Genomic DNA, 57,671 nt, shown 5'->3' on the forward strand with positions numbered 1-57,671 from the left:
CCGGCGGGGCTGGCGGAACTCATGCAGGCCGTCAAGCGGCTCGCACCCATGGCCATGCACCCACCGGGACCGAGAGGTCACAACCCTACTCGTGAGGGCTGCAGAAGGGATGGTCCTCTAATGAGCACCCGGACCCTCGTCTCTCCGGCGACGCTGGCCCGCCCGCGCGGCAAGGCCGTCTACTGGACGGTGTTCACCGGCGTCGTCGTCCTCTTCGCGCTCGCCTTCCTCTTCCCGGTCTACTGGATGGTGACCGGCGCGGCGAAGTCGCCGGACGAGGTGGCGCGGACCCCGCCCACCCTCGTGCCGGAGCACTGGCACCTCAGCGGCTACACCGACGCCTGGGACCTCATGCAGCTGCCGCGGCATCTGTGGAACACGGTGGTCCAGGCGTCCGGAGCCTGGCTGTTCCAGCTGGTGTTCTGCACGGCCGCCGCCTACGCCCTCTCCCGGCTGCGGCCCGCTTTCGGCAAGGTGATCCTCGGCGGCATCCTGGCCACCCTGATGGTGCCGGCCCAAGCGCTGGTCGTACCGAAGTACCTCACCGTCGCCGACCTTCCACTGGTCCACACCAGCCTGCTCAACGACCCCCTCGGGATCTGGCTGCCGGCCGTCGCCAACGCCTTCAACCTGTATCTGCTGAAGCGGTTCTTCGACCAGCTGCCGCGCGATGTGCTGGAGGCCGCAGAGATCGACGGCGCCGGAAAGCTGCGCATCCTGTGGTCGGTCGTGCTGCCCATGTCCCGGCCGGTACTGGGAGTGGTGTCGATCTTCGCGCTGGTCGCCGTGTGGCAGGACTTCCTGTGGCCGCTGATGGTCTTCTCCGACACCGACAAGCAGCCGATCAGCGTGGCCCTCGTCCAGCTGTCACAGAACATCCAGCTGACCGTGCTCATCGCCGCGATGGTGATCGCCGGCATCCCGATGGTCGCCCTGTTCCTCGTCTTCCAGCGGCACATCATCGCCGGGATCAGCGCGGGCAGCACGAAGGGCTGACACCGCCCTCCTCCCCGACACAGAAAGGCAGGCACCGTGGGACAGGCCCCCCATGCCCGAAGCGCCGCCTGGTGGCGCTCCGCCGTCATCTACCAGGTGTACGTACGCAGCTTCGCGGACGGCGACGGCGACGGCGTCGGCGATCTCGCGGGCGTCCGGGCAAGGCTCCCGTATCTCGCCGAACTCGGCGTGGACGCCCTGTGGTTCAACCCCTGGTACCTCTCACCCATGAAGGACGGCGGCTACGACGTCGCCGACTACCGCGCCGTCGACCCGGCCTTCGGGACGCTCGCCGAGGCCGAGAAACTCATCGCCGAGGCACGGGAGCTGGGCATCCGCACCATCGTCGACGTGGTGCCCAACCATGTCTCCGACCAGCACGTCTGGTTCCGTGCGGCGCTCGCGGCGGGCCCCGGCAGCGCCGAGCGCGAGCTGTTCCACTTCAGGCCGGGGCGCGGTGCGCACGGCCAACTCCCGCCGAACGACTGGCCGTCCCAGTTCGTCGGCTCAACGGGGCCCGTGTGGACCCGGCTGCCCGACGGCGACTGGTACCTCCATCTGTTCACGCCCGAGCAACCCGACCTCAACTGGGCCCACCCGGCCGTCCGCCGCGAGCACGAGGACATCCTGCGCTTCTGGTTCGAGCGGGGGGTGGCCGGCGTCCGCATCGACTCCGCCGCCCTGCTCGCCAAGGACCCGGACCTCCCCGACCTGGCCGGGGGCCGCGACCCGCACCCCTTCGTCGACCGCGACGAACTGCACGACATCTACCGCTCCTGGCGTGCGGTGGCCGACGAGTACGACGGCGTCTTCGTCGGCGAGGTCTGGCTCCCCGATCCCGAACGCTTCGCCCGCTACCTCCGCCCCGACGAGCTGCACACGGCCTTCAACTTCTCCTTCCTGGCCTGCCCCTGGGACGCCCCGAGGCTGCGCACGTCGATCGACACCACGCTCGCCGAGCACGCGCCGGTGGGCGCACCGGCCACCTGGGTGCTGTGCAACCACGACGTGACCCGCACCGTCACCCGGTACGGCCGTGCGGACACCGGCTTCGACTTCGCCACCAAGGCCTTCGGCACGCCGGCGGACCTCGCCCTCGGCACCCGTCGGGCCCGCGCCGCAGCGCTGCTGTCGCTGGCCCTGCCCGGGGCGGTCTATGTGTACCAGGGGGAGGAACTGGGGCTGCCGGAGGCCGACATCCCGCTGGACCGGATTCAGGATCCGATGTACTTCCGGTCGGGCGGCACCGCACCTGGCCGTGACGGCTGCCGGGTACCGCTGCCCTGGGCGGCGGGAGAGCCGTGTGCGGGTTTCGGCTCCCGCGAGGAGCCATGGCTGCCGCAGCCGGCCGACTGGCCTTCCTATGCGGTCGACCGGCAACAGAGCGACCCGGACTCCATGCTCCGCCTCTACCGCGAGGCGATCCGGCTGCGCCCGTCGTTCGGCGACGGCCCCCTCACCTGGCTGCCCGCCCCCGACGGCGTCCTCTCCTTCTCGCGCGCGGAGGGAGTGGTCTGTGTGGTGAACCTCGCGGCCGCTCCCGCAGAACTGCCCGCGCACACCCGGCTCCTGCTCGCCAGCGGTCCGCCGGACGACAGGGGCCGCCTCCCGCAGGACACGGCGGTCTGGCTCCGGGTCTGAGCCGCCGCCCCTTGCTATCCCCGCACCCCCACCACGAAGGGATCAGCACATGCAGCAGAGCACCCCCAGACATGTCAGGCGCATGCCAGCAGTCGGTGCGGCCGTCGCCCTCGCCGCCGGCATGCTCGTCGCCCTCGCCCCGGCCGCCCACGCGGCAGCGGGCGCCGCCCTTCCCTTCACGTCCGTCGAGGCCGAGTCGGCGACCACCAACGGCACGAAGATCGGGCCCGACTACACCCAGGGCACCCTCGCCTCCGAGGCTTCCGGGCGTCAGGCGGTCAGGCTGGGCTCGGGGCAGCGGGTCGAGTTCACCGTGCCTCGCGCGGCCAATGCCGTGAACGTCGGCTGCAGCGTCCCGGACGGTCAGTCGGGCACCCTCGACGTCTACGTCAACGGCACCAAGCTCGCGAAGTCCCTGCCGGTCACGTCCAAGTACTCGTACATCGACACGGGGTGGATCCCCGGCGCCAGGACACATCACTTCTTCGACAACGCCAGGCTGTTGCTCGGCCGGGATGTCCAGGCGGGCGACCGGATCGCCTTGCAGTCGACCGGCACCCAGGTCACCGTCGACGTCGCCGACTTCGAGCAGGTCGCCGGGACCGCGTCCCAGCCCGCCGGATCGGTGTCCGTCACCTCCAAGGGGGCCGACCCCAGCGGCCAGGGCGACTCCACCCAGGCGTTCCGGGACGCCATCGCGGCCGCACAGGGAGGAGTGGTCTGGATCCCGCCGGGCGACTACCGGCTGACCTCCTCGCTCAGCGGGGTGCAGAACGTGACCCTCCAGGGCGCCGGCAACTGGTACTCCGTCGTGCACACCTCCCGCTTCATCGACCAGTCGTCCTCTTCCGGGAACGTCCGAATCAAGGACTTCGCGGTCATCGGCGAGGTCACCGAGCGGGTCGACTCGAACCCGGACAATTTCGTCAACGGAGCGCTGGGGCCCGGGAGTTCGGTGTCGGGCATGTGGCTCCAGCACCTCAAGGTCGGCCTCTGGCTGATGGGCAACAACGACAACCTGGTCGTCGAGAACAACCGCATCCTCGACACCACCGCCGACGGCCTGAACCTCAACGGCACCGCGAGGGGTGTCCGCGTGCGCAACAACTTCCTGCGCAACCAGGGCGACGACTCACTCGCGATGTGGTCCCTGTACGCGCCGGACACGAACAGCAGCTTCGAGAACAACACCATCTCGCAGCCCAACCTCGCCAACGGCATCGCGATCTACGGCGGCACCGACATCGCGGTCAGGAACAACCTGATCTCCGACACCAACGCCCTCGGCAGCGGTATCGCGATCTCCAACCAGAAGTTCCTCGATCCCTTCCACCCCCTGGCGGGAACCATCACGGTCGACGGCAACACCCTCGTCCGCACCGGGGCCATGAATCCCAACTGGAACCATCCGATGGGGGCGTTGCGCGTCGACTCCTACGACAGCGCCGTCAACGCCACCGTCAGCATCACCAACACGACGATCACGGACAGCCCGTACAGCGCCTTCGAGTTCGTCTCCGGCGGCGGACAGGGCTACCCGGTCAGGAACGTCACCGTGGACGGCGCGACGGTGCGGAACACCGGTACGGTCGTGGTCCAGGCGGAGGCCCAGGGCGCCGCCACCTTCCGCAACGTCACCGCCACCGGCGTCGGCGCGGCAGGCGTCTACAACTGCCCCTACCCGGCGAGCTCGGGTTCCTTCACGCTCGCCGACGGCGGTGGCAACTCCGGCTGGAGCAGCACCTGGTCGGACTGCTCGACCTGGCCCCAGCCCGGCCAGGGCAACCCGGACCCCGACCCGAACCGCAATCTGGCCAAGGGCCGCCCGGCCACCGCCACCGGCTCGCAGGACGTCTACACGCCCGGCAAGGCGGTCGACGGCGATCCGAACAGCTACTGGGAGTCCACCAACAACGCCTTCCCGCAGTCCTGGACGGTGGACCTCGGTTCGGCCGAGGCCGTGCGCCGGCTGGTGCTGAAGCTGCCGCCGTCGGCCGCCTGGGGCGCACGGACCCAGACCATCGCCGTGCTGGGCAGCACCGACGGTTCCTCCTACTCGACGGTGGTCGGCCCGCAGGGCTATCGCTTCGACCCGGCGACCGGCAACACGACGACCGTCTCCCTGCCGGGCGGCACCGGCCTGCGCTATCTGCGGCTGACGGCCAGCGCCAACACCGGCTGGCCGGCCGGTCAGTTCAGTGAGGTGGAGGCGTATCTGACGTCGTAGCCCGAGGGGTTCCGCGCTTCGCCGCCCGGATCTGCTCGTCACGGGCGCGCGGTTCGGCGAAGCGCGGACCCGCTCCTCGGGGGGCATGTCACGGGACATCCGTCCGTTCAGTGGTTTGCCCGAACGTCATATGGTTTGGTCCGGGATCTGCCAAGCTGAGGCGATGAAGCTGGTGGTGGAGATCCGCGGCACTGAGCAGCCGCACATCGAACTCGACGATCTGCGGTACGACTTGGCCCGAGACCCGGAGCTGCGCTCGGTCGCCGTCGAAGCACGGCCGGCGCCGAGCGTCGACGGCGCGATGAGCGGCGTGATCAAGGACCTGGTGATGGTGCTCGGGGCGGGCGGGGTGGGCGCCGCCCTGGTCCAGGCCCTCACCGCCTGGCTGGCGGGCCGTCAGCGGAGCATCAGCATGACAGTGACGTGCGGATCGCGGAGCGTGCAGTTCGAGGTGCGCCAGGCCCGTGACCACCAGGCCGCCGTCGAGATGTCACGGCAACTGCTCGAACTTCTCGCCCAGGGCGGCGACGAGGCGTCGGGCGAGGACCAGCGGCCCCCGGGCGAGGAGGGGCAGCTCGTCCCCGGCGGCGAAGCATGATCCACCACCCGGACCCGGCGAAGTCACGAGCCGTCCTCATCGGGGTAACCCGCTACGCCGACCCCGACCGCTGGCAACCGCTGCCCGCGATCGCGACGAACCTCGCCGACCTCAAGGCGGTCCTCACCGACCCGGATCTCTGGGGCCTGCCTCCGGAGCACTGCGATGTGATCGAGGACCCCGAGGACCCCATCGACGTCCTCGAGCGCGTGCTGTCCGCCGCAAACGCCGCCGAGGACACCGTGGTGGTGTACTTCGCGGGCCACGGAGCCATCCACAAGTCCCAGCTCGCCCTGCCGACCGTCGTTACCACCGACGACACCCTCAGCGTGCGAAACATTCCGTTCGCCAGCATCAGAGAGCTCGTCACCGAACGCAGGGCCCGCCATGCGGTGATCATTCTGGACTGCTGCTGGAGCGGTATGGCGATCGCCATGTCGGACGTGGAGTCCGTGGTGGACCGGGAGATCGAACCCAGCAGCGCCTACATCCTGACCTCTTCGGCCCGCGACAGCATCTCGATCGCCGTACCTGGCGAGAAACACACCGTCTTCACCGGCGAGTTGCTCAAGACGCTGCGCGGTGGTGTGCCCTCGCCGGACCGGGCGCTCACCCTGCGCGCCGTCACGACCGCCGTCGTCCGCGGGCTGCGCGAGCGGCAGATGCCCCGCCCCCGGCACAGTCAGGCCGGCCACGGCGACCACCTCGCCCTCGTCCGCAACCGTCAGTGGCGCCCCCTGCCGGACCCCGTCCCCGGCTCCGCCGACGCAGCCGACACCGGGACGCCCGACGCGGTGAGCGTCCCGGGCTCCAGTTGCGTACTGAGGCGCTACCCCGAGCAGTTCGACCCCGTCGAGCCGGACGGAGCCCGCATCACGCCGAGCCTTCTGCTGCGGGCCGACCGCGCCGTCGTCCCCTTTCACGGCCGGGAACGCGAACTGGTCAACTTCGCCTTCTGGCGCGAGAGCGGCGGCGCGCGCCTTTGTGTCCTGTACGCCGGTGGCGGCCAGGGCAAGACGCGCTTCGCCCGCCATCTGGCCGAGGAATGGGCGAAGGAGGGATGGCAGGCCTGGCACGCCGTCCGCCGCCCGAAGCAGGTCTCCGTGCTGCGCGAGGCCGCCGGGGGCCGTTGGCGCTCCGGTGGCGCCGGGACGCTCGTCGTCGTCGACTACGCCGACCGCTGGCCGACCGAGGAACTGAGCGCGTTGCTGGAGTTCGTCGCCTCGTCCGGTTCCGGCCCCTTACGGGTCCTGCTGCTCGCCCGGATGACCGGCCACTGGTGGACCGCCCTCACCTCGCGTCTGCCGACCGTCATCGCCCTGCACAACGCCGTCCCCCTCACCTCGCACACCCCCGACCCGGGCCACCGGCCCAAGGAGTTCCAGACCGCGCGCGAGGGCTACGCCCAGGCCCTCGGCGTCCCCCTGGACCGGGTGCGCCCCAAACCGGTGGACCGGCAACCCGACTGGAATCTGCGGGACTTCTCCCTCGTCCTCACGGTCCACATGGCTGCCCTGGTGGATGTGCTGGCACAATGGTCCGGCTCTCCCGCGCCCGTCGACCCGGTCGCCGTGTCGGCGGATCTGCTCGCCCGCGAGCACGCCCAATGGGAGGACGTCCTGGGGCACCGCGACTTCCGCGGGCTCACGCTCGACCAGGTCAGACGAGCCGTCTTCGTCGCCACGGTCACCGGCGGACTGCCGGTGCGACAGGCGCGCAGAGCCCTGCGCCGCGCCGGCATCAGGTCCGACGAGGTCATCGACCCGCTGCTGAACCTCCACCGCCAGTGCTATCCGCCCCTGGACAGCGCCCGGAGCGCCGCCCTGGAGCCGCTGTACCCGGACCGGTTGGGCGAGGACTTCCTGGCGCTCACCATCCCCGGCCACAGTGCGGACTACCCCGCCCAGATGGAGGCGCAGGAACTCGCCGAACGGCTGCTTCTCCCGTCGGACTCCGAACCCGACGGGCCGCCGTGGACGCCGTACGCGATGACCATGCTCGCGGAGACCTCGCGCCGCTGGTCCCATGTCGCGAGCGCGGTCCTGCATCCGCTGCTGAGGGACCACCCGAGGCTCGCGGTGCGCGCCGGGGGCACCTTCCTCGCGACCTTCGCCGAGACGACCGAGCAGACCGACCTGCTGGTGCGGATCCGAGATGAGCTGCCCCGGCACCGCGGTGCCGACCTCGCGGTCGGAGTCGCCGCGATCGACCGCCGCCTCGCCCCCTACGACGCGGACCGCGCCACCACGGGCGTGGACCTCGCCCGCAGCGCCGACGAACGGGTCCGCTCCTACTCCCGGGCGGGCCAGGCGCACGAGGCCCTTCGCGAGGCCGGCCGCGCGGTCGACGCCTGGCGTGTTCTGGCCGAGCACCATCCGGCCGCGTACCAGGCGGGCCTGGCGAGCGCCCTGGCCACGCTCGGGTCGCTGGAACTGGGCGACGGACAGACCGGGAAATCGTGGGAGTCCGTCGACGAGGCGCTGCTGCTCGTCCAGCGGACCGAGGGGCTGACGCCGAGGCCGACCGAGCGCTCCCGCATCCTCGTGAACATCGCCAGCGTCCTGCATCAGGCCCGCGACGACGACCGCCGTGCCTCGGCCGTCCGGCTGGCGGAGGAGGCGGTGCAGACGTTCCGCGCGGCAGGACCGGGACCCGACCGGCGGGACGAGGCCGGGCTCGCGGACGCGCTGTCGGTGCTGTGCGCGGCGTACGGCAGCGTGGGCGACATCCCGAGGGCGCGGGAGGCGGGCGACGAGGCGCTGGCGATCCTGGGACAGCTCCATGCCGGGGGAACGTCCGGCTTCGAGGAACTCAGCGAGATCCTCGACCTGCTGGGCTGCCTCGCCGCCGATGCGGGCGACCTGCCGACAGCGCTGAGGCGGGGCAGGGCCGCCGTCCGCACCCGCGAGCTGCTCGCCGCCGAGAACCCCGCCTTCGAGACCCGCCTCGCGCGGTCGCTCTGCAATCTCGCCGGATACCACTCCGACCTCGCGGGGCGTGTGTCCGACCCGAGGGAGCACGACAAGGCCGTGGCCTATGCCGAGGAGGCACTCCGCAGGCTGCGGGACCGCCTCGGTCCCGCGGCCGACAGGTCCGACGCCGACGTGCGTGCGATGGCCGGTGTGCTGATGACCATCCTGCGGCGGCGGAACCCCGCGGACCCCAGGGCGGACGCCCTGGGGCAGCGCCACGGCCTGGTCGGCTGACGGGCTCAGCCGACCCGCGAACCGGCCGTGCCGACGGGGCCCGCGTCCCAGAAGCGGTCCTCCTCCGCGTCGGCCGCGTACCCGAAGTCCCACAGGCACACCAGGCTGCGGTCCTCCACCGCCGCTTCGACCTTCGCGACGACACTGGACAGGAACCACGGCAGCGTCGGCTGCCCCGCGGACCACAGGTCGGCGAACTGCCGTCCCGTGTCCTCCCTCAGCAGCAGGTCGGTCATCGGACGGGTGCACACCACCAGGAGCTCCCGGGGCAGGGTCTCCACCAGGGCCCAGTTCACCGCGGTGTTGTCCGGCAGCGGGCCGGCCGTCGCGCCCGCGGTTCCCGCCGCGGCAAACACCTGTTCCCAGCGTCCCTTGCGCAGCCGCAGCACGGACCCGTCGCCGACGCCGAACACGAGATGTGTCCGGGACTGCCGGTCGTCCAGCGGTGTCAGCACGGCCGTCAGCCCGGTAGCGATCGCCCGTTCCGCGGGCGAGCCGTCCAGGGCGATCCACCCGCGCTGCTTGCCCTCCACCTCGACGGCCCGGCCGACATTGCCCAGCGCGAGCCGCAGCGCCGCCTGGGCCCCCGGCGGAACGGGATCGGTCGCCGGGCGGTCCAGCGCCTCGGCCAGGAAGTCCGCGTTCCGCACCACCTGTGTCTCCAGCGCCCGGCACACATGCGCCGCCGCGGACTGCGACCACGCGCCGTCCGGCGCTCCGGCCGCAACCGTGCTCAGCAGATGGCGCCGGCCCTGCGCCGTGGGCATGCGCAGCAGTACGGCGTCGCGGCGGTGCTGCCGCTCCCGTCGGTGCCGGTCTCCGCACGTCGACACCGCCCGGACCACCACAGCGCCCAGATCGGCTCCGTCGACGACGCTGTCGGCCACCGCGTCGGCACTCAGCGAGGGGTGCTGGGGCATCACGGGCAACAGGTCGCGGATGTTCGACAGCGGCTGTGCGGAAGTGCCGCCGGGATCGATCAGACTGCGGATGCGGTCGAGCTGTGCCCGCATGCCCGGATGGCTCATCTGGGCGCTGTCGCGCGGCAGGGCGCGCTCTTCCGCCTGCTTGCGACGGGACGCCTCCTCGTCCGCCACCCGCTGTGCCTCGTCACGCTGCGACCGGATCCCGGCCAGCTCCTCGGACAGCCGCTTGTGGTCCTTGAGCAGACGTTCGTGTTTCGCCGTCAGTTTGTCGCGCCGGTCAGCGAGTTCGTCGCGCTCGGCCGTCACGCGGTCGCATTCGTCGGCAAGTCGGTCCCGCTCCGCCACGAGTTCGTCGCGGCTCCTGCCGAGAGCATCCCGTTCTGTCAGGGCCTCGGCCGACGAGTTCTCGAGCAGCGCCACCCTCGTCCGCGCCCTGTCCCGCTCCCGGACCGCCTGCTCGGCCTCGGCACGTGCGCGCCGGAGCTCCTGGGCGATGTCCGCCGGCGGCAGCGCCGCCCCCAGGCGGGCGATCTCGTCCCGCAACTGCCGGCGCTCCCGGCCGAAGACGTAGCGCAGACGCCAGAGCAGGGCGAGGGCTCCCGCGAGGAGCGCGCCCAGGGCGGCGAGCAGGGCATTCAACACCGTCATCTCGTCCTCCCGGACACGCTCGGCTGGACGATGACCACACCGAGGCCTTTCTCATTGGAGCCGGAGCCGCGCACCAGGGCGTGCAGCACCCACTGGACCAGCGGAGCCGAGGGCTGTGTGCGCCCGGGGAAGTTCTCTCCACCGGTGAACCGCGACACCTGATCACGATCGATGAACTTCATGTCCTGGGGCGAGAGGAACTCGTAGCCGCCGCGCGGTGCGGATCCGGCCAGGTCCGCCCAGGGCGCGATGCGCCACTGCCACCACCAGCTGTCCAGTGCGGCGACGGTGGGCCGCAGCACGGAACCGATCAGAGCGTCGAGGTCGTACTCGGCCCGGAACGTGCCTTCCCTCATGAGCCTGCGCAGCCGCTCCTCGAGCAGCGTCGTGAAGTACTCCTGGTCGACGGGCCCGGCGACCGTGCCCTTCCAGCACAGCACCAGAGCGGAGTCGAGCGCGGTCAGCCGCAGGATCTGGCCGGCCCGCACCGCCCACAACCGCCACCGTTCGTGCCGCGGGTCCGGCTCGGCCGCCCGTGCCGCGGCGGCCAGGGCGGACGGCAGGGAAGCCGGCAACTCCCCTTCCGTGTCGGGCCGGACGGCCAGTCGCTCCTCCGAGCAATGACCCGGCAGGGCCGGAATGATGACGCTCGGGTCCGCGGGTGCCCTGGCCGCGCTCCATTCGGAGGCGAACCGGAAATCTCCCTCGGCCGCCGAGTGAGCCGACTGCCAGAAGTCGTCTCGCCACCGGGCCATCTGTTCGGCCGGAAGATGCAGCAGCGCCATGTGCGCGGCGCACCAGATCTCCTCGACCGTCGTCGGCTCCGCGATGCCGGGCCAGCCCTTCGGCCTCAGCTGCGGGATCGGCGCGTCCAGCCACGGCTTGGATTCCGGGTCCTTGTACAGGTTCTCGAACCGTTCGGCCAGCGCCTTGCGCAGCCGCTCCGTATGGTCCACCGGCACCGGCGGATAAGTGGGCTTGGGCGGCGGGGCGGTCTGCCGGGCCGCGCTCACCGGCCGCGGGGCGGGGCCGCCCTCCTTCGGCGGAAGGCCCCCGTCCCGCTCAACGGGACCGGGACTGTCCGAGCGTGCCGGCCCGCTGGGGGCCGGGAGAACCGGTGCGGGCAGGGGGTCCTTGTCCGCGCGGTCCGCGTCGGCCCCGTCGGCGTCACTCGCCGGCACGGCCTCGTCCATGCCGCCCGCCCCGCGCCGCACCGTGGGTAAGGCCGTTGATTCCGTTACAGGCGTGGTCCGTTGGGCGGCCGGTGGGGTGCTGCGGCCCAGCCGGTGGGCGAGCAGACCTACGGCGCTGAGCGCGTCGTAGGCCAGTACCTGGGCGCGCTCGGGGTCGGCGCTGAGCCGTTCGTCGTGCAGGTGCGCCGCCATCCGCGCGCAGCAGGCACGCAGGCCGTCGATGAGCACGTCCCGGCTCGCGGACGGCAGGTCCGCCAGCTCGGTGACGGCGGCGGAGAAGGAGGCGAGGAGGTCGCCGACGTCCGCCGCGCCGGCCGGGGCAGTGTTCCGCTGCGCGACCGGAGGCGCCGCAGCGAGTGCTCCGGTGTCGTCCATCAGTGCTCTCCCGTCAGGGGATTCCAGAGGTCGTTGAAGTCGGGGCGGCCCTCGTCCATACGACGCCGGTAGACCCGCCCGGGGAACCGCTCCACTTCCGGCAGATGCCTCGTCTCGGCGAAGGGCACCGCTCCACGGAACACACGGAGGTGGCCGCGGGCGTCGAGGGTCGCCATGTGGAGGCGCTGGGGGCCGTTGGAGGCGGCGTCGAGGACCGCCAGGCTCTCCAGCTTCCTCGTGTTGCCGCTGCCGTCGTCGAGGTGGAACTCGTACTGCCGGCCGATGGGCGGTACCGGTATCACGGCCCTCCGGCCGGGGACGGTGCGCTGGGTGCCGTCGCGGTCCGGGTGGAAGACGTCCGGGAAGTACTCCTCGTCGGAGGATCCGGCGGCGGGCCGGGGGAAGACCTCGACGAGCGCGCCGCCGGCGTCCGGGACGCACAGGCGTCCGGGCAGCCGGCAGCGGCTGACCTCGGGGTCGAAGTGGGCGTCGGGGATGAGGTCGGCGAGCGGGAGGTGGTGGCTTTCGGAGTCGACGTAGTAGTGGGGGGTGCCGGAGCAGATCAGGATCTGCGGCACGAGTTGCTGGTCCACCTCGATCAGGTACTTGGCGCGGCGGCCGCTCCAGACCGGTGCGGACAGGTCCAGCCGGTCCCGGGCCGCGGCCAGCGCGAGGTCGAAGCTGCCCCACTGGATGGACCGGGAGCTGGAGGTGAACCGGTGCAGTTCGAGCAGTTCGGGCAGTTCGTTCCAGTGGCGCGAGCGGATGCCGCGGGTGCCGACCTCGTCCAGTTCGACGAAGGGTTCCCCGGCCCGTAGCAGGACGAGCCGGCGCCCCGCCTGGCCGAGTGGTCCGAGGTCGCAGGGCAGGCTGGCGAACAGACCGTGGGTGACGATGTCCAGTTCGCTCATGTTCTGCTGTTTCGCCGCGGCGGCCACCCCCGCCCGCTTGCTGATGGCGTGGGCCCAGGCCGCGCCCAGGGAGGTGGCCTGCTTGGCCGCGAACCCGGTCTCGATGGCCAGCGCGGTGGGGTTCCAGCCGAACTTGCGCCGAGAGCCCGCGTCCGTCCGGGTCAGTACGTCCGCGATCGTCTCCTGGACCATGGGCATGCTGCTGGTCCGGCCGGAGATGACGACCTGATCGAGCACGGGCGGGAACGCGGCGCCGCGTCCTGTCTCGGCGCCCCTGTCATCGACGTCCCACTCGCGTTCGAAGGTGCTGCGCACCAGGTCGGCGCCCATCTCCGCGGCCCGTTCCAGCACCGGTCGCATCAGCCGCCGGAACTGCCCGGGATCCAGGGGCAGATCATCGGTGGGATTGCTCAGCGGCACGTCCGCGCTCTGCACGATCTCGTGCACATCGTCCTTGTGCAGCACCGGGGGCTCGTCGGGGTCGGCCGCCCCCATCAGGCACTTGGTCCGTTCTGCCAACTGCCACAGCGCGTGGAACCGGTCCCGGGCCAGCTGGGGCTGCAGGGTCGAGGCGTCGTAGCGCGTCGGGATGCAGCGGTCGAGCACCTCCTTGATGTCCGCGCCCACCACCGACTCCAGTTGCCGCCCGGCCTGTTCGGCGACCTGGGCCGCCAGCGACCGGCGGTTCGGTGGTGTGCCGCCCGGGGGTTCCCACAGGGCGTCGACGAGCACGGCCTTGAGCCAGTAGAAGACCTGGAGCGTGAGCAGGTCGCCGCCCAGCTGCTCATGCCCCGTGGAGCCGAGCAGCAGGGGCTCCAGCCGGTAGCGCCGGCCCAGGAACGCCGGGTCGCCGCCCGGCCGTTCCGGAGTGACGTCGGTGAGGACCAGCCTGAGCAGCGCGATGTCCGTGGTGCCGCCGCCGATGTCGATGACCAGCATCGTGCGGTGCCAGGTCGCGGGCAGCACCGGAACCCGGCGCTCGCGTGCGGCCTCGTCGTCCGGCCCCGCGGTGGATTTGGCCGGCAGCACCCGTACGACGCGGCGGGACCGGGCGCGCAGTGCCTCCAGGCCCAGGTTGAGATTGCCCGACAGCTCGCGCATGACGAAGAACAGACCGGCGGCGAGCCCTTCGTCGTAGTCCATCACCACGACTTGGGCGTTCAGCGCCTTCTTCACCAGCGTCAGCAGCCGGTCCTTGACCTCCGGCAGGGCGGTGGTCGGATAGGTCACGACGACGGTCTGCACGGTACTGCTGTCGGTGGCCGAGTCCTTGGTCAACTCCTCGGCCGCGCCGACCAGTTGGAGATACATGTGCTGGGTGAGATGGATCGCGCTGAGGTCCGAGCCGGGGACGTCGCCGGGCCGCAGCCGCATGACCTGACGCTTGAGCCCGGTGATCGCGGCGGGCGCGTCCACGAGCTGGAAACGGCGCTGCTCGGGGGCACCGGCGGGACCGTCGGAGTCGTCCTCCAGCAGGGCGCTCGCGGGCGCGTAGGTGAGCTCGGCGTTCTTCCCCTGGAAGTGGACCGGGCGCAGTGAGTGCATACGCAGCGGCGGCGTGTCGGTGACCCGGGAGTAGCCGCGGTGCAGCCGGGGGACGAGCCACTCGCGCAGTTCCGTGTCGCCGTGCTGGCGGATCTGCTCCATCGCCAGGAGGAGGGCGTCCACCGCGTCCGGATTCTCCTCGCGCATCAGGTCCAGGGCCTCGCGTCCGCTGACGGTCTCTCCCGAGCCCAGGCGCACCTGAGAGGCCAGCAGGTTGTCGACGGCCGCCCGGTACGGGGCGGGCCAGTCGGACCGTGGGTCGAGCAGCTCGCCGAGCATCGTGCCGAGAGCCTGGCCCTGGGCGGGGTCGACCGGGAACTGGGTGACCTTGGCGGCGCTCTGCAGCGTGACGGTGGAGGCGGTGGTGCCGAAGTCGACCACCACGAACTCCTGGAAGTGCCGGTCGGACGGTTTGCGCAGGGTCAGGAACTCGGGGAGCGACGACTCCTCCTCCCCGGCCGTGGGCTCCGGTTCCTCCTGCGGCGGCCGGAACTCCAGCAGCACGGTGCCCTGGACGATGTCGCGGCCCGCCTTGCTCTGGTAGTCCAGCTCCCAGGTCACGTCGACGCGCAGCGGGAGACCGTGCGTCCAGGTCTCGTTCGGCTGCGCGGCGGACCCGGACAGCAGGGCGGAGTCGACGAAGGCGCCCCTGGACAGGACGGTGTCGGCGAGCATGTGCTTGGTCGACGAGTGCGCGGGCAGCCAGGCGGCCCGCAGCGCCGTGTCCAGCCGGGCCGGCAGGACCGAGCCGTCGCCCGGACGCACCGAGAGCCTGCCGGGAAGCGTGGTGTTGAAGTACGGGTTGTCGTGGGCGGCGGCCAGTCGCAGGGTGACCACCGGCAGCGCATAGCGGCCGTCCTGGGCGTGGAGGACGAACTCCCGGGAGCCTCTCGTGCGGACGTACGGCGACTTGGCGCCGTCCGCGGTGTCCGGCACGTCGAACGAGAGCACCAGCTCGGGCATCAGGCCTTCCTCCAAGTCCTCATCAGCACGTCGATGGGCTGGTTGCCGCGATCGTCGGCCTGGCCCGATCCGCCTCCGGGGCCGTCGGCCGGCGCCTCGCCGTGGGATGCGTGCCGGGCGCCGGGCGTGCCGCGCGGCGGGCGGATGTCGTGTTCGGCGAGCACCCACTGCGCCGTCTTCTCGTAGAAGGTGTGCAATACCTCGACCCGGCCGGTCAGCAGCCGGTTGAGGCGCTCGGTGACGACGGCGGCCGCCGCGTCGGCCGTGTACTGCCGCAGCCGCGTCACGATGAGCGGATGGCGTTCCTGACGCTCGGTCATGAGCTCGCCCTCCGGCATGGCGTGGTGCCAGGGCAGCGCATGGTCGGCCAGTCCCGGGAACCGGTCGGCCGGGATCTCCCGGGGGCCGGTGTCCTGGTGGTGCTGGCGGCGCTGGTCGTCGACGACCTCCGCGGGGTGCAGCGCGGTCCACAGCTGCGTCAGCCGGTTCTCGACCTCCTCCTGGTCGCCGAGGTGGCTCAGATAGACCTCGGTCAGCAGGGGCAGCGTGCCGGGCTCCTCGAACCAGGAGCGCAGTCCCTCGAACTCGGCCTCCCACCTCTCCTGCCAGGCGCCGAGCCAGGTGTCCAGCCGCTCCCGGTCCCGGTCCGTGTGGCCCTCCACGAGGGCGGCGAAGCGCGTCACGTACCCCTTGGTCGTGTCGGTCGAGCGGACCCCGGTGGCCGGGGCGGGCGCGCTGACCCGGCCGGGCAGCACCTTGCGGAACTCACCGGCCGGGCGCGGCGGTGCGCTGCGCGACACCAGGCCGTTCTCGTCGTTCCGGGCCCGTTGCAGCAGCAGGTCCCACTCGCCCCACTCGTACACCGCCTGCCGGACCTCGGCCGCGGCACCGGCCAGGCTCAGTGGCGGCGGCGGTGCGGCGACGTCCTGCGGAACAGTGGTGCGCAGCTCGTCGAGTTCCGCCATGAGGGTTGCCAGCAGTCCGCGGTACTGGCCCAGGCGCTCGGTGAGTTCGCGGAATTCCGTGGAGGTGGCGACCGTGGGTCCGGTCTCCTGGCGGACCTGGTACTGCAGGGCGCGCAGCGCGTCCCAGAGCTTGCGCCGCGAGCGCTCGGCGAGCTCCTGCTTCAGGGCTACGCCGTTCGCCCTCAGGTGCTCCTCGATCAGCCGGTGCAGTTTTCGCACACCGCCGTCGTCGGAGACCGCGCGCAGCCGGTCCGCCCAGTGGCCGTGCGGGGCGAGGGACTGGAAGCGGTCGGCCAGCGCGGTCCACCCCGTGCCGCCGCCCTGTTCGTCGCGTGCGTCCAGGGCTCGCTGGGCGGCGTCGATACGGGCCTGCGAACCCGGCGACAAGGCGGCGTAGGGCAGGCCGTAGCGGCGGATCGCGGTGATCGCGGAGGTCAGCACCACCGCCTCCTCGCGGCCCCGGACGAACTTGTCGGAGTGGACGTGGATGGCGTTCAACTCGTCCGAGGAGTGCAGCAGTTCGGTGGCGTCGACGGCCGTCTCCGGCGCGCTGGGCACCGGGACCTGGTCGAAGAAGCTCGCCGCGACCAGGGCGGCCTTGCCCAGCACCTCGGTGCTGCGGCCGTCCTGCGTCAGCATCCCCCAGAAACTCTCGACACCCTGGGTGCCCGCTCGTCGGGCGTCCAGCACCACGAGGATGGTGTGCACGTCGGCGAGTTCACGGCGGCTGAGATGGGTGTCGCGGCCGTACGAGCCGGCGCCGCCGATGCCGGGGAAGTCGAGGAACTGCACCTCGTGGTCGGCCAGCAGTTCGTTCAGTTCCCAGTGCTCGGGGGAGACGTACACGTCCTGCACGACACGCTCGATGAGGTCGAAGCTGCGGCTGAGCGCCTCGGTGTCGTTCCTGATCTCGTCCGGGGTGAACGGCTGGACGCGGCGCAGCGGCAGACTGGCCGGGATCCGCTCCTCCACACCGTGGTCGAGGGCTTCCCGCAGATGCTTGGAGGGCAGCCGCTGGACCGTGCCCATGACACCGTCCTGACTCAGCCAGGCGTCGCGGATCCGGCACAGTTCGGCGGCGGCCGCGCGGTGCGTGGAGGCGATGCGCAGCGGATCCACGAGCGGCTCGGGCTGACCGGGTCCCCGTTCCGGCCACAGACAGCCGACCCACTGGTCGAACAGGGTCCAGCCCTCGGGGCTGTTGAGCGGGTCCAAGGTGCGCAGGACGGCGCCGGCGCCGAGTTCGGGGTGCTCGTGGTCGAGTCCGTCGGCGAGTTCGTCGAGAATGGTCCGCACGCACTCACCCAGCCGCTTGGCCGTGAGGTAGTGGATCTCGGCCGTCGGATCCGCGTACGTCTGCGGCGGGCGGCCCTCCTCCTCGCCGCCGGCCGGCTGCTGCCGCAGCCGTAGCACCGTGATGTTGCCGGTGGCCTTGCGGTTCTCCACCGGTAGCAGGTCCGACTTGCCCAGGAGCGTGCCCAGCAACAGGGACTTGCCGACCGAGAATTCGCCGACGACCCCGAAGGTGACCGGCTGGGCCGCTCGGGCGGCGAGCTCCTTGGCCAGCGCCTGCACTGCCGAACGTTGCTCGTGCGCGTCGGTCTGTTGCTCACCGAGCATTTTTAGCGTTTCTAGCGCAAATGCCCTCATTTCGGGCAGGGTTAATTGATCGGCCATGTGTGCGGATCCCCCTCGTACGAAGAGCGCGCGCTGACGCTCTGCCCCCGATGTGCTCATCCGGCGCCGCTCGTCGCGGCGGCGTGAGGGTACCTATTAGGCCAGAAAGCCGCCCTCCGGGAGCATGCAATGCAAAAAGATGTCAATATGATCTTTTCCGGCAACCGTGGCGTCAGTACCGATGCCAACCGGGCCCGGAAATTGCGCGGTTCGCCCGTCCCGGGCGTCCGGAATATTCTCGGCCATTCGCTGATTTCCGGACCGGAGGGTCGCGAAGCGCTTTCTTGGTGAGGACTTGGCCCCACGTATCGTCGGGTGTCACATTGGCGCCATCGGACCCTTCCCTGACGTTTGCTGCTCTTGGAACACTCGCACCGCGCACGATCCGTCATCGTCACGGCCATCCCGCACATCAGGATGAGAGGTTCCTCGCTCATGTCCGAAGTCAACCGGCGCCGATTCCTTCAACTCGCTGGCGCCACCACGGCGTTCACCACGCTTTCCAGCAGCATCCAGCGCGCCGCCGCGCTGCCCGCGAACCACCGCACGGGATCGATCGAGGACGTCGAGCACATCGTCGTCCTGATGCAGGAGAACCGCTCCTTCGACCACTACTTCGGCTCGCTCAAGGGCGTCCGCGGCTTCGGCGACCCCCGCCCGGCGGTCACCCGGCAGGACGGCAAGCCGGTCTGGTACCAGTCGGACGGTACCAAGGACCTGCTGCCCTTCCACCCCGACGCCGACGACCTCGGCATGGCCTTCCTCCAGGACCTCCCGCACGGCTGGAACGACGGTCACGCGGCCTTCGACGGCGGCAAGTACGACAAGTGGGTGCCGTCCAAGGGCTCCACGACGATGGCGTACCTGACCCGCGACGACATCCCGTTCCACTACGCGCTCGCCGACTCCTTCACCATCTGCGACGCCTACCACTGCTCGTTCATCGGCTCCACCGACCCGAACCGCTACTACCTGTGGACGGGTTACACCGGCAACGACGGTCAGGGCGGCGGCCCGGTGCTCGGCAACGACGAGGCGGGCTACGGTTGGACGACCTACCCCGAGCGCCTGGAGAAGGCCGGTATCTCCTGGAAGATCTACCAGGACGTCGGTGACGGCCTCGATGCGAACGGCTCCTGGGGCTGGATCCAGGACGCCTACCGTGGCAACTACGGCGACAACTCGCTGCTGTACTTCAAGCAGTACCAGAACGCCCAGCCCGGCGACCCGCTCTACGACAAGGCCCGCACCGGCACCGACGCCCGCAGGGGCGAGGGCTTCTTCGACCAGCTCAAGGCCGACGTCAAGGGCGGGAAGCTGCCGCAGATCTCCTGGGTCGTCGCCCCCGAGGCCTTCACCGAGCACCCCAACTGGCCCGCCAACTACGGCGCCTGGTACGTCGCCCAGGTCCTCGACGCGCTCACCGCCGACCCGGCGGTGTGGGCGAAGACGGCCCTGTTCATCACGTACGACGAGAACGACGGCTTCTTCGACCACGTGATCCCGCCGTTCCCGCCGGGCTCCGCGGCCCAGGGCAAGTCCACCGTCGACGCCGGACCGGACCTCTTCAAGGGCGACGCCGGCCATGTGGCCGGACCCTACGGTCTGGGCCAGCGTGTGCCGATGCTCGTCGTCTCCCCGTGGAGCAAGGGCGGTTTCGTCTGCTCCGAGACCCTCGACCACACCTCGGTCATCCGCTTCATGGAGCGCCGCTTCGGCGTGCACGAGCCGAACATCTCGCCCTGGCGGCGCGCGATATGCGGCGATCTGACCGCCGCGTTCGACTTCTCCCGCAAGGACACCCGCCCGGTCGTGCTCCCGGACACCGACGGCTACCGGCCGGCGGACCACGACCGCCACCCCGACTACGTCCCGACGCCGCCCGCCAACCCGGCCCTGCCCCGGCAGGAGCGCGGCCGCAAGCCCACCCGCCCGCTCAAGTACGCCCCGTTCGTGGACGGTTCGGCGGACAGCGCGGTCGGGAAGTTCACGCTCACCTTCGCCTCCGGCGCCAAGGCCGGCGCCGCCTTCCTGGTCACCTCCGGCAACCGCACCGACGGCCCCTGGAGCTACAGCACCGAGGCCGGCAAGACGGTCGCCGACACCTGGAACTCCGCGTATTCGAACGGCTCGTACGACCTGACCGTGCACGGCCCCAACGGCTTCCTGCGCGTTTTCAAGGGCCCGGGCAAGGCGGCCGGACCCGAGGTCACCGCGCGGCACAGCGGCGACGACGTCGAGCTCACCTTCACCAACAAGGGCTCGCGCACCGTCGAGCTGAAGCTGGTCAACGGCTACACCGGCCGGCCCCTGACGTTCCAGGTGCGCCCGGGCGCCAGGGTGCGGCACGCCGTCGACCTCGCGGCGAGCAGGCGCTGGTACGACCTCACCGTCACGTCCGACAACGACGCCACGTTTTTGCGGCGGTTCGCCGGACATGTCGAAAATGGGTGCCCGGGTGTCAGCGACCCGGCGATCCGCACGGCGTAACAGGGCGATGAATACCGCATCGTGGGGACTGGTCAGGTACTGGTTGGCTCAGGGTAGTGTGCCCCGGTGACCACGCAATCGAACACTCCTGCAGGCTGGTACCCCGACCCCCACGGGGCAGCCCAGACGCTGCGCTACTGGGACGGCGCGCAGTGGACCGACCACACCAGCCCGGCCCAGCAGGGCACTCAGCAGGCTCCTCCGCAGGCCGCCGTTCCGCACCAGGCGGGCGGCGACGCGAGGGTGCAGCGTCAGGTGCAGCAGCAGGCCGGGGTCGCTGGGGGCGGCCCCGGCGGCGGCACCCTGTTCACCGAGCCCGTCCTGGTGGTGAACCAGAAGGCCAAGCTGATCGAGCTGACCAACGAGTACAAGGTCATGGATCAGAACGGCAACCAGATCGGCTCGGTCACCGAGGTCGGTCAGGGCGTGCTGAAGAAGATCCTGCGGTTCGTCTCCAGCCTCGACCAGTTCCTGACGCACAAGCTGGAGATCCGCGACGCCCACGGCCAGCCGCAGCTGCTGCTGACCCGGCCGGCGAAGTTCTTCAAGTCGCGTGTGATCGTGTCGCGTCCGGACGGTTCGCCGGTGGGCGAGATCGTCCAGAAGAACATGATCGGGAAGATCAACTTCGCGATGAACGCGAACGGCCAGCAGGTCGGCGCGATCAAGGCGGAGAACTGGCGGGCGTGGAACTTCGCGATCGTCGACCACGCGGACAACGAGGTCGCCCGGATCACCAAGACCTGGGAAGGCCTCGCCAAGACGCTGTTCACGACCGCGGACAACTACGTCCTGCAGATCCACTACCAGCTCCCCGAGCCGCTGCTGAGCCTCGTGGTGGCGACGGCGCTGACCGTCGACACGGCGCTCAAGCAGGACTCGCGGGGTCTGGGCTGACCCGGCCGGGTCCGCGCCGATACAGCCGAGCAACGGCAACGGCGGCCGGTGCGTGCGGGATTCGCACGCACCGGCCGCCGCCTTTGTGTCGTGTCGGGGGAGTCGCTACAGCGCGGTGAGCTGTCCGGGCTCCGGTCGCCGCGGCACCAGGGCCGGTTCGGGCGAGGCGGTTCCCGGCTCCAGCGCGAGCACCGCGGCCACGGGGTGCTCCTCGTCGTTCCCGACCGGCGCGGGCGTCTGCCGGGTCAGCAGCACCACACCCCAGGACGCCAGCCCCGCCCCGGCCAGCGCCAGGAGCACGCCCGCCGCACCGCCTTGCAGGCCCTGCCCGAGCAGTGTCAGGCCGATCACCGCGGCCGCCACGGGGTTGGCGAGCGTCACGACCGCCAGCGGGGCGCCGAGGCCGCCGCGGTAGGCCGTCTGCGACAGCAGCAGCCCGCCGGTGGCGAACGCGGCGACGAGCAGCGCCACCACGACCACCTCCACGCTGAGCACCGGGCCCGTGCGGTCCGTCGCCGCCACGGTCACCGTCTGGGTGAGCGCCGAGGCAACACCGGAGGCGAAGCCGGACGCCGTCGCGTGCCGCAGACCCGGCCGGGTGCCGGGCCAGGACAGCGCGCCGATCAGGGCGGCGGTGGTACCGGCGACCGCCGCCGCCTCGGTGAGGCTCAGCACCCGATCGGGAGCCGGACCCGAGGCGGTCACCAGCAGGGCGGCCAGCCCCAGCAGCGTCAGCGCGGTGCCCCGCCACTCGGCCGTGCTGACCTTCCGCCCGGCCGCCCGTGCCCCCATCGGGACCGCCGCGACCAGGGTGAGCGCGCCCAGTGGCTGCACCACGGTCAGCGGGCCGTACTTGAGGGCCACGACGTGCAGGAGTGCCGCGCCCGCGTTCAGCCCGACCGCCGACCACCACGCGCCGGTGCCGAGCAGCCGCAGCAGGCCTCCGTCCGGGCCGCGGGAGGCGAGCCGTTCCTGGGCCACCGCGGCGGCCGCGTAGGCGACGGCCGAGACCAACGACAGGACGACGGCGACCAGGACGGCGCTCATCGGGCCGCTCCCACCAGGACGGGCTCCTCCGGTACGAGCGTGCGCGTGCCCCGTCCCGCCGTACTCGCCGTGCGGTGCGGCGGGTGGATGAGGGCGAGCGCGACACCCAGCATGGCCGTGGCGACGATCGCGTCCAGCCAGTAGTGGTTGGCCGTGCCCACGATCACCGCGAGGGTGATCGCCGGATGCAGCAGCCACAGCAGGCGCCGGCGGGACCGGGTCGCCACGATCAGCCCGATCGCCACCATCAGGGCCCAGCCGAAGTGCAGCGACGGCATCGCCGCGTACTGGTTGGAGAGGTGGTCGGTCTGCGGGGGGCCGTAGACCGACGGGCCGTACAGCTGCGCCGTGTCCACCAGGCCGGTCGCGGCCAGCATGCGCGGCGGGGCGAGCGGGAACGTGAAGGGCAGGACGAGGGCGGCCGTGGTGACCGCGGCGAGGACCCGCCGGGCCCAGACGTAGTGCGCCGGGCGGCGCAGATAGAGCCAGACCAGGAAGGCCAGGGTGGCCGGGAAGTGGACGGTCGCGTAGTAGGTGTTCGCGAGGTGCACCAGGGTGCCGCTGTGCAGCAGCGCGGACTGCACGTCGCCCTCACCGGGAAGGTGCACCGCCCGTTCCAGGTCCCACACGCGGTGGGCGTTGTGCAGGGCCTCGCCGGTATGGCCCGTGGCCAGCCGGCGGCCGAGCTTGTAGACGAGGAAGAGCCCTGCGACGAGCAGGAGTTCACGGCCGAGCGGAGGCCTGGCTATGGCTCCTGGCTCGGGTTCTGCAGGCTCGGTGCGGGCATTCATCCCCCGGCCCCTTCGCTGACGGCGGTGCGTGTGGTGGTGCGTGCTGAGACCCGGGCCACGGCCCGAACTCATCGATACGTCTCCGTACCGATACGCCAGTGTACCGATACGCTTGGGTACCGGTACACTGGCGTATCGATAGACGTAGGACACACTGGTTACAGGTTTCGAAGCCGCGCTTGAGGACCGCTTCAGGCAGCCTTGAGCAACGGCAGGGCGCACGAGTCGCACACGAGTGAGGAGAGAGCGCATGACGTCGCAGGCCGCGGACGGACCGGAGACGGTCGCCGCCTCGCGCCGCTCCAAGATCACGCCCGAGCGTGAGCGGGAGTTCTTCGACGCTGTGCTCGAACAGATCCGTGAGTGCGGCTATGACTCCGTCACCATGGAGGGCGTCGCCGCCAGCACCCGGTGCAGCAAGTCCACGCTCTACCGCCAGTGGAAGACGAAGCCCCAGTTCGTGGCCGCGGCGCTGCGGTCCAACCGTCAGGCGCGCTTCGGCGGCATCGACACCGGATCACTCGCGGAGGACCTGCGCCAGGCCGCGCGGGACGCGGGGGACTGGTCGGGCAAGGACACCCGGCTGCTGCAGGCCCTCAGTCACGCGATCACCCAGGACCCCGAGCTGCAGCAGGCACTGCGCGAGGCCCTCGTCGATCCCGAGATCGCCGCACTCCAGGAGATCCTGCGGCGTGGGGTCGAGCGGGGCGAGGTGAGGGCCGGTCATCCGGCGCTCGAGTACATCCCCGCCATGATGTTCGGGGTGCTGCGCGTACGGCCCGTGCTGAGCGGCCAGTACGCCGATTCCGACTATCTCGTCCGGTTCGTGGAGGCCGCCGTGCTGCCCTCGCTCGGGCTGACCTGAGACCCAGGCCGCCGTCCACGGGATGACTGGACGGTGACCTGTTCGCGCCGCACCGTGGGGACGGGGGCGGCGCGCACCCTGGGCCGGGTGGGGTTCCTCTTGAGCGGAGGGGCACCCCACCCGGCCGCATCATGTGCCGGGGCGGGCCGGCCCGGGGAGTCAGACGTTCTGGCCGATGCCGCCGCCGGACGACACCTTGATCCCCTTGGTGATTTCGTCGATGACCGACAGCTTCTGCCCGACGTCGACGCCGAAGCGCACCACGACCATCCGATCGGGACGCGCCGGGGAGGGGAAGGCGAGCGACTCGACCCAGCCGTCGGCGCCCTTGCTGGTGACCGCCTTCCAGCGGACCAGATAGCCCTTCTGCCCGGCCACGGTGACCGCCTTGGAGGCAAGCACCTCGTGCGAGGTGATGCTCCCGTAAGTGGTGCCGCCGTAGGACTCCTTGGCGTTCGCCGCGATGTCCGCCTTGGCGACCTCCTCGGCCGTGCTGCCCTTGCTGTGCAACAACGCCGCGGGCGCCGAGTAGGCACCGCCTGCGGTGCACTTCTCGGACACGTCACCAGGGCATTTGTACGAGTTGTTCGACGTGACCTGTGCGCCCACCGTGAGGCCCTGCCCGGTCCAGCCCTCGGGCACGGGCAGACTGATCCCGTTGATCGGGTCCGGCACGCTGCCACCGCCCTCGACCTTCGGAGCCTCGGACTGGCCCGGCGAGGGCGGCTGACCGTCGGAGCCGCCCGAACCGCCGGAGCCGCCGCCCGGTCCGCCCTGCCCGCCGTTCTGTCCCTCGGGACCGCCACGGCCGCCCGGGCCGCCCTGCCCCTGCTGCGAACCGGCCCGGTCGCGGCCGCCGGAGTCGTGCTTGGAGAGGGCGTACACGCCGACCCCGATGCTCGCGAGCACCGCGACGGCCACCGCGACGGCTATCCCCGTGCGCAGACCGCGCCGGGAGCCGGCCGGCGGCTGGGCGGGATACCCGGGATACCCGGAGTGGCCGGCGTAGGCCGGGTACGGCCCGGTGCCCTGCGGCTGCGTCGGGGGACCCCAGGCGGCCGCCGACCCGGCGGGGCGGGTCTGGTCCGTCCATGCCCTGCCGTCCCACCAGCGCTCGGTGGGTGGACCGTCATTCGTCTGCCCGGGGTCGGGGTACCACCCGGGAGGAGTCACCTGCGTCATGCCCCCACCGTATGAGGCGTCGGTGAAAGCCGGATGAGAGGACCCGGCAACAGTTGCGTGTCGACGGTCCGCGACCGTGCTCTCCCGGCCATGGTCACTCCACCTCCAGCCGCACCGGCGCGTGCCGTACGGGCGCAGGCAGCCGCAGCCCGCCCCGCCCCGGGGTCACCGAACCCAGGACGCTCGGATGCCGGGCGCCGGTGCTGACCGGTTCGGTGCCCGCGAGCCCGTGCGCCGTGAGGAAGCCGAGGACCGCGAAGGCGTACGCCTCCTTGGCGGCCGAGGGCAGGCCCAACTCGTCGGAGGTGCGCACCGCCACCCCGGGCAGCCGGTCCCGCAGCATCGCCATCAGCACCGGGTTGCGCGTTCCGCCGCCCGAGGCGATCACTTCCGTGGCGCCCACGGACCGTACGGCGTCCGCGACCGTGCGGGCCGTCAACTGGGTGAGCGTCGCCAGCACATCGTCCGCGGGCAGGCCGTCGAGTCCGGCCGCCCGCACATATCCGGGGTGGAACAGCTCCTTGCCGGTGGTCTTCGGCGCGGGCCGCGCGTAGTACGGCTCGCTCAGCAGCAGGTCCAGCAGCGGCCCGTGCACCCGGCCGCGCGCGGCCAGCGCGCCGTCGGCGTCGTACGCCCGCCGCCCGCCGCTGAACTCCCGGGCCGCGGCGTCGGTCAGCGCACAGCCGGGACCGGTGTCGAAGGCCGTCCCGTCCGGCGCGGTGAGGTTGGCGATCCCGCCGATGTTCAGCGCGACCGGTGTGCCCCGCCTGCCCCGCAGCCACAGCAGGTCGACCAGACTCACCAGTGGTGCGCCCTGGCCGCCCGCGGCGACGTCGCGTGGCCGGAAGTCGGCGACGACGGGCAGCCCGGTCGCCTCCGCGATCCACGCGGGCTGCCCGAGCTGCAGCGTCCCGTGCACCCGGCCGCCGTCCACCCAGTGGTAGACCGTCTGCCCGTGCGAGGCGATCAACTCGGCCTGCCCGTCGCACAGTTCACGATCGGCCCGGACGGCCGCCGCCGCGAAGGCCTGCCCGATCCGGGTGTCGAGCCGGCACACGTCCGCAAGAGGAACGGCCGACGGGGGCAGCGCCGCCGCGAGGGATTCCCGCAGCGCCTCGTCGTACGGCTCGCTCACCATCCCGAGCGGCTTCAGGACGAGCGCGTCACCGCCGAGGCGCAGCTCGGCCGCCGCCGCGTCGACGGCGTCGTACGACGTCCCGGACATCAGTCCGATCACCAGCACCTGGTCAATCCGCCTTCCCGGCCGGGCGCCCGAGGAGCGCGAGCGCGCTCACCGCGCAGGTCGCCGCCGCGTAGTACGCGGGCACGTCCACGTTTCCGGTGCGCTTCACCGTCTCCGTGATGATGAGCCCGGCGCACCCCGAGAACACGGCATTGGACAGGGCGTAGGCGAGTCCCAGCCCCGTACAGCGCACGCGCGTCGGGAACAACTCGGCGAGCATCGCCGGCCCCGGCCCGGCCATGAGCCCCACGACCGCCCCGGCGGCGCACAGGGCCGCGTCCTTCACGAGAGGCGAAGTCCCCTCGCTCTGCAGGAGGTTGAACAGCGGCACCGCCGCCCCCACCACCAGCACCGCCCCCGTCAGCATCACCGGCCGCCGCCCGATCCGGTCACTGAGCAGGCCCGCGGGGAGGATCGCCGCCGCGAAGCCCAGATTGGCCAGGACCGTGGCGGTCAGCGCCTGCCGGAAGTCCGCGTGCAGCGCGGTCTGGAGATACGACGGCAGGACGACGAGGAAGGTGTACCCGGCCGCCGACCAGCCCATCACCCGTCCGGCCCCCAGCGCGACGGCCCGCACGACCTCGCGCACGGGCAGGCGCTCCGCTTCCGGCGCCCGCTCCCTGAACGACGGTGTCTCCTCCAGCCGGACCCGCAGCCACAACGCCCCCAGCCCCATCGGCAAGGCGAGCAGGAACGGCAACCGCCAGCCCCAGGCGTTCAACTGATCCTCGGTCAGCACGGTCGCCAGAGCGACCGCCGCGCCCGCCCCGCCCAGCAGTCCCAGAGCCACGGTGAACGACTGCCACGCGCCGTACAGCCCGCGCCGGCCCGGCGGGGCGAACTCCGTCATCGCCGACACCGCGCCGCCGAACTCGCCTCCCGCGGACAGCCCTTGAACGGCCCGCAGAAGGGTGAGCAGCCAGGGGGCCAGGGCGCCGGCCGTGGCGTAGGTCGGCAGCGCGCCGATCAGCGTGGTCGCCCCGGTCATCAGGGTCACCACCAGGATCAGCACCGGCCGCCGCCCGATCCGGTCGCCCAGCCGCCCGAAGAGGGCCGCGCCGACCGGCCGGAAGAAGAACGCCAGGGCGAAGGAGGCGTATGCCTTCACCAGCCCCTCGACCGCGCCACCGCCCTCCGGTGTGAAGAACTTCTGCGCGACGACCGTCGCGAAATAGCCGTAGGCACCGAACTCGTACCACTCGATGAAATTGCCCACCGACCCCGCGGTCAGCGCCCTTACGGACGACGCCTGTTCCGGGGTCCGGCGATCTTCGAAAATCAGCTTCATTCCCAGCCCTGTTGACGGTCCGTCGACTCCACAGCGGCAGGTCCGGGCAGGGGCACGTCGTCCTCACGCGTCCCTGTTCACCCGTCGCGGCAACACGTGCCCGGAGCGGCCTCCACACAGCCAATCCGACGGCTACGCTCGTGGTCTGTACGTCGTTCGGGCGACACCGGGGAGGTAACGGGATGACGGAGGCACGGCCCCCAGTGGCCGCTTCGCCTTCCCTGTGGGAGCGCGACGCGGAGATCGCCGCCGTCGCACAGGCGCTCGACGCCCTGTGCGCGGACCGTTCGTCCTCCGGGAACCTGCTCGTGTTCCGGGGCGACGCCGGACTCGGCAAGACGGCGCTCCTGTCCGAGGCGCGCCGTGTCGCCGAACGACGCGGCTGCACGGTGTGGTCCACCCGCGGCGGCGAGACCCTGAAGTCCGTCCCGTTCAACGTGGTACGGCAGCTGCTGCAGCCCGCGCTGGTCTCGCTGATGCCGGAGGAGGCCCGCGAGTACCTCGGCGACTGGTACGACATCGCGGGGCCCGCGCTCGGCATAGCGGAACCCGGCGAGCGGCAGGCCGACCCGCAGGGTGTGTGCGACGGCCTGGTCGCCGCCGTACGGAGACTGGCCAAACGGGAGTGGCCGCTGGTGCTCCTCGTCGACGACGCGCACTGGGCCGACCAGGAGACCCTGCGCTGGCTCACCGCGTTCGCCGAGCGCCTCGACGATCTGTCCGTCCTCGTCGTGGTCGCCCGCCGGCCCGGTGAGGTGTCCGGTGACAGCGCCCGCTACCTCGACGCGATCGCCGCCACCGCGGGCCGCCCCGTCAGCAATCTGAGCGCCCTCACCCCGGACGCCACCGCCGGACTCACCCGTGCCACGCTCGGCCGGTACGCCGACGCCCCGTTCTGCCGCGAGGTCTGGGCCGTCACCGGCGGCAACCCGTACGAGACCATTGAACTGCTCGCCAAGGTGCAGGACAGCGACCTCCAGCCGGTCGAGACCCACGCCGGTGAACTCCGCCCGCTGAACCGCTCCGCCCGCGGCGGCGGACTCGTCGCCCGGCTGGAGGGCCTCGGCATCGACGCCACCCGGTTCGCCTGGGCGGCCGCCATCCTCGGCACGGGCATCACCGTGGACCTGGTCGCGCAGCTCGCCACCATGAGCATGGACGACGCGCAACGCTGCGCCGAACTGCTGTGCAGCGCCCGCATCCTCACCGAACCAGACCCCGCCGCCGCCCGGCCCGAGGACGGCGACCTGGAGTTCGTCCACCCGCTGATCGCCTCCGCCGTCTACAACTCCATCCCCGAGGCCCTGTGCACCGCCATGCACGGCATCGCCGCCCAGGTCGTCACCGACTCCGGGCGCGGTGCCGCCGCGGCCTCCCGGCACCTCCTCCAGGTGCACCCGGACGACGACGAGGAACTCGTCGAGCAGCTCCGCGAGGCGGCCCGGGAACACCTCGCCGTCGGCGCCCCGGACGCGGCCCGTCGCTGTCTGGAACGCGCCCTGGTCGAACCGCCCGTGCCCGAGGTCCACGCGCGTGTGCTCTACGAACTGGGCTGCGCCACGCTGCTGACCGCGCCCGCGACCACGATCGACCATCTGCAGAGCGCGCTCGGCATGCCCGGCCTCGACGGCGACGAACGCGTCGACGCCGTCTTCCGCCTCTCCCAGGCGCTGCTCCACAACAACCAGCTGGAGGAGGCCGTCCGCACGGTCGAGGCAGAGGCCGCCCGCCACGAACCCGGGCCCGCCCGGATGCGGCTGCAGGCCGTGCAGTTCATGTGGGAGGGCATCCACGGCGAGACGGCCTCACCGGGCCGCTCCGAACGACTCGCCGACCTCGCCCGGACCTGCACCGGCCGCGACAACTCCGAGCGCGCCCTGCTGATCCTGCGCGGCTTCGACGCCATGACCCACGGCGAGAGCGTGGAGGAGGTCGCCGAACTGTGCGACCGCGCCCTCGTGAACGGCCGCCTCGCCCCCGGCCTGGGCTGGACCGACACCGAGTGGGGCGTCGAACTGCTGATGATGCTGGGCAGTTCGTACACCTACGCCGACCGGCTCGACCGCGCCGAGAGCCTGTTCGCCGAGGCCTTACGCGCTTACACCACCGCGGGCTGGAGCGGCGGCCACCTCTCCCTGGCGAACGCGTTCCTCGGCCTCGCCTACCGCCGGCAGGGCCGCCTCAGGGACGCGGAGACCATCCTGCGCGAGTCCCTCGCACTGGCCGAACGGGTCGGCCGCGGCCTGCCCCTGTACTGGTCGGCGACCTGCGGGCTCGTCGACACGCTGCTGGCCCGCGGCCATGTGGACGAGGCCTGGGCGGTGGCCGAGCAGTACGGCTTCGCACCGCCCTACCCGTCGACGATCGTGCTGCCCGACACCCGCTCCGTGCGCGGCCGGCTGCTGCTCGCCGTCGGCCGTACCGAGGAGGGCATCAACGAACTGGAGGCGGCCGAGAAGACGGCGGCCTCCCGGGGCGGCCACAATCCGGTCCTCGCGCCCTGGGCCGTCGACCTCGCCAAGGCCCTGGCCGTGCAGGACCCGCCGCGCGCCGCCCGGCTGGCCACCGAGGCCCGCCGCCAGGCCGAGCGCTTCGGCACGGACACCGCCATCGGCGAGGCCCTGCGCTGTGCGGCCGCCCTGGAGACCGGGCAGCGCGCGGTGCGGCTGGCCGCGCAGGCCGTCGCCTATCTGGAGGCCTCGCCCTGCCAGTACGAACACGCGGCCGCCCGCGTCGAGTACGGGATCGCAGCCCGTTCGGTCGCCGAGCTCAACCGGGGCCTGGCACTCGCGCGCTCGTGCGGGGCGGACGGGCTGGTGACGCAGGCGAGGGAGGTACTGGAGACGGGCCGGGGACTGCTCTGACCGCGCCGTCTCAGATCGCCAGCAGCTGCACGGTGACCGCTTCCAGGCGCTTGCGCACATCGGGGTCGTACGTCCCCTCGTGCGCCCGTGCCGACCGCGTGCCGTCGAAATATCCGCCCGAGCCCAAGTCCCTGGTGGCCAGGGCCAGGACGCCCGTCGCTCCGTCCGCGACCGTGTTCCAGGGGGTGATCCCGCCCTCGCGGACCATCGCGGTGTCCATGTAGGTCGCGGGGTGCAGCACATTGACCGACACACCGCTGCCCGCCAGCTCCTCGGCCAGCGAGAACGTATGGGCGGCGAGGGCGAACTTGCTGCGGCAGTACGCCGACACGCCGCTGTAGCCGCGGGTGAGCTCCGGGTCGGCGAAGTCGAGCGGCTCCTGGCCGACCGAGCCGACATTCACGATCCGGGACGGCGCGTTCGCGCGCAGCACCGGCAGCAGGGCGCGGGTCAGCACGACAGGGGCGAGGTAGTTCACGGCCAGCCGCAGCTCGTGCCCGTCGACGCTCAGCTCACGGCCGGAGCCGCGCGGCCCTGCGCCCACCCCGGCGTTGTTGATCAGCACGTCGAGCCCGGGCCGCGCCTCCGCCACCCGGGCGCCCAGTTCGCGCACCTGTGCGAGCGAAGCGAGGTCCGCGACGAAGCCCTCGGCCTCGCCCTCGGCACGCAGCTCCTCGACGAGCCGCTGCGTCCGCTCCGGGTCACGGCCGTGGGCGAGCACGACGTGGCCGGAGCGGACCAGCTCGAAGGCGACGTAACGGCCGAGTCCGGAGGTGGCGCCGGTGATCAGAACAGTGGACATATCTCCACCCTAGGCACGCTTCGGCGTCGGTCGCGTGGTGCCGCTGAAGCTACGCCCAGCAGGGTCACCCTCGGCCGGACTCCTCCCCGGGCCCGTCCCCTGCCTCCTTCTCGGTCTCCTCCTCGGCGAGCACCCGCTGGGCCGTCGCGAACGCCGAGTTCGCCGCCGGGACCCCGCAGTACACGGCGGTCTGCAGCAGCACCGCGCCGATCTCCTCGGGCGTGAGCCCGCTTCGCCGGGCCGCCCGCACATGCATCGCGAGCTCGTCGTAGTGACCGTGCGCGACCAGCGCCGTCAGCGTGATCATGCTGCGCTCACGGCGCGAGAGCGTCGGGTCGGTCCAGACCTCGCCCCACGCGTACCGGGAGATGAAGTCCTGGAAGCGGGCGGTGAACGGGGTCTGCCGGGCCTGCGCCCGGTCGACGTACGCATCGCCGAGCACCTCACGGCGCACCGCCATCCCCCGGCGGGCGCCCCCGCCGAGGTGGGTCCGCAGTGCCGTCAGGACGGCCTCCGGACACTGCGCGGGTGCCAGGTGCGAGGCGTGGGGCAGCTCCACGAGGGCGGCTCCCGGCACCGCGTCCGCGATCTCCCGCAGATGGGCGGGCGGGGTCGCGGGGTCCTGCCGGCCCGCGACGAGCAGGGTCCGTACGAGGATCTCGCCGAGCCGGTCGCGCACGTCGAAGGCGGCCAGCGCGTCACAGCAGGCGGCGTACGCTTCCGGATCGGCGTCCCGGTGATCCTGGACGAGCCGTGGCACCGTGAAGCCGGGCGTGAACCAGCGGGCGTCGGCGCTCTCCACCAGCCGGTCCAGCCCCTCCCGGCGGACCTGCTCGGCCCGCTCCTCCCACGGCCGTGCACCGTTGAAGTGGGCGGAGGAGCAGATGACGGCCAGGGACTCCAGCCGCTCGGGACGGTGTACGGCGAGGTGCAGCCCCACCGCGCCGCCGAGCGACACACCGGCGTAGGCGAACCGCTCGATGCCCAGGGAGTCGGCGAGCTCGAGCACCAGCTCCGCCAGGTCGCCGACCGTGGCCCCGGCGTGGATCAGATCCGGTGCCGAACCGCCGTGCCCCGGCAGATCCCAGCGGACGACCCGGTGGGTGATGGACAGCTCGGGCGCGACCGCGTCCCAGAGCGCGTACGAGGTGCCGAGCGACGGTCCGAGCAGCAGGGCAGGAGCCGAGGCGGGCCCCTCGGTGCGGTGGTGGAGTAGCTTCCTGGTCAACGTCGCTCCAGAGCACGGTCGGTGAGGGCACCGGCGAAGCCGGTACTGCGGGCTGGATCGGTGAGCTCGTCGAGGTCGATGCCCTTCAATTCCGGTTCCTCGGAGAGGAGTTCGGCGAGGGTACCGCCCTCGGTGCGGGTACGGCGGGCGAGCTCGGTGAGCAGTTCCTTCGCGCGGGCGCGGCCGAGGACGGCCCCCAGTTCGGCGGAGAGCCGCTCGGAGACGATCAGCCCGCGGGTCAGCCCGAGGTGTGCGCGCATCGCCTCCGGGTTCACCCGCAGCGCCTCGACCAGCTCCGCGGTGTCACGGGCCGCACCGCCGGCCAGCCGGAGCAGGTCCCGCAGCGGCTCCCACTCGGCGTGCCAGGCCCCGGCGGGCCGCTCGTCCTCCGCCGCCACCGACCCGTACAGCGTGGCGGCGAGCTGCGGCGCGCGCCGGGCGGCGGCCGCGACCAGGGTGGACCGTACGGGATTCGCCTTGTGCGGCATGGCGGAGGAACCGCCGCCGCTGCCCTCGGTGACCTCGGCGATCTCGGTGCGGGAGAGGGTGAGCACATCCACGGCGATCTTGCCCAGCGCCCCAGCGGTGAAGGCCAGGGCACCGGCGAGGTCGGCGATCGGGGTGCGCAAGGTGTGCCAGGGCAACAGCGGTGGGATGAGGCTGAGTTCACGCGCGTACGCCTGCGTCAGCGCACTCGGGTCCGCGGCGCCGTACGCCCCGAACGCCGCCAAGGTCCCCGCGGCGCCGCCGAGTTGGGCGGGCAGCGAGTCCCTGACCCGGGCGACCCGGTCCCGGGCGTCGAGCACCAGGGAGCGCCAGCCGGCCGCCTTGAGCCCGAAGGCCGTGGGTACGGCATGCTGGGTGAGCGTGCGCCCCGGCATCGGCGTGTCGCGATGTTCCGCGGCCGTGCGGGCCAGCGCGCGCTCGGTGCGGGCGAGGTCGGCGAGGACCAGGTCCAGGGTGCGTGCGGCGACCAGCATCGTCGCCGTGTCCAGGATGTCCTGGCTCGTGGCGCCCCGGTGGACGTAGGGGCCGTACTCCTCGCCGACCGCCCGGGTCAGATCGGCGACCAGGGGAATCACCGGGTTCCCGCCGCCCCGGGACCGCTCGGCGAGGGAACGTACGTCGAAGCGGCCGGGGTCGGTGGCTTCGGTCACCGCGGCCGCCGCGGCGTCCGGCGCGAGCCCCAGCCCGGCCTGGGCGCGGGTCAGCGCGGCCTCCGCGTCCAGCAGCGCCCGCAGATACGCGGTGTCGCTGGTCGCGGCCTCGGCGGGCGAACCGGCCCGGCCGGGGGCCAGCAGGCCGGCGTCGGACTCGTCAGGGGTCACTGGAACTCCAGGAAGACCGTCTCGCCTTCGCCCTGAAGGCGGATGTCGAAACGGTACGTTCCCCGGCCCTGGTCGGCGGCGATCAGCGTGCCGCGTCGCTCCTCGTCCAGCCGGGCGAGCAGCGGGTCGGCGGCGAGCGCCGCCTCGTCACCGGGCAGATAGATCCGGGTGAACAGAAGGACGAGCAGCCCGCGCGCGAAGACGCAGGCGCTGAGGTAGGGCGCGTTGCGGCCGAGCGCGCCGGGCCGCAGCGTGCGCGCGTACCAGTGTCCGTTGGCGTCCGTCTGGATCCGGCCCCAGCCCGTGAACTCCACGCCGTTGCGCCCGAGATAGCCGCCGGTCGCCGGGTCGCGCCGGATCGAGCCGTCGACCTGGGGCACCCGGCCGTCGGGATCGGGGCCCCACAGTTCCACGAGGGCGTCGGGCAGCGGGTTGCCCCCACCGTCGTACACGTGGCCCTGGACGGTGATCGTGTCCGGGTGGCCGACCGGCGCGATGTCACCGCCGCCGGGGAACGGCAGCGCGTATCCGTAGAAGGGGCCGACCGTGTGCGACGGGGTGGGCAGTACGCTCTCCGGCCTGCTGGTGTCGATCTTCGTCATGGCAGGTCAGCGTCCTTCCTCGAGCCAGGTGGCGGCGGGGCCGTCCAGCACGACGTCCCAGTGGTAGCCGAGCGAGAACTCCGGCACCGACAGGCTGTGGTCGTACGTCGCCACCAGTCGCTGCCGGGCCGCGTCGTCCGTCACGGACTGCAGGATCGGGTCGTACGGGAAGAGCGGGTCGTTCGGGAAGTACATCTGCGTCACGAGCCGCTGGGTGAACGCCGAACCGAACAGCGAGAAGTGGATGTGCGCCGGGCGCCAGGCGTTGAGATGGTTGCGCCAGGGGTACGGGCCGGGCTGGATGGTGGTGAAGCGGTAGCAGCCGTCGGTGTCGGTGAGGGTGCGCCCGACACCGGTGAAGTTCGGGTCCAGCGGGGCGTCGTGCTGCTCGCGCTGGTGGGCGTAGCGGCCGGCCGAGTTCGCCTGCCAGATCTCGATCAGCTGTCCCCGGACCGGGCGTCCGTTGCGGTCCAGCAGCCGGCCGGAGACGGTGATGCGCTCACCGATCGGCTCGCCGGTGTGCTGCCGGGTGAGGTCGTTGTCGGTCTCGGTGATGTCGCGCTCGCCGAAGGCGGGGGAGTGCAACTCCACCAGTTCCGGGTCCTTGGCTACGTCGATGGCGACCGGCGGCTGCTGGGGATGGCGCAGTACCGAGGAGCGGTACGGGGCGTAATCGCGGCGCGGATGGTGCTCGACGGGGGCGCCGTCGGCGACCCGCTTCTCGTAGGCGGCGTGTTCGGCCGCCATCTCCTGGTCGATGTCGTACTGGGTGAGAGCCATGAGGGGGTTCCTAGCGTTCGAGGACGAGGGCGAGGCCCTGGCCCACGCCGATGCAGAGGGTGGCGACGCCGGTGCCGGAGCCGCGGCGGGCGAGCTGGTGGGCGACGGTGCCCGCGAGCCGTGCACCGGAGGCGCCGAGCGGATGACCGAGGGCGATGGCTCCGCCCTGGGGGTTGAGGACGGCGGGGTCGAACTCGGGCCATTCGGCGACACAGCCGAGCACCTGGGCGGCGAAGGCCTCGTTGAGTTCGAGCACGGACAGGTCGTCGAAGGTGCGGCCCGCCTTGGTGAGTGCGCGGTTGACGGCCTCGACGGGGGCGAGGCCGAAGTAGTGCGGATCGATCGCCGAGACGCCGGTGGCGCCGACCCGGGCGAGCGGCTCGCGGCCGGTGGCCTTCAGGCCCTCCTCGTCGGTCAGGAGCAGGGCCGCGGCACCGTCGTTGAGCGGGGAGGCATTGCCCGCCGTCACGGTGCCGTCGTCGCTGCGGAAGGAAGGCTTGAGCCCGGCCATCGCGGCGAGGGAGGCGTCGGGCCGTACGCATTCGTCGGCGGCGAAGTCGACCGGATCGCCCTTGCGCCGCGGGACCGGGACCGGGGCGAGCTCCGCGGCGAACAGGCCCGCTGTCTGCGCCAGGGCGGCCTTGCGATGGCTGTGCAGGGCGAACTCGTCCTGCCGCTCGCGGCTGATCTTGTGCTTGTCCGCGATGAGTTCGGCCGATTCGCCGAGCGGGACGGTCCACTGCGGGTCCATCCGCGGGTTGACCATGCGCCAGCCCAGCGTGGTCGAGTACAGCTCGGCGTGCCCGGCGGGGAAGGGCCGGTCGTTCTTGGGCAGGACGTAGGGGGCGCGGGTCATGGACTCGACGCCGCCCGCGAGAGCGATGTGCGCATCGCCGGCCGCGATGGCCCGGGCGGCCTGGATCACGGCTTCGAGACCGGAGGCGCACAGCCGGTTGACGGTCACTCCGGGCACGGAGGTCGGCAGACCGGCCAGGAGGGCGGCCATGCGGGCGACGTTGCGGTTCTCCTCGCCGGCGCCGTTGGCGTTGCCGAAGTACACGTCCTCGATACGGGACGGGTCCAGGTCCGGGGTGCGGGCGAGGAGTTCGCGGACCGCATGGGCGGCCAGATCGTCCGGACGCACCGCGGACAGACCGCCGTTGTAGCGGCCGATCGGTGTGCGCACGGCATCGACGATGTAGACGTCCCTCATGACCGGATCTCCTCGGGGAGGTGCACCTTCGCGGTGGTCTTCGTCATGATCTCTGCCACCTCGACGCCCGGCGCGCACTCCACGAGCAGCAGGCCGGCGTCGGTGACGTCCAGGACGCCGAGGTCGGTGATGACCCGGTTCACACACGCCTTGCCCGTGAGCGGAAGCGTGCACTCCTCGAGGATCTTCGGCGAGCCGTCCTTCGCGGTGTGCGTCATGACGACGATGACGGTGCGCGCGCCGTGCACCAGGTCCATCGCCCCGCCGATCCCGGTGACCAGCTTGCCGGGGACGGCCCAGTTCGCCAGGTCCCCGCTCGCCGACACCTGCATCGCGCCGAGCACCGCGGCGTCGATGTGCCCACCCCGGATCATCGAGAAGGACAGCGCCGAATCGAAGTAGGAGGCGCCCGGCAGGACCGTGACGGTCTCCTTGCCGGCGTTGATCAGATCCGCATCGACCTGATCCTCGGTCGGGTAGGGGCCGGTGCCCAGAATCCCGTTCTCCGACTCCAGCACCACCTCGACGCCCTCGGGGAGATGGTTGGGGATCAGCGTCGGCAGTCCGATGCCGAGGTTGACGTACTGGCCGTCCTCGAGTTCGCGGGCCGCCCGTGCCGCCATCTGCTCACGTGTCCAGGCCATCAGGAACTCACCGTCCGCTGCTCGATGTGCTTGTCCGCCGCCTGCTCGGCCGTCAGCGCCACCACCCGCTGTACGAAGATCCCCGGCAGATGCACCGCATCCGGATCGATCTCACCGGGCTCGACCAGTTCCTCCACCTCGGCCACCGTCACCCGCCCGGCCATCGCGGCCAGCGGGTTGAAGTTGCGGGCGGACTTGTTGAACACCAGATTCCCGTGCCGGTCGCCCTTGGCCGCCCGCACCAGCGCGAAGTCGGTACGGATCCCGCGCTCCAGCACGTACTCCGTGCCGTCGAACTCCCGCACCTCCTTCGCGGGCGACGCCAGCGCCACCTCGCCGGAGCCGTCGTACCGCCACGGCAGTCCGCCCTGCGCGACCTGCGTACCCACTCCGGCCGGGGTGTAGAACGCCGGAATCCCGGCGCCCCCGGCGCGCAGCCGCTCCGCCAGTGTGCCCTGCGGGATCAGCTCCACCTCCAGCTCCCCGGCCAGGTACTGCCGTGCGAACTCCTTGTTCGCCCCGATGTACGACCCGGTGACCCGCGCGATCCGCCTCGCGGCCAGCAGTACGGCAAGGCCCGACTCCATCGCCCCGCAGTTGTTCGAGACCACCGACAGGCCGTCCACACCCCGCTGGTACAGGGCCTGGATCAGCACATTCGGCACACCGCTGAGCCCGAAGCCGCCCACCGCCAACGACGCGCCGTCCGGCACATCGGCCACCGCCTCCACGGCCGTGGCGACCACCTTGTCCATACGTGAAGCCCCATCTCTTCCTGCCGCCCCGACCGCGGAGGAGGCCGCCAATTAATCAGGGTACTGAGTATTTCAGCGAGGTGCTCCTCACGCTGCCACCGCGATGCCGACCCGTCAAGAGCTTGCATGATGCCGAACCTGGTCGCAGACAGGCGAGCGGGAGGCGAGTATCGTTCAGTACACAAACGAATTCGACCCTCGGGAGCACACATGGCCGCGGTGGATCTCACCACCCACCCCGGGCACCTGGCCCGGCGGCTGCAGCAGGCGCACTACCTGCTGTGGAACACGATGGTCTCGGAGGAGATCACCTCGCCGCAGTTCGCGGTCCTGAACACGCTCGTCGCCGAGCCCGGTCTCGACCAGCGCACGGTGGGGGAGCGAGTGGGCCTGGACCGGTCGACGATCGCCGAGGTGATCAGCCGTCTGTCCCGCCGCGGACTCCTCGACAAGGTGCGCGACCCGCAGGACGGCCGGCGCTTCCTGCTGCGCCTCACGGACGACGGGCTGCGCACCCACCGCAAGCTCACGGTGCGCACGGCTCGGATGAACCAGGTCTTCCTCGCTCCGCTCTCCGCCGAGGAGCAGACGGTGTTCTTCGACCTGATCCGCCGGGTCTCGGACGCGGCGGAGGGGCTCCGCAATCCGGCGGATCAGGTCGTCGCCCAGACCTGATCGGTCCTGGACCGGTCGATCAGTCCCCGGGCCGCGCGATCAATGGTCGGACTGTGCGAACACCACCCATACCTGGCCCCTGGCGAAGTTCATGGGCGCGCCGTCGGCGGTGGTGAACTTCGTGCCGTCGGCCGCGGCCGGGCGGGTCCAGGTCGCGTCGAAGGCGCGGCCGTCCCGCAGTACCTCCGCCTTCCCCGTGCCGACCGTCTCGGTGTACGGCGTGTTGTTGCCGAGGACGTCGTGGTACGCGGACTCGTGCACCTTCACGTACTGCACGACGACCGTCGCGGGAGCCGGCCGCTTCCCGTCGGCCGTATGCGTGGCGGTGCCGTCCATCCCGACCAGCCAGCGGTGCCGGTCGGCGGACCAGGTGAAGGTGAACGCGGCCAAGGGGTAGCGCACGGTGCGCGAGGTCTCGGGCCGCCCGCCCGCCGGAGCCGCGCCGTAGTGGAAGCCGGTGCTCAGCGCGGCCGCGCCCGGCGTGGCGGACAGCAGCCGGTCCGGGTGCAGATAGAGGTTGTGCGGCGCGGTCCTGTCGCTGCCGCGGAAGAAGGCGCCGGACGCGTTGTCGGGTGTCTCCGGCCGCAGCGGCGCCTTGTCGATCAGCGGTAGCAGCTTGGTCTGCGCCCCCGAGAAGGCGAGCGTCGGCCGGTCGAACTGGCGCAGCAGCTCCAGATCGGATTCGCGGGCGCTGCGCACCGGCCCGATGACCTTCGGCAGCTTGGTCGCGTACACCGCCATCAGCCGGCTCAGCCCGCCCTCGACCTGTTCCGCGTACACGACGTCCGCGGAGTCCAGCCCCGTCTGCGGGCGGGCCTCGGGCGCATTGTCGATCTTCACCGCGAGCACCTGGCCGGTGCCGCCGCCCGGTCCCGGCGAGGCCGGTCCGCCGTTCCCGGCGCGGCCGTCGTCGACCGGGCCGTGGCCGTGTCCCGATGTGCAGCCCGCCGCGAGAGAAGCCGTCAGCGCGGCGGCCAGAAATGCTGTCGTCGTGCCGCGCCCCGAGCGCGCTCTGTGCCCCATGCCCACCGTTGCCACCAAGTCTGTGCCGTCGATTGTGCGCTTGTAAGTTCATCGATGGCCATACCCGCGTGATGCCGATCGGGCTTGCCGGATGGGCCGATCGGCGCACCCCCCGTCCCGGCGTGCCGCACGCGCCCGCAGGTCCCGGTCCGAAGCCGGTCAGCCGGGGGTGCCGAGGATCTCAACGAGGTCGTAGCGCACCGGTTCCTCCAGTTGGGCGTAGGTGCAGCTCTCGGGCGTGCGGTCCGGGCGCCAGCGGCGGAAGCGGGCCGTGTGCCGGAAGCGGACCCCGTTCTCCATGTGGTCGTACGCCACCTCGGCCACCCGCTCCGGCCTGAGCGGCACCCAGGACAGATCCTTCTTGCCCGACCAGCGGCTGGGGGCCCCGGGCAGCCGGGCCGACTCGTGCGCGGCCTCCTGAGACCAGGCCGCCCACGGATGCCCTGCCACGTCCGTCATCCGCAGCGGCTCCAGCTCCTCGACCAGCTCGGCGCGGCGCTTCATCGCGAACGCGGCGGACACACCCACGTGCTGAAGAGCGCCCTGGTCGTCGTAGAGCCCGAGCAGCAGTGAGCCCACCACAGGACCGCTCTTGTGGAAGCGGTAGCCCGCCACGACGACGTCCGCCGTACGCTCGTGCTTGATCTTGAACATCGCCCGCTCGTCCTGCAGATAGCGCACACCGGGCGGCTTGGCGACGACCCCGTCCAGGCCCGCCCCCTCGTACTGCTCGAACCACTGCTGCGCCACGTCGATGTCGGTTGTCGCCGGTGCCAGATGGACGGGTGCCGTCACGCCGGACAGTGCCCTGGCGAGGAGCGCCCGGCGGTCCGTCAGGGGGACGTCCAGCAGCGACTCGTCGGCCAGTGCCAGCAGGTCGAACGCGACGAAGGAGGCGGGCGTCCGCTCCGCCAGCATGCGCACCCGGGAGTCCGCCGGGTGGATGCGCTCGGTCAGCGCGTCGAAGTCGAGCCGCCCCTCCCGGGCGATCACGATCTCGCCGTCCAGCACGCAGCGCTCGGGCAACCGCTCCTTCAACGCCGCGACCAGCTCGGGAAAGTACCTGGTCAGCGGCTTCCCCGTGCGGCTGCCGAGCTCGACCTCGTCCCCGTCACGAAACACGATCGCCCGGAAACCGTCCCACTTCGCCTCGTAGTGCATGTCCGGCGGGATCTTCGCCACCGACTTGGCGAGCATCGGCTTCACGGGCGGCATCACCGGCAGATCCATGCTTCGAGCCTACTCAAGGCTCACACAGGTCGCCTTTTGCGCATGGCGACGGTGGAAGTGCAGGTCAACGGCATCGCGACCAGTCCTCCACCGCACTGCCTGCGAAACGTGTGTGAGACGCCCCCATGACCAAGGGGCCGTACTCCGAGGACAGGTTGCGGCCGACTCCGAGGCGGTCTACGGCGTACTCGGTCGGCTCGCCGTGCTGGTCCCGGTAATGGCTCGTCATCCAATGGCCCGTCATCGTCAGGACCACCGTGCCGGGTTCCGTGTCCGGCAGGCCGGCTACGTCCTTGGGCACCGGCACAGCGACACCGTGACTGAAAGCAGGACTGCCCTCAGCTGCGCAGGGTGGCACGCAGGCGCAGGCCGACTGTCGCGAGGCCTTCGAAGGTGGCGACCTGGTAGCCGGGTTCCGGTCCGGGCGGCTCGCTCAAGCGGTAGCGGCGGGCGGTATGCGCAGTCAGGAGCGTGAGCATCGCCATGGCCAGAGAGGCTCCCTCGCAGCCGTGCGGCCCGGTACCGAAGGACAGGAAGACCCCGGGTTTCGCCGGCGAGCCCGAAGCATCGAGCCAGCGCTCGGGCCGGAACTGGTCCGGCTCGGAGTATTCCCGTGCGTCGCGGTGGGCGGTGTAGGGGCAGACGAGAACGGTGGACCCGGCGTCGATGGTGTAGCCGGCGAGCTCGGTCTGTCGCCCGGCGCGCCGGGTCAGCAGCCAGCTCGGGGGGTGCAGTCGGAGCACCTCGCGTACCAGTGCCTGGGTGTACTGCAGGCTCTCGAGGTGGGTGCTGGTCGTCGCGGCCGGGTCCGCGGGCAGCAGGGCGGCTTCGGCCGCGACGCGGTCCGCTGCGCGAGGGTGCCGGGCCAGGTGGAGCAGGATCCATCCGGCTGCCCGGGAAGGTGTCTCGAAGGTGGCGACGGTGATTCCGGGGAGAGTGTCGAGGACGGCCTCGTCCGGCAGCAGGCCGTAGCGGGAGGAGGGCCGGAGCATCTGTCCCAGCATGTCGTCACCGAGCCGGCCCGATGCACGGCGCCGGCGGACGATGGGCCGCAAAGCGTCGGTGAAGGCGACTTGCTGCCGCGTCCGGAACCGCCGTGCCGGTGTGGGGATCCAGTGCGGCCATGCCCAGCGCGAGGGGCGTGCGAGCACCTCCCGGGCCAGGAAGAGCTGTGCGGCGAAGGGCAGCAGGGTGGGAGCGTCATCGGAGAAGAGGTAGTTCACGCCGATCTCTGCCAGGGCGTGCCGGACCGGGGGCAGGATCTCGACGTCCTGGCCCGTGGGCCAATGGTCGGCAAACAGAGCGGCCTGGGGCGCAATCTCACCGATCCGGGCCGCAACTGCCTGCGGGCGTAGTCCGCGCATGCGGGCGGCGTGAGCGTACGCACGTTCCTCGGGCGTCGGTGTTCCGCTCGACCGTTTCAACGGAGGGAAGAGAGGCGAGGATGCCTTGGGGAAGTCCTGCGCGCGGCGCAGCACTTCTTCACACGGCCCAGCCGTAGCGGCTACGTAGACACCCGGCTCCAACTGCCAGACGTCCCCGCACTCGTCAGCGCCACGGCGCGCCACTGCCAGCCGGTCGCGGCTCCAGGCGGCGAAGCTGCCTTCGGGCAACCGCGGCGGCTCATTCATTCGGCCCATGAGATCGTCCCTGGCTCTCGCACCTGTCCAGGCCGATATCGGCGGGAGCGTGGCTGGGAGTCGGCGGGCGCCCGGGGGCGCCCGCCGGTAGTGCGGTCAGACCCCGTCGTCGCCCGCGTACGCGTCCCATTCGTGGGCCCCGTATGCGCCGTAGTGGCGGGTGAAGGACAGCCTGCCGAGCAGCTTGGCGATCATGATGCACTCCTCTCGCCTGTCTTCGGCACCAAATGCCACGTATTCCATGGTGCCACGTATGACATATTTGGTATATGTGCCGCATTCCCGTCATCAGCTGTATTTAGGGGTGTGGGGCGCGTACCAGCTGGTTCGCGTGGTCGCTTTTATTAACGACTTTTTGCCATATAGAGACCGAAAACAGTCAGTCGGCCGGCCCTGGCGGTCGCCCCGGGCCAGTGGGGCGATGCCCCGCAGCTCATCCCGGTTCGGCCAACGCCGACGGCGGTACCTCGACGACGAAGAACAGGAAGCAGGTTTTGGTCGAAAGGTCATGGAAGCCGTCGGGGAACAGCTCGCGGGCGGCAGGGTCGGGCCGCGGCTCGCCGATGACGGTGAGGCGGAAGCCGGCGGCGGTGAAGGCGTCGGTCATCGCGTGCAGTGGCTTGCGCCAGAACCTCATCGGGACGGACTGCCCGTTGAACGTCCAGTCGAAGGAATAGCTGGTGGTCGCAAAGTAGTCGGGATGAGGATCCTGGAACGTGTAGGCAACGAAAGGGTGGTCCACCGACGCGATCAGCCGGCTGCCGGGCCTGAGGACTCGACGCAACTCGGCCAGCGTCGGGCCCCAGTCCTCCAGGTAGTGCAGCACCAGCGACGCGACCACGTCGTCGAACGCACCGTCGGCGAACGGCAGGCGGTCGCTCAAGTCGACCATGTGCAGGGCCACGTCGTCACCGAGCCGCCGCCTTGCCAAGGCCAGCATCCCGGCGCTGGCGTCGATGCCGGTGACGATGGCACCGCGGTCGCGCAGTGCAGCGGACAGGGGGCCCGAGCCGCAGCCGACGTCCAGGATCCGGCGACCGGCCACGTCTCCGGCGAGGGCCAACATCGCGGGCCGCGCGTAGTAGGCGTTCACGAGGTTGTTCTCGGTTTCCGCCGCGTACGCCTCGGCGAAGCTGTCGTAGTCGTTCACCCTGGCCGGATCTGCAGACTGGGCGAGACTCTCGGGCACATCGGTGACTCGGTCCATCGACGCAGCCTAGTAGTCCCATGATCCGCAGGACAGGCCCCGCTCCTCGGACCGAGGTGGGCCACCACGAAGTGGCTGGGGTGTGCCGCGCGTGTCATGGCCTGCGTTCCGGCCCATCGAGGGAAGGGGGCCGCGCAGGTGCGAGCGAAGCAGCCGCGCATGTGCTGCCTCCGCGACCACCTGGGTGATCCAGTAGAACAATGCTCCGGTTCTGCGCGCATACCGCGGCTGCCGCCCGGTGTGCGAGGTGTGCGTGGTACGCCTACCGTGGCCGCATGGGTGACGCGGTGGAACTGGAGGCGGGCGGCCGGACCGTGCGGCTGTCCAGCCCGGGCAAGGTCTTCTTCCCGGAGCGCGGTTTCACCAAGCTGGACCTGGCCCGGTACTACATCGCGGTCGGCCCCGGCATCCTGCGCGCCCTGCGCAACCGCCCCACCACCCTGGAGCGCTACCCCGACGGTGTGACCGGCGAGTCCTTCTTCCAGAAGCGGGCGCCCAAGAACATGCCCGACTGGATCCCCACCGCCCACATCACCTTTCCCAGTGGCCGCTCCGCGGACGAGATGTGCCCCACCGAGGAGGCCGCCGTCGTGTGGGCCGCCCAGTTCGGCACCCTCACCTTCCACCCCTGGCCGGTGCGCCGCACCGACGTCGACCGCCCCGACGAGCTCCGCATCGACCTCGACCCGCAGCCCGGCACCGACTTCGACGACGCCGTGCGTGCCGCCGACGAACTGCGCACCGTCCTCGACGAGTTCGGCGGACTGCGCGGCTGGCCCAAGACCTCCGGCGGCCGTGGGCTGCATGTCTTCGTGCCCATCGAACCGCGCTGGACCTTCACCCAGGTGCGCCGCGCCGCGATCGCCGTGGGCCGGGAGATGGAACGGCGGATGCCGGACCACGTGACGATCAAGTGGTGGAAGGAGGAACGCGGCGAGCGCATTTTCATCGACTACAACCAGACCGCCAGAGACCGCACCATCGCCTCCGCCTATTCCGTGCGTCCCCGCCCGCACGCACCGGTCTCGGCCCCCCTGCGCTGGGAAGAAGTGGGCGATGCCCACCCCCGGGACTTCGACCTCGCGACCATGCCCGCCCGCTTCGCCGAACTCGGCGATGTGCACGCCGACATGGACGACCACGCCTTCTCCCTCGAGGCCCTGCTGGAACTCGCGCGCAAGGACGAGCACGACCACGGACTGGGCGACCTGCCCTACCCGCCCGAGTACCCGAAGATGCCCGGAGAGCCCAAGCGCGTCCAGCCGAGCCGGGCACGACGCGAGGAACAGCAGCCGTCACCGCCGGAGCCGAACGCGACCTAGGACCGCCTACTCGGCCGTGTGCGTCGAGAGTGCTGCGCAAGACGCTCCGGTCCCGGTGCGGCCGCGGCCGGCGCGCGTACGGGGTGAGGCGGTCAGGCGTCATCGGGCTTTCTCTCCGGCACGTAGCGGTCTTCACCGGCCCCGTCCCGCAGCAACTCCCTTCCCGTGACGAGAGCGCTCTCACCCCGTCCCTCGCGCGGGGCTATCCTGATCCGCAATCGCCGAGGAGGAGTCCCGAAGTGACCGAGACAGCGCCGCGTCCCACGCTGGAGGCCGTGGCCGCGCGGGCGGGGGTGTCGCGGGCCACCGTGTCCCGGGTGGTCAACGGCGGGGACGGAGTCAGGGAGCCGCTCGTGCAGCGGGTCCGGCGGGCGGTCGAGGAGCTCGGCTACGTCCCCAACCAGGCCGCGCGCAGCCTGGTGACGAAGCGGCACGACGCCGTCGCCGTGGTCATCGCCGAACCCGAGACCAGGGTCTTCGCCGACCCCTTCTTCGCCCTGCAACTGCGCGGGATCAGCAAGGAGCTGACGGCGCACGACAACCAACTGGTCCTGTTGCTGACCGAGGGCAGGGACGACCACGCGCGCGTGGCCCGCTATCTCGCCGGAGGCCATGTCGACGGCGCGCTCGTCTTCTCGCTGCACCTCGACGATCCGCTGCCCGGGCTGATCCGGGGCGCGGGCGTACCCACGGTGTTCGGCGGCCGGCCCGGCTGGAGCCACGGGACGCCCGACGCGGTGTACGTCGACAGCGACAACCGGGGCGGGGCCCGCGAGGCCGTACGTCATCTCGTCGGCCTCGGCCGGAGGCGGATCGCGCACATCACCGGTGCCCTCGACCAGACCTCCGCGGTGGACCGGCTCGACGGGTTCCGGGATGTGATGGCGGACGCGGATCCGCTGCTGATCGTGGAGAGCGACTTCACCCCGGCCGGCGGCGAGCGCGCCATGCGGGAACTCCTCGACCGCTGCCCGGACGTGGACGCGGTCTTCGCCGCGAACGACCTCAGCGCCTCCGGAGCGCTGCGCGTGCTGCGCGCGAGCGGACGGAGGGTCCCCGAGGACGTCGCCGTGATCGGCTTCGACGACATGCTGCCCGTCGCCGAGCAGACCGACCCGCCGCTGACCACGATCCGTCAGGACATAGAGGAGATGGGCCGGTTGATGGCCCGCCTCCTGCTGCGCGACCTGGACCGCGGCAACCGCGACGATTCCGCGGCGGACGCGCCCTCCGGCGTGATCCTGCCGACGATGCTGATACGGCGCGCCTCTGCGTAGGCCCCGGCCCGTCCCTCGTTGCTTCGGACGCGCCGGGGTGCCTCACGCCCGCGCCGGAGATGCGGGGGTCTCAGCCCTGCGACTCGCTCTTGATCACCGCGAAGCGGGCGCCGTACGGGTCGGCGAGCTTGGCCATACGGCCGACGCCCTCCATGCTCGTGGCGGGCATGCGGACCTTGCCGCCCAGTTGCTGCGCCTTTTCGACCACGGCGTCGGTGTCCTCGACCTCGAAGTACGGCAGCCAGTAGGCGCCGGCCTCGGCCTCCGTGGGGTCGTCGGCCAGCGGGACCATTCCGCCGAACATCGCGTCCTCGCCGCCCTCGGTGGGATTGACGCAGGTGTACGTGCCGCCGGGGAAGGGCATGGCGGACGTCTCCAGACCGAGCACCTGGTTGTAGAACGCGGCGGCCGCGGCGATGTCCGGGGTGTACAGCTCGACCCAGCACAGCGAACCGGGTTCGTTCGCCTTGTCCACGCCCTTGGTGCGGCCCGGCTGCCAGATCCCGAAGGGCACGCCCGCCTGGTCGCCCAGGATCGCCATGTGGCCCTGCCCCATCACGTCCATGGGCTGGAGCAGCACGCTGCCGTGCGCCCCCTCGGCGGCCTTGGCCGTGGCCTGCGCGTCCGCGCTCTGGAAGTACACGGTCCAGGAGGGCGGACCCTGCTCAGGAGTGGTCTGCATGCCGCCGGCCACGGTCTTGCCTTCCAGTTGGAAGAAGCCGTAACCGCCGGAGTCGGGCCCCGCCGACTGGAACTGCCAGCCGAAGAGACCGCCGTAGAAGGAGGTGGCGCCCTCGATGTCGGATGTGCCGACGTCGATCCAGTTGGGTGCGCCGTTGACGAAACGGGTGGTGAGCATCTTCGCCCTCCTCAAAAGGGTCCCGTTCTCAGTGCACTGCCGAGTCTTGCACCGCCCACTGACAATCGCTGCCGCAGCGCGCCCGCGGACCGGACCGCCCACCGTGACCACCCTGGGTGACCAGCCGCGTTCCGCTTGTTTTCATCCGGTCCCGCGCGCCGCCGTGCGCCGCCGTGTGCCGCGGGAGCATCATCGGGGCGGCAGGAGGGCCCCGTATACGTCCCGGCCGCGGCGTTGACCCGGCGTTGATCGAACGTTTTTCGCGGGGCGGGACGATCCTGCTCATGCACATCGAAATGATCACCTCGCCCGACCTTGCCTGGCAGGAGGAGGCGTTGTGCGCGCAAACGGGGGCGGACTTCTTCTTCCCGGAGCCCGGCAGCTCGGTACGGGAGGCGAAGCGGATCTGCGGCCTGTGCCCGATCCGCTCCGCCTGCCTGGAGTACGCGCTCGACAACGACGAGCGCTTCGGCGTCTGGGGCGGCCTGTCGGAGAAGGAACGGCTGGAGCTCCGGCGTGCGTCGCTGTGAAGCCCGGACGGTGCGTCACCCCGGACCGGCCGTTAGGACCCGGGAGCACGTCCGGGCGTAGCGCAGAGGCAGGCGCACCGCCTTGCCAGGGCGACCACACCGGTTCGAATCCGGTCGTCCGGGCGTGCGGGGGTCGGTAGCGCAGAGGCCTGCGCACCTTCATGGCATTGAAGGACACGCCGGTTCGAATCCGGTCCGATCCACGGCAGAGCACGACCACGGCAGGGCGCGAACGGGGCGGGAACGCATACCGAGCGGTCCGTAAATCCGTGCGGCCACGGCCGCGGTGTGCGGTTAGGATCCGGGAGCGCATCCGGATGTGGCGTCCGGATGTGTCGTTCGGTCCTGTAGAGCAGAGGCAGACTCGCCACCCTCTCAAGGTGGATACGCCGGTTCGAATCCGGCCGGGACCACGGCACGGCGGACACGGGGCGGGTACGGATGGGCGAGCCGATCACCGACACGATCACGGACGCGATCACCGAGGCGGAACTGGCGGTCTTCCACCAAGTGGTGGGCAAGCTGCGTGCCCTGCCCGTCGACGACCCGGTGCGACTGCGGGCCGAGCAGGTCGCCGCGTCCTTCGCGCGCGACGGCCGGCTGCGCCGCCGCAAGGTGCGGGGCGCCGAGGTGTCCGCGGCCGACGCGGCGGCGATGGCGGCGACCGCGACCGGCGCCCTGGACCGCCGCGGGGACGCCCCGTTGGCCGCGTCCGGCGCCGGGGGAGTCTTCCACCGGCCGCGCACCTGCTACGTCTGCAAGTCGCCCTATCGACAGGTCGACACCTTCTACCACCGGCTCTGCCCCGCGTGCGCCGCCGACAACACCGCCCGCCGCGCCCTGAGCACCGACCTGAGCGGCCGCCGGGCGCTGCTGACCGGCGGCCGGGTGAAGATCGGTTTCCAACTCGCCCTGATGATGCTCCGGGACGGCGCCGAGGTACTCGTCACCTCGCGCTTCCCGCACGACACCGTGCGCCGCTTCCGGGCGGCCGAGGGCAGCGCGAAGTGGCTGGACCGGCTGACCGTCCTCGCCGTCGACCTGCGCGACCCGCGCCAGGTGCTCGGGCTGTGCGAGGAACTGCGGCAGGAAGGTCGGCCGTTGGACATCCTCGTCAACAACGCGGCGCAGACCGTGCGGCGGCCGCCCGAGTCGTATGCGCTGCTGGCCGCCGGAGAGTACGACGCGCTGCCCGCGGGGGCCAGGCAGGCGCCCGGGTTCCGGTCGATGCGGATGCTGGAGGGCTCGGCCGCCGCCCTGCCGGTCGCCCTGCGCGAGGCCGACGAGGCCGGGCTGCTGCCCGACCCGTCTCCGGAGAACTCCTGGTCGGCCCGGCTCGGCGCGCTCGACCCGGCCGAGGTGCTGGAGACCCAGCTCGTCAACGCCCTTGCCCCGGCGCTGTTGTGCGACCGGCTGCTGCCCCTGCTGCTGGCCGCGCCGCAGCCACGCCGGTACGTGATCAATGTGACCGCCGTCGAGGGCCGCTTCGCCGTCCGCAACAAGATGCCGGGCCATCCCCACACCAACATGGCCAAGGCCGCCCTGAACATGCTCACCCGCACCAGCGCCGCGGAACTCGCCGCCCAGGGTGTGCACATGTGCGCCGTCGACACCGGCTGGATCACCGACGAGAACCCGGCCCCGAAGAAGTCCCGTATGGCCGAAGCCGGGTTCCGCACACCGCTCGACATCGTGGACGGGGCGGCCCGGGTGTACGACCCGATCGTGCGCGGCGAGGCCGGGGACCCGCTGTCGGGGGTGTTCCTGAAGGACTACCGGGAGGCGGAATGGTGAGCGAGGAGCCCGAGCCGGACACGGGCGGCTTCGCCGGGGTCCCGTACCTCGTACCGCGTCCTGTTGCCGAACTGGCGCCCCTGCTCGACTGGTTGCGCGCGGGCCGCCCGGCCGGGGAGCGGCTGGACTTCACGGCCGGTACGGCGCTGCCCGACGGGCGGCTCGACCTGTGCAAGCAGGGGGTCGGGGCGGAGGGCGCCGCGCTGATCGCCGACGCCCTCGCCCAAGGGCCGTCTCCGGTACGGCACCTGCTGCTCGGCACCGACGCGCTGGGCGACGACGGCGCGGCCGCCGTCGCCGAGAGCACGAGGGACGTCGAGACGCTGTATCTCGGCTGCAACGGGATCACCGCGGGCGGTGCCTGCCGGATCGCCGACAGTCTGCGCGCCTCGCCGCAGGTCGTCACCGGCGTGTGGCTGAAGAGGAACCCGCTCGGCAGCGGGGGCGGGCAGGCCGCGGCCGAACTCATCGAGTCCGCACGGTCGTTGCGCACCCTAGACGTCGTCCAGACCGGACTGGACGCCCCGGGCGCCGCCGTCCTGGCCGATGCGCTGCTGGCGGCCGCCGAGGGCGGGCGCCGGATCGAGCGGCTCTTCGTCGGCGGCAACCCGCTGGGGGAGTCGGGCGCGCGGGCGCTCGCCGCCGTCGTCGCCGGGGGCGCGGTCGACGAACTGTACGTGTCCGCAGCCCGGTTGGGAGATACGGGCGCGCTCCGTCTCGCCGAGGCCCTGGACCGGGCACCGTACGGGCGGCTCACCCGTCTGGCCGTCGCCAGCAACGGCATCGGACCGGCCGCCGCGGCCCGGCTGGTGACGGCGGCGACCGCGGCCGGCGTCACGCTGCTGGACCTCGGCCGGGTCCGGGCGGCCTCGGTGCTCGCAGCGGAGGACAACCGGCTCGACCTGACGGCCGCCGAGACCATCGCCGCGGCCCTCGCCGACGGCGAGCACCGGCTCGCCCACCTCGTCCTGACCCACACCGGGATGCGCAGCCGCGAGGCGCACCGCCTTCTCGACCATGCGGCCCAGGCCACCACGGCCACCCGCTTCCGACTCGGCAACGGCATCGCGGCCAGCATCAAGCGCCGTCTGGAGGCCCTCAGCGCCCATATACCCGCACCGACCGTCCCGGCGGACGTGGCGGCCATCCGCAGCGTGCACCGCACGGCGCCGCCCGAGGCGTGAGCAGGGCTCGGGGGCCGGACCCCCGAGCCGCCTCAGCTCCGCCGCACCTCGGTGAACACCTCCGTCCGTGCCCCCGGTACCGCGCGTCCCCCAGTGCTTCATTGGTACCAGCCCGCACTGACAACGGGCCAAGGCATTACGCTCTGCTGCAAGGGTGGGGCCGTAGCGCAGAGGCAGGCGCACCGGTCTCCAAAACCGGAACACGCCGGTTCGAATCCGGCCGCCCCGCCCCCTTCGGCCCCTCGGCTCAGGCGGTGGCGCCCGCGGTCGCCACCAGCTCCGCGGCGCTGCCGTGGAACGTGTCGACCAGCTGGGCCAGCACTGCCCAGGCGTCCTTGCGGTCGCCCAGATGGTCCCGGACGAGCGGGCGCAGGGCTTCCTCGGCCTCCTTGATCCGGGCCGGGAACAGCACATGGCCCATGGACAGCACGTGCAGGACGTGCACGGCGGGGCCGTGGGCCGTCGCGTACTCGGCCGGACCCTCGAGCACACCGGCCCGGCGGACCCGGTGGGTGAACTTGCGGTGCGAGCCGAACTGCTCGCGCAGCGTGGGCGGGCAGTCCGGGCGTACGGACAGCGCCCAGCGCGCGAACCCGGGCAGTGGACGCTCGCCATGCGCATCGGCGACCGCCCCCCCCAGTCGGTGCGCGTCAGGACCATGGACCCCGCCGCCCGGGCCTGTTGAAGGGACGTTGCTTCCCGCAGTGCGCCCACGAGGCCGTGCCGGACGTAGCTCTCGGGCACTTCGGGTTCCTCGCCCCGCAGGGCGGGGTCCACCGGGAGCGGCTCGGTGCGCCCGGGACCGAACGGCAGGCCCCGGGCGACGGCCCGGCGCAGCGCGGCGTCGGTGCCGACGAACCGCCACACCACCGCGTTGAGGTCCGGGTCGTCCTCCTCCAGGACCCACAGCACCACCGAGGCCGGCAGCACATTGGCCCAGGCCCACGCGCGGTCGAGCCGGCGCCGGACCGCCTCGGGGCGCTCGGGGCCGGGCAGGCCGGTCCGTGCCCGGATCCGTCCGGCGGTTTCCTCGTCGATCAGGCCGAGCAGAAAGCCGACTGCCTGTTCCGCCCTGGTGTGGTCACGCATTGCGGCATGATGCCGCAGGCCACTGACAGGGCGCACCGGCAATTCGGTGCGCCCTGTTCGGTGTTCAGTGTGCGGTCGGACCCTGGTGCCCGCGGTCAGGCTCCGGCGCGCGCCGCCATCCGCGCCTTGCGCGCGGCCAGCTTCTCGTCGAACTTCAGGGCCTCCGCGTCGAGGCCGCCCATGAACAGGCCGAGTTCGTCCTGGGCCTGCCGGCCCTCCGGGCCGAGTCCGTCGATCTCCATGACCTTCAGGTGGCGCAGCACGGGCTGGAGGACGTCGTCGTGGTGGATACGGAGGTTGTAGACCTCGCCGATCGCCATCTGGGCCGCGGCGCGCTCGAAGCCGGGGATGCCGTGGCCGGGCATGCGGAAGTTCACGACGACGTCCCGAACGGCCTGCATGGTGAGGTCGGGGGCGAGTTCGAACGCGGACTTCAGCAGGTTGCGGTAGAAGACCATGTGGAGGTTCTCGTCGGTCGCGATGCGGGCCAGCATGCGGTCGCAGACCGGGTCGCCGGACTGGTGGCCGGTGTTGCGGTGCGAGATACGGGTCGCGAGCTCCTGGAAGGCGACGTAGGCGACCGAGTGCAGCATCGAGTGACGGTTGTCGGACTCGAAGCCCTCGCTCATGTGGGACATGCGGAACTGCTCCAGCTTGTCCGGGTCCACCGCGCGCGAGGTGAGCAGGTAGTCGCGCATCACGATGCCGTGCCGGCCCTCCTCGGCCGTCCAGCGGTGCACCCAGGTGCCCCAGGCGCCGTCCCGGCCGAAGAGCGAGGCGATCTCGTGGTGGTAGCTGGGGAGGTTGTCCTCCGTCAGAAGGTTCACCACGAGGGCGATACGGCCGATCTCGGTGACCTTGGACTGCTCCTTGTCCCAGGCCTCGCCGTCCTCGAACAGGCCGGGGAAGTTACGGCCGTCGGTCCACGGGACGTACTCGTGGGGCATCCAGTCCTTGGCGACCTTCAGATGGCGGTTCAGCTCCTCCTCGACCACTTCCTCGAGCGCGTACAGCAGCTTTGCGTCGGTCCACACGGACGGGCTGCCGAGGTGAGGAGAGGTGATCGTCACAGGAACTCCAGGGGGACGCCGTACAAAGGGGGATGAAGGGGGCGAACCGGCGAGCGGTGCCGGAACCTACGAGATCGTAGGCTACGAAGCCGTAGGTTACGAAGCCGTAGGTTAAGCGTGGCGTAAAGATCGCTGATCAGGTGGCGTTCCTCAGCTGTACCAGGACATGCCGAAGAGCCCCGGGACGCGCAGGTCCCGGGGCCGTTGGGGTGATGGATCACCCGATCAGGCGTACAGCCCCCGCAGTCGCACTGAGAGGCACGTCACACATCCTTCGAGCTTCTCGAACTCGCTGATGTCCACCGTGACCACCTGATGGCCGAGATCGGTGAGCAGTTCCTTCGTCTTGGGCGCGCTGTCCGCCATCAGCAGCTTGCTGCCGCCGAGCAGCACCACGTGCGCGCCGGCCTCCTCGGGCACCGCGAGGAAGCCCGGGAACAGGGAGGGGCGGTCCACGTTCGGGATGTGCCCGATCACCGTTCCGTCGGGCAGCGCGGTGACCGCCGACTTCAGATGCAGCACCTTGTTCACCGGTACGGCCACCACCCGCGCGCCCAGCGGCTCGAAGGCGGCCCGCACTTGCTGCACCCCGGCCGCGTTGGTGCGCCCGCCCCGGCCGACGTAGATCGTGTCGCCGACCTTCAGGACGTCACCGCCGTCCAGCGTGCCCGGCTCCCAGATCCAGTTGACCGAACAGCCGAGGCGGGCCACGGCCTCCTCGACCCCGGCGGTCTCGTCCCGCCGGGACTCGGCGCCCGGCCGGGTGATCAGCGCCACGTTCTTGTACATGACCACGGTGTCCTCGACGAACACCGAGTCCGGGCAGTCGTCGGCCGGGTCCACCTCGACCGTCTCCCAGCCGTGCGTGCGCAGTGCCTCGACGTACGCCTCCCACTGCTCCACGGCGAGCTCTGCATCGACCTTCTCCCGCTCGATGTGCGTCACCAGGCCTTCGGCGAGGCGCGGGCTGGGGCGGCGGACGAGGGCCTTCTTGCTGGGCACGACGGGTCTCCGTATCGGCGGGGCGGTCCGGCGCCAGTGATACGGCGCCGGTCCGCCATCATGCAGGTCCGAACCGGGTGTACGAAACCCCGGTGCCCGGCCGCGCCCCTCCTGAGACGCTCCGGCGGGACGGTCAGGCCGGGTCCCCGACCTCCTCCAGGGCCGTCTCCTTCAGTTCTCCCTCCTCCAGAAGCAGCCAGCGGGTGATGCCGAGGGACTCGAGGAACGGCAGGTCGTGGCCGGCCACGATCAGCGCTCCCTCGTAGGACTCCAGGGCGGTCGTGAGCTGGCGCACGCTCGCCATGTCCAGATTGTTCGTCGGCTCGTCGAGCAGGAGGAGCTGCGGCGCGGGCTCGGCCAGCATCAGCGCGGCCAGGGCCGCCCGGAAGCGTTCGCCGCCGGACAGCGTGGACGCCTTCTGGTCGGCGCGGGCGCCCCGGAACAGGAAGCGGGCCAGTCGCGCCCGGATCCGGTTGTTGGTGGCACCCGGCGCGAACCGGGCCACGTTCTCGGCGACGGACAGCTCGCCGTCCAGGACGTCCAGCCGCTGCGGCAGGAACCGCAGCGGCACATGCGTCTCCGCCTCGCCCGCCACCGGCGCCAGTTCCCCGGCGATGGTGCGCAGCAGGGTCGTCTTGCCCGCCCCGTTGCGTCCGATCAGCGCGATCCGCTCGGGACCGCGCAGGTCGAGGACGCCGTCGACGCGCGCCCCGTACGCCAGTTGCAGGCCGCGCAGGGTGAGCACGTTCCGGCCCGGCGGCACGGCCGTGTACGGGAGGTCGACGCGGATCTCGTCGTCGTCCCGTACGGCGTCCACCGCCTCGTCGAGCCGCTCCTTGGCCTCGGCCAGCTTCTCCTCGTGCATGATGCGGTGCTTGCCCGCGGACTCCTGCGCCGCGCGCTTGCGTGCCCCCATCACGATCTTCGGTTCGCGTTTCTGGTCCCACATCTTCTGCCCGTAGCGCTTGCGGCGGGCCAGCTTGACCTGGGCGTCGACCAGTTCGCGCTTCTGCTTGCGAAAGTCCGCCTCGGCGACCCGCACCATGCGCTCGGCCGCCTCCTGCTCCACGGCGAGGGCCTCCTCGTAGGCCGAGAAGTTGCCGCCGTACCAGGTGATCTCCCCGGCACGCAGGTCCGCGATCTGGTCGACCAGTTCGAGGAGTTCACGGTCGTGGCTGACGACGACCAGCAGGCCCGGCCAGGACGCGACGGCCGCGTACAGCCGCCTGCGCGCGTACAGGTCGAGGTTGTTCGTGGGCTCGTCGAGCAGCAGCACGTCCGGGCGGCGCAGCAGCAGCGCGGCCAGGCGGAGCAGCACCGACTCGCCGCCCGACACCTCACCGACCGTGCGGTCCAGGCCGATGTGCCCGAGACCGAGTTCACCGAGGGTGACGAGCGCGCGCTCCTCGACGTCCCAGTCGTCGCCGACCGTCTCGAAGTGCTCCGCGGCCGCGTCGCCCGCCTCGATGGCGTGCAGTGCGGCCCGCCGGGCGGCGATGCCGAGCGCCTCGTCGACGCGCAGGGCGGTGTCGAGCGTGACGTTCTGCGGGAGGTAGCCGACCTCGCCGGTCACCTTGACGGTGCCGTCCGACGGGGTGAGCTCGCCGGCGATGAGCTTCAACAGGGTCGATTTTCCCGATCCGTTGACGCCGACGAGCCCCGTCCTGCCGGGGCCGAAGGCCACGTCGAGGCCGTCGAGGACGGAGGTGCCGTCGGGCCAGCCGAAGGACAGGGACGTACAGCTGAGAGAAGTGGACACAAGGGCCTCGCGGTTGCTGGGTGCGGTCAGGGCGAACGCATGTCGAGACACCGCGGGGCGCGGACCGGGGAACCGGGGGCACACGAAGGCCCTGTGCCGGAGGACGGCTCGGACGCCGAGGTCGCACACGACGCACACACCCGACGGGTGTGACGCGGTGTCTCAGGACCTCAGACGAGCAACGTCCTTCTCCAATCGACGGCAACAGGACCGCTGAACAACGTACGAGGGGCGCGTCGGGCCGTCAACGCAATTAATCGCGAGCCCGCGCCGGCCCCCACGTACACGTCGGATTCCTGCCGGCCCGCGCCCCGGCCCGGCTGGTTGAGTCGTCCGCATGACGAACGAGAACACCCTGCGAGACCGCGCCCAGGCCTTCCGCGCCCTGCACGTCCCGGGGCGTCCGCTGGTCCTCCCGAACGCCTGGGACGCGATGAGCGCCCGGCTCGCCGAGGACGCGGGCGCCGCCGCGGTGGCCACCACCAGCGCAGGGCTCGCCTGGAGCCTCGGCGCCGCCGACGGCGACCGGCTGGAGCGGGACCGGGCGCTGGACGCGGTGGCACGCATCGCCGCCACGGTCCGCGTTCCGGTCAGCGCCGACATCGAGAGTGGGTATGCGAAGGACCCGGCGGGCGTCGCCGGCACGGTCCGCGCGGTGCTCGCGGCGGGAGCGGTGGGCATCAACATCGAGGATGCGCTGTACGAGGAGGGGAGCGGCGCGTTGCGGCCGGTCGCCGAGCAGGCCGAGCGGATCGCGGCCGCCCGCGAGGCCGCCGACGCGCAGGGCGTGCCGCTGTTCGTCAACGCCCGGATCGACACCTTCCTCAGGGGCGCCGGGGGAGTGGACGCCACCCTGGAGCGGGCCGCCGCCTTCCGCGCCGCGGGCGCCGACGGGATCTTCGTCCCCGGGGCCGTCGACCCGGAGACGGTCAGGGCGCTCGTCGAGGGCATCGACGGACCGCTCAATGTGCTGGTGGGCCCCGACGCACCGTCCGTCGCCGAGCTCGCCGCCCTGGGCGTGGCCCGGGTGAGCGCCGGGTCCGGCCTGGCCGAGGCCGCATACGCGGTCGTCCGCCGCGCCGCGCGGGAGATGCTGGACGCGGGGACGTACGAGGCGCAGGCGCAGGGGCTGGACTACGGGGAGCTCAACACCCTGCTGGCGCGGGAGCGCTAGGTCAGCAGGCGTCCCGCATCAATTCGGCCAGATGGTGGTCGAGGTCCAGCTGGAGGTGCTCCAGGCCTTCGGGTACGAGCTCGTTCGTTGCCTGCAGGAACCGGCGGATCTCGCCCGTGCGGACGTGCACGACGGCGGTCCCCTCGGGGGCGTGGAACTCCAGCACGGTGCGGTCGTACCCGTACGGCCGCACCCGGACGTCGCCGTGGCCCTCCGGGCCGTGCAGGCCCGCGGAGAGGAGGTCGCGGGCGAAGCTCCAGCGCACCTCCACGCCCTCCAGGGTGGCCGGGGCCGGGAAGGTCATCTGGACGGCGAACGGGTCGTGCCGGTCGTAGCGCAGCGTTGCGGGAATGCTCGGCATGCGCGGTGCGGCGGCGACGAGTCGGGCCTCTACGGGCTGCTCGATGACGGTGGACAACGCCTTGCTCCCTCGTGACGGCTGGACGAACTTCCGGGTGGATCAGACCTGGCACTGGAAGAGACGACGGAATCAGCCAATCCGTGCACACGAATTTCGAGTGACCTCGGTCACCGCGTCCATGCATGCGAGGGGCAGGTGTGTTCCGCACTGCCGCGAGCGGCGCTCGGGCCCCCTGGACGGTGGCGGGGCGGTGGGCTAGCTTCGCGCGCCATGAGGCGCTTGGGGAGCACGCGACGAACGAGACGTACGACCCGTACCAGCCGGACGGTGGCCGCGGGGGTGGCCTGCGGGGCCGCGCTGGCCGCCCTGACGCTCGCACCGGCGCAGGCCGCGCCGCAGGGCGGCCACCGCGCACCGCACTGGGAACTCAAGGACACCGGCACCCCCGATGTCCGCTATCGCGGGCTGTCCGCCGTCAGCCGTGACACCGCCTGGGTGGCCGGATCCGGCGGTACGGTCCTGCGCACCACGGACGGCGGGGCGAGCTGGCGGAACGTCTCTCCGCCGGGCGCGGCCGCTCTGCAG

General features: G+C 71.7%; 44 protein-coding genes and 4 tRNA genes (1 of these 48 running past the window's edge). 21 read left to right on the top strand and 27 right to left on the bottom strand.

What is annotated here, in order from left to right; all coding sequences use genetic code 11:
* The first annotated feature begins 120 nt into the window (after positions 1-120).
* From Q8A52_RS09710 to Q8A52_RS09730, 5 genes are all read left to right on the top strand, one after another.
* Positions 121-996 carry a carbohydrate ABC transporter permease gene (locus tag Q8A52_RS09710; protein WP_316750121.1) on the top strand — a complete coding sequence of 292 codons (876 nt, stop codon included), beginning with the start codon at positions 121-123 and terminating at the stop codon, positions 994-996.
* A gap of 36 nt (positions 997-1,032) precedes the next feature.
* On the top strand, positions 1,033-2,637 hold the full coding sequence (locus tag Q8A52_RS09715) for a glycoside hydrolase family 13 protein (protein ID WP_316750124.1): 1,605 nt from the start codon (positions 1,033-1,035) through the stop codon (positions 2,635-2,637).
* Positions 2,638-2,686: 49 nt separating this feature from the next.
* Complete coding sequence (locus Q8A52_RS09720; protein WP_316750126.1) at positions 2,687-4,864, top strand: discoidin domain-containing protein; 2,178 nt, start codon at positions 2,687-2,689, stop codon at positions 4,862-4,864.
* A gap of 163 nt (positions 4,865-5,027) precedes the next feature.
* On the top strand, positions 5,028-5,462 hold the full coding sequence (locus tag Q8A52_RS09725) for an effector-associated constant component EACC1 (RefSeq protein ID WP_316750128.1): 435 nt from the start codon (positions 5,028-5,030) through the stop codon (positions 5,460-5,462).
* Positions 5,459-8,668, top strand: a complete 3,210-nt coding sequence (locus tag Q8A52_RS09730; protein ID WP_316750130.1) for a caspase, EACC1-associated type — start codon at positions 5,459-5,461, stop codon at positions 8,666-8,668. Before Q8A52_RS09725 ends, Q8A52_RS09730 begins: the two co-directional genes overlap by 4 nt.
* A 5-nt stretch (positions 8,669-8,673) precedes the next feature.
* On the opposite strand, the gene Q8A52_RS09735 is transcribed toward Q8A52_RS09730, so the two are convergent.
* From Q8A52_RS09735 to Q8A52_RS09750, 4 genes are read right to left on the bottom strand one after another with little or no spacing between them, the layout of a single operon-like run.
* A complete protein-coding gene (locus tag Q8A52_RS09735; RefSeq protein ID WP_316750134.1) occupies positions 8,674-10,242 on the bottom strand; it encodes a hypothetical protein in 1,569 nt (522 codons plus the stop codon).
* The gene (locus tag Q8A52_RS09740; RefSeq protein WP_316750136.1) at positions 10,239-11,810 is read right to left on the bottom strand and encodes a hypothetical protein; all 1,572 of its coding nucleotides are present in this window, start codon (positions 11,808-11,810) and stop codon (positions 10,239-10,241) included. The genes Q8A52_RS09735 and Q8A52_RS09740 overlap by 4 nt, the downstream gene beginning before the upstream one ends.
* Positions 11,810-15,229: a hypothetical protein gene (locus Q8A52_RS09745; RefSeq protein WP_316750137.1), complete on the bottom strand. Its 3,420-nt coding sequence runs from the start codon at positions 15,227-15,229 to the stop codon at positions 11,810-11,812. The genes Q8A52_RS09740 and Q8A52_RS09745 overlap by 1 nt, the downstream gene beginning before the upstream one ends.
* Positions 15,229-17,814, bottom strand: coding sequence for a hypothetical protein (locus tag Q8A52_RS09750; protein ID WP_316750139.1), 2,586 nt, complete (start codon positions 17,812-17,814; stop codon positions 15,229-15,231). The genes Q8A52_RS09745 and Q8A52_RS09750 overlap by 1 nt, the downstream gene beginning before the upstream one ends.
* A 492-nt stretch (positions 17,815-18,306) precedes the next feature.
* Between Q8A52_RS09750 and Q8A52_RS09755 the strand changes: the two genes are divergently transcribed.
* Together Q8A52_RS09755 and Q8A52_RS09760 are read left to right on the top strand one after the other, a co-directional pair.
* On the top strand, positions 18,307-20,361 hold the full coding sequence (locus Q8A52_RS09755) for a phosphocholine-specific phospholipase C (protein WP_316750141.1): 2,055 nt from the start codon (positions 18,307-18,309) through the stop codon (positions 20,359-20,361).
* Between the two features lie 66 nt (positions 20,362-20,427).
* Positions 20,428-21,258: a phospholipid scramblase-related protein gene (locus tag Q8A52_RS09760; protein ID WP_316750143.1), complete on the top strand. Its 831-nt coding sequence runs from the start codon at positions 20,428-20,430 to the stop codon at positions 21,256-21,258.
* 105 nt (positions 21,259-21,363) lie between these two features.
* Here the strand turns inward: Q8A52_RS09760 and Q8A52_RS09765 are convergent, their stop codons facing one another.
* Together Q8A52_RS09765 and Q8A52_RS09770 are read right to left on the bottom strand one after the other, a co-directional pair.
* On the bottom strand, positions 21,364-22,305 hold the full coding sequence (locus tag Q8A52_RS09765) for a hypothetical protein (protein ID WP_316750144.1): 942 nt from the start codon (positions 22,303-22,305) through the stop codon (positions 21,364-21,366).
* A complete protein-coding gene (locus Q8A52_RS09770; RefSeq protein WP_316750146.1) occupies positions 22,302-23,096 on the bottom strand; it encodes a phosphatase PAP2 family protein in 795 nt (264 codons plus the stop codon). Before Q8A52_RS09770 ends, Q8A52_RS09765 begins: the two co-directional genes overlap by 4 nt.
* A gap of 250 nt (positions 23,097-23,346) precedes the next feature.
* Between Q8A52_RS09770 and Q8A52_RS09775 the strand changes: the two genes are divergently transcribed.
* The gene (locus Q8A52_RS09775; RefSeq protein WP_316750148.1) at positions 23,347-23,961 is read left to right on the top strand and encodes a TetR/AcrR family transcriptional regulator; all 615 of its coding nucleotides are present in this window, start codon (positions 23,347-23,349) and stop codon (positions 23,959-23,961) included.
* Between the two features lie 159 nt (positions 23,962-24,120).
* On the opposite strand, the gene Q8A52_RS09780 is transcribed toward Q8A52_RS09775, so the two are convergent.
* From Q8A52_RS09780 to Q8A52_RS09790, 3 genes are all read right to left on the bottom strand, one after another.
* On the bottom strand, positions 24,121-25,143 hold the full coding sequence (locus tag Q8A52_RS09780; protein WP_316750150.1) for a DUF2510 domain-containing protein: 1,023 nt from the start codon (positions 25,141-25,143) through the stop codon (positions 24,121-24,123).
* A gap of 94 nt (positions 25,144-25,237) precedes the next feature.
* Complete coding sequence (locus Q8A52_RS09785; RefSeq protein WP_316750152.1) at positions 25,238-26,386, bottom strand: anhydro-N-acetylmuramic acid kinase; 1,149 nt, start codon at positions 26,384-26,386, stop codon at positions 25,238-25,240.
* Between the two features lie 4 nt (positions 26,387-26,390).
* Positions 26,391-27,674: an MFS transporter gene (locus Q8A52_RS09790; protein ID WP_316750154.1), complete on the bottom strand. Its 1,284-nt coding sequence runs from the start codon at positions 27,672-27,674 to the stop codon at positions 26,391-26,393.
* 182 nt (positions 27,675-27,856) lie between these two features.
* Between Q8A52_RS09790 and Q8A52_RS09795 the strand changes: the two genes are divergently transcribed.
* Positions 27,857-30,538: an ATP-binding protein gene (locus tag Q8A52_RS09795; protein ID WP_316750155.1), complete on the top strand. Its 2,682-nt coding sequence runs from the start codon at positions 27,857-27,859 to the stop codon at positions 30,536-30,538.
* A 10-nt stretch (positions 30,539-30,548) separates the two neighbouring features.
* On the opposite strand, the gene Q8A52_RS09800 is transcribed toward Q8A52_RS09795, so the two are convergent.
* The 8 genes from Q8A52_RS09800 to Q8A52_RS09835 all read right to left on the bottom strand — a co-directional run bounded on the left by Q8A52_RS09800 (position 30,549) and on the right by Q8A52_RS09835 (position 37,890).
* Positions 30,549-31,340 (bottom strand): SDR family NAD(P)-dependent oxidoreductase, encoded by a 792-nt coding sequence (locus Q8A52_RS09800; protein WP_316750157.1) that lies wholly within the window; start codon positions 31,338-31,340, stop codon positions 30,549-30,551.
* 64 nt (positions 31,341-31,404) lie between these two features.
* Positions 31,405-32,568, bottom strand: coding sequence for a bifunctional 3-oxoadipate enol-lactonase/4-carboxymuconolactone decarboxylase PcaDC (pcaDC, locus tag Q8A52_RS09805; protein ID WP_316750159.1), 1,164 nt, complete (start codon positions 32,566-32,568; stop codon positions 31,405-31,407).
* Positions 32,565-33,896, bottom strand: coding sequence for a 3-carboxy-cis,cis-muconate cycloisomerase (gene pcaB, locus Q8A52_RS09810; protein ID WP_316750161.1), 1,332 nt, complete (start codon positions 33,894-33,896; stop codon positions 32,565-32,567). The genes pcaDC and pcaB overlap by 4 nt, the downstream gene beginning before the upstream one ends.
* Positions 33,893-34,498: a protocatechuate 3,4-dioxygenase subunit alpha gene (gene pcaG, locus Q8A52_RS09815; RefSeq protein WP_316750163.1), complete on the bottom strand. Its 606-nt coding sequence runs from the start codon at positions 34,496-34,498 to the stop codon at positions 33,893-33,895. Before pcaG ends, pcaB begins: the two co-directional genes overlap by 4 nt.
* Positions 34,499-34,504: 6 nt before the next feature.
* Complete coding sequence (gene pcaH, locus Q8A52_RS09820; RefSeq protein WP_316750165.1) at positions 34,505-35,278, bottom strand: protocatechuate 3,4-dioxygenase subunit beta; 774 nt, start codon at positions 35,276-35,278, stop codon at positions 34,505-34,507.
* 10 nt (positions 35,279-35,288) lie between these two features.
* Positions 35,289-36,491 carry a thiolase family protein gene (locus Q8A52_RS09825; protein WP_316750167.1) on the bottom strand — a complete coding sequence of 401 codons (1,203 nt, stop codon included), beginning with the start codon at positions 36,489-36,491 and terminating at the stop codon, positions 35,289-35,291.
* Positions 36,488-37,135 carry a CoA transferase subunit B gene (locus tag Q8A52_RS09830; protein ID WP_316750169.1) on the bottom strand — a complete coding sequence of 216 codons (648 nt, stop codon included), beginning with the start codon at positions 37,133-37,135 and terminating at the stop codon, positions 36,488-36,490. Before Q8A52_RS09830 ends, Q8A52_RS09825 begins: the two co-directional genes overlap by 4 nt.
* Complete coding sequence (locus Q8A52_RS09835) at positions 37,135-37,890, bottom strand: CoA transferase subunit A (RefSeq protein ID WP_316750171.1); 756 nt, start codon at positions 37,888-37,890, stop codon at positions 37,135-37,137. Before Q8A52_RS09835 ends, Q8A52_RS09830 begins: the two co-directional genes overlap by 1 nt.
* Positions 37,891-38,100: 210 nt before the next feature.
* Between Q8A52_RS09835 and Q8A52_RS09840 the strand changes: the two genes are divergently transcribed.
* The gene (locus Q8A52_RS09840; RefSeq protein ID WP_316750173.1) at positions 38,101-38,565 is read left to right on the top strand and encodes a MarR family winged helix-turn-helix transcriptional regulator; all 465 of its coding nucleotides are present in this window, start codon (positions 38,101-38,103) and stop codon (positions 38,563-38,565) included.
* A 39-nt stretch (positions 38,566-38,604) separates the two neighbouring features.
* Here Q8A52_RS09840 and Q8A52_RS09845 read toward each other — a convergent pair whose 3' ends face one another.
* The 4 genes from Q8A52_RS09845 to Q8A52_RS09860 all read right to left on the bottom strand — a co-directional run bounded on the left by Q8A52_RS09845 (position 38,605) and on the right by Q8A52_RS09860 (position 43,665).
* A complete protein-coding gene (locus Q8A52_RS09845; RefSeq protein ID WP_316750175.1) occupies positions 38,605-39,588 on the bottom strand; it encodes a DUF3048 domain-containing protein in 984 nt (327 codons plus the stop codon).
* A 159-nt stretch (positions 39,589-39,747) separates the two neighbouring features.
* The gene (locus tag Q8A52_RS09850) at positions 39,748-40,818 is read right to left on the bottom strand and encodes an ATP-dependent DNA ligase (RefSeq protein WP_316750177.1); all 1,071 of its coding nucleotides are present in this window, start codon (positions 40,816-40,818) and stop codon (positions 39,748-39,750) included.
* 338 nt (positions 40,819-41,156) lie between these two features.
* On the bottom strand, positions 41,157-42,182 hold the full coding sequence (locus tag Q8A52_RS09855) for a cytochrome P450 (RefSeq protein WP_316750179.1): 1,026 nt from the start codon (positions 42,180-42,182) through the stop codon (positions 41,157-41,159).
* 709 nt (positions 42,183-42,891) lie between these two features.
* Positions 42,892-43,665, bottom strand: a complete 774-nt coding sequence (locus tag Q8A52_RS09860) for a class I SAM-dependent methyltransferase (RefSeq protein ID WP_316750181.1) — start codon at positions 43,663-43,665, stop codon at positions 42,892-42,894.
* A gap of 275 nt (positions 43,666-43,940) precedes the next feature.
* On the opposite strand from Q8A52_RS09860, the gene ligD reads away from it, so the two are divergent.
* Positions 43,941-44,987, top strand: a complete 1,047-nt coding sequence (ligD, locus tag Q8A52_RS09865; protein ID WP_316750183.1) for a non-homologous end-joining DNA ligase — start codon at positions 43,941-43,943, stop codon at positions 44,985-44,987.
* Positions 44,988-45,226: 239 nt separating this feature from the next.
* Entirely contained in the window at positions 45,227-46,264 is a 1,038-nt protein-coding gene (locus Q8A52_RS09870; protein ID WP_316750186.1) for a LacI family DNA-binding transcriptional regulator, read from the top strand.
* 70 nt (positions 46,265-46,334) lie between these two features.
* Here Q8A52_RS09870 and Q8A52_RS09875 read toward each other — a convergent pair whose 3' ends face one another.
* Positions 46,335-47,123, bottom strand: a complete 789-nt coding sequence (locus Q8A52_RS09875) for a VOC family protein (RefSeq protein ID WP_316750188.1) — start codon at positions 47,121-47,123, stop codon at positions 46,335-46,337.
* A 284-nt stretch (positions 47,124-47,407) separates the two neighbouring features.
* Between Q8A52_RS09875 and Q8A52_RS09880 the strand changes: the two genes are divergently transcribed.
* From Q8A52_RS09880 to Q8A52_RS09910, 7 genes are all read left to right on the top strand, one after another.
* A complete protein-coding gene (locus Q8A52_RS09880) occupies positions 47,408-47,653 on the top strand; it encodes a WhiB family transcriptional regulator (protein WP_316750190.1) in 246 nt (81 codons plus the stop codon).
* A gap of 51 nt (positions 47,654-47,704) precedes the next feature.
* Positions 47,705-47,776 (top strand) — tRNA-Gly (locus tag Q8A52_RS09885).
* Positions 47,777-47,783: 7 nt separating this feature from the next.
* Positions 47,784-47,856: transfer RNA gene (locus Q8A52_RS09890), tRNA-Ala, on the top strand.
* Between the two features lie 138 nt (positions 47,857-47,994).
* A tRNA-Glu gene (locus tag Q8A52_RS09895) sits at positions 47,995-48,066 on the top strand.
* A 28-nt stretch (positions 48,067-48,094) separates the two neighbouring features.
* Positions 48,095-49,447 (top strand): SDR family oxidoreductase, encoded by a 1,353-nt coding sequence (locus Q8A52_RS09900; RefSeq protein ID WP_316750192.1) that lies wholly within the window; start codon positions 48,095-48,097, stop codon positions 49,445-49,447.
* A complete protein-coding gene (locus Q8A52_RS09905; protein WP_316750193.1) occupies positions 49,441-50,631 on the top strand; it encodes a leucine-rich repeat domain-containing protein in 1,191 nt (396 codons plus the stop codon). Before Q8A52_RS09900 ends, Q8A52_RS09905 begins: the two co-directional genes overlap by 7 nt.
* A 155-nt stretch (positions 50,632-50,786) precedes the next feature.
* Positions 50,787-50,860: transfer RNA gene (locus tag Q8A52_RS09910), tRNA-Trp, on the top strand.
* An 18-nt stretch (positions 50,861-50,878) separates the two neighbouring features.
* Here Q8A52_RS09910 and Q8A52_RS09915 read toward each other — a convergent pair.
* The 4 genes from Q8A52_RS09915 to Q8A52_RS09930 all read right to left on the bottom strand — a co-directional run bounded on the left by Q8A52_RS09915 (position 50,879) and on the right by Q8A52_RS09930 (position 55,551).
* Positions 50,879-51,121, bottom strand: coding sequence for a hypothetical protein (locus Q8A52_RS09915; protein ID WP_316750195.1), 243 nt, complete (start codon positions 51,119-51,121; stop codon positions 50,879-50,881).
* 694 nt (positions 51,122-51,815) lie between these two features.
* Positions 51,816-52,790 (bottom strand): acyl-ACP desaturase, encoded by a 975-nt coding sequence (locus Q8A52_RS09920; RefSeq protein ID WP_316750197.1) that lies wholly within the window; start codon positions 52,788-52,790, stop codon positions 51,816-51,818.
* A 225-nt stretch (positions 52,791-53,015) separates the two neighbouring features.
* Positions 53,016-53,792, bottom strand: a complete 777-nt coding sequence (gene ddaH / locus Q8A52_RS09925) for a dimethylargininase (protein WP_316750198.1) — start codon at positions 53,790-53,792, stop codon at positions 53,016-53,018.
* A 133-nt stretch (positions 53,793-53,925) separates the two neighbouring features.
* Positions 53,926-55,551, bottom strand: a complete 1,626-nt coding sequence (locus tag Q8A52_RS09930) for an ABC-F family ATP-binding cassette domain-containing protein (RefSeq protein ID WP_316750200.1) — start codon at positions 55,549-55,551, stop codon at positions 53,926-53,928.
* Positions 55,552-55,888: 337 nt separating this feature from the next.
* Here Q8A52_RS09930 and Q8A52_RS09935 point away from each other — a divergent pair, with 337 nt between their 5' ends.
* A complete protein-coding gene (locus tag Q8A52_RS09935; protein WP_316750202.1) occupies positions 55,889-56,725 on the top strand; it encodes an isocitrate lyase/PEP mutase family protein in 837 nt (278 codons plus the stop codon).
* A gap of 1 nt (position 56,726) precedes the next feature.
* Here the strand turns inward: Q8A52_RS09935 and ssgD are convergent, their stop codons facing one another.
* Positions 56,727-57,143, bottom strand: coding sequence for a spore wall synthesis regulator SsgD (ssgD, locus tag Q8A52_RS09940; RefSeq protein ID WP_316750204.1), 417 nt, complete (start codon positions 57,141-57,143; stop codon positions 56,727-56,729).
* Positions 57,144-57,356: 213 nt separating this feature from the next.
* On the opposite strand from ssgD, the gene Q8A52_RS09945 reads away from it, so the two are divergent.
* Positions 57,357-57,671 carry the beginning of a WD40/YVTN/BNR-like repeat-containing protein gene (locus Q8A52_RS09945; RefSeq protein ID WP_408649181.1) on the top strand. Its footprint extends 801 nt past the window's final position, so the window shows 315 of its 1,116 coding nt (coding positions 1-315); its start codon is at positions 57,357-57,359; its stop codon lies beyond the right edge, outside the window.

The organism is Streptomyces herbicida (assembly GCF_032656585.1).
Taxonomy (GTDB): domain Bacteria; phylum Actinomycetota; class Actinomycetes; order Streptomycetales; family Streptomycetaceae; genus Streptomyces; species Streptomyces herbicida.

Bases quoted from the DNA above. Each gene is read 5' to 3' on its own strand.
- Q8A52_RS09710 (WP_316750121.1), top strand. From the start codon at position 121: ATGAGCACCCGGACCCTCGTCTCTCCGGCGACGCTGGCCCGCCCGCGC.
- Q8A52_RS09720 (WP_316750126.1), top strand. From the start codon at position 2,687: ATGCAGCAGAGCACCCCCAGACATGTCAGGCGCATGCCAGCAGTCGGT.
- Q8A52_RS09725 (WP_316750128.1), top strand. From the start codon at position 5,028: ATGAAGCTGGTGGTGGAGATCCGCGGCACTGAGCAGCCGCACATCGAA.
- Q8A52_RS09730 (WP_316750130.1), top strand. From the start codon at position 5,459: ATGATCCACCACCCGGACCCGGCGAAGTCACGAGCCGTCCTCATCGGG.
- Q8A52_RS09735 (WP_316750134.1), bottom strand. From the start codon at position 10,242: ATGACGGTGTTGAATGCCCTGCTCGCCGCCCTGGGCGCGCTCCTCGCG.
- Q8A52_RS09740 (WP_316750136.1), bottom strand. From the start codon at position 11,810: ATGGACGACACCGGAGCACTCGCTGCGGCGCCTCCGGTCGCGCAGCGG.
- Q8A52_RS09745 (WP_316750137.1), bottom strand. From the start codon at position 15,229: ATGCCCGAGCTGGTGCTCTCGTTCGACGTGCCGGACACCGCGGACGGC.
- Q8A52_RS09750 (WP_316750139.1), bottom strand. From the start codon at position 17,814: ATGCTCGGTGAGCAACAGACCGACGCGCACGAGCAACGTTCGGCAGTG.
- Q8A52_RS09755 (WP_316750141.1), top strand. From the start codon at position 18,307: ATGTCCGAAGTCAACCGGCGCCGATTCCTTCAACTCGCTGGCGCCACC.
- Q8A52_RS09765 (WP_316750144.1), bottom strand. From the start codon at position 22,305: ATGAGCGCCGTCCTGGTCGCCGTCGTCCTGTCGTTGGTCTCGGCCGTC.
- Q8A52_RS09770 (WP_316750146.1), bottom strand. From the start codon at position 23,096: ATGAATGCCCGCACCGAGCCTGCAGAACCCGAGCCAGGAGCCATAGCC.
- Q8A52_RS09775 (WP_316750148.1), top strand. From the start codon at position 23,347: ATGACGTCGCAGGCCGCGGACGGACCGGAGACGGTCGCCGCCTCGCGC.
- Q8A52_RS09780 (WP_316750150.1), bottom strand. From the start codon at position 25,143: ATGACGCAGGTGACTCCTCCCGGGTGGTACCCCGACCCCGGGCAGACG.
- Q8A52_RS09790 (WP_316750154.1), bottom strand. From the start codon at position 27,674: ATGAAGCTGATTTTCGAAGATCGCCGGACCCCGGAACAGGCGTCGTCC.
- Q8A52_RS09795 (WP_316750155.1), top strand. From the start codon at position 27,857: ATGACGGAGGCACGGCCCCCAGTGGCCGCTTCGCCTTCCCTGTGGGAG.
- Q8A52_RS09800 (WP_316750157.1), bottom strand. From the start codon at position 31,340: ATGTCCACTGTTCTGATCACCGGCGCCACCTCCGGACTCGGCCGTTAC.
- pcaG (WP_316750163.1), bottom strand. From the start codon at position 34,498: ATGACGAAGATCGACACCAGCAGGCCGGAGAGCGTACTGCCCACCCCG.
- pcaH (WP_316750165.1), bottom strand. From the start codon at position 35,278: ATGGCTCTCACCCAGTACGACATCGACCAGGAGATGGCGGCCGAACAC.
- Q8A52_RS09825 (WP_316750167.1), bottom strand. From the start codon at position 36,491: ATGAGGGACGTCTACATCGTCGATGCCGTGCGCACACCGATCGGCCGC.
- Q8A52_RS09830 (WP_316750169.1), bottom strand. From the start codon at position 37,135: ATGGCCTGGACACGTGAGCAGATGGCGGCACGGGCGGCCCGCGAACTC.
- Q8A52_RS09835 (WP_316750171.1), bottom strand. From the start codon at position 37,890: ATGGACAAGGTGGTCGCCACGGCCGTGGAGGCGGTGGCCGATGTGCCG.
- Q8A52_RS09840 (WP_316750173.1), top strand. From the start codon at position 38,101: ATGGCCGCGGTGGATCTCACCACCCACCCCGGGCACCTGGCCCGGCGG.
- Q8A52_RS09845 (WP_316750175.1), bottom strand. From the start codon at position 39,588: ATGGGGCACAGAGCGCGCTCGGGGCGCGGCACGACGACAGCATTTCTG.
- Q8A52_RS09850 (WP_316750177.1), bottom strand. From the start codon at position 40,818: ATGGATCTGCCGGTGATGCCGCCCGTGAAGCCGATGCTCGCCAAGTCG.
- Q8A52_RS09855 (WP_316750179.1), bottom strand. From the start codon at position 42,182: ATGCGCGGACTACGCCCGCAGGCAGTTGCGGCCCGGATCGGTGAGATT.
- Q8A52_RS09860 (WP_316750181.1), bottom strand. From the start codon at position 43,665: ATGGACCGAGTCACCGATGTGCCCGAGAGTCTCGCCCAGTCTGCAGAT.
- ligD (WP_316750183.1), top strand. From the start codon at position 43,941: ATGGGTGACGCGGTGGAACTGGAGGCGGGCGGCCGGACCGTGCGGCTG.
- Q8A52_RS09875 (WP_316750188.1), bottom strand. From the start codon at position 47,123: ATGCTCACCACCCGTTTCGTCAACGGCGCACCCAACTGGATCGACGTC.
- Q8A52_RS09880 (WP_316750190.1), top strand. From the start codon at position 47,408: ATGCACATCGAAATGATCACCTCGCCCGACCTTGCCTGGCAGGAGGAG.
- Q8A52_RS09900 (WP_316750192.1), top strand. From the start codon at position 48,095: ATGGGCGAGCCGATCACCGACACGATCACGGACGCGATCACCGAGGCG.
- Q8A52_RS09905 (WP_316750193.1), top strand. From the start codon at position 49,441: ATGGTGAGCGAGGAGCCCGAGCCGGACACGGGCGGCTTCGCCGGGGTC.
- Q8A52_RS09935 (WP_316750202.1), top strand. From the start codon at position 55,889: ATGACGAACGAGAACACCCTGCGAGACCGCGCCCAGGCCTTCCGCGCC.